Here is a 57,671-nt window from a genome sequence, read left to right as displayed (position 1 = left end):
TAGTGCGATAAAAGAGTCTAATTTTGAATTTGATGTATTGTTTGGCCCTGCTTACAAAGGCATCCCGCTTGCCGCAACCACCAGTGTCTCATTGGCATTGGACTTCAACATCGACAAACCTTATGCCTTTAATCGCAAAGAAGCCAAAAAGCATGGTGAAGGTGGCAATATTGTCGGTCATCCGTTACAAGGCAATGTTTTGATTATCGATGATGTCATTACGGCAGGCACAGCCATTCGAGAAGCAATGGATATTATCACGGCCAACGGTGCAAAACCAGCCGGTGTCGTCATCGCCTTGGACCGCATGGAAAAAGGCAAAGGTACTCTTTCAGCCATCCAAGAAGTAGAACAAGAGTATGGCATCCCTGTCATGAGCATTATTACTTTAAACGATATTATTGATTACCTCGCGTTATCTGATGACCCTTTAAGCCAACAGTATCTGGATGCGATGAAAACCTATCGTTCAGAATATGGCATTGGGTAAATCTATGGCTGCTTCTGTCAAATACAATCAAACACTCAAGCCATGTACCTTAGTACCCAATATGGCGGAATATGCTAATGGCAAGTAAATTGCGTGAGTTACTGTTGCTTCGACATGCTAAATCAGACTGGAAGCAAGCTGACTTACTGGATATTGACCGACCACTGTCAGACAAGGGTAAAAAGAATGCTCTAAAAATGGGCAAGTGGTTAAGGGCTCAGAACTTAATGCCGGATCTGATATTGGTCTCGCCAGCACAAAGGGCACAACAGACTCTGCGTCGAATCTGCAGCGAATGTCCAGCCAATAAGATTACTGTAGATGAACTCTATCTGGCCGAGTTGAACACGTTACAAAAGGTACTCGGTGATGCGCCAACGGCCCTGCGCGTGATGATTATAGGCCACAATCCCGGCTTAGAATATCTGTATCGATTTTTACACAATGAGCCTGAAGAAGATGCAATCCATCTCTTTCCGACCGCCTCTCTAGCACACTTTATTTTGCCTCAAGACTGGCATAATCTTGAACAGGGTGATGGTAAATTGATACAATTTATTCGCCCAAAAGATATTCCATTCAAATAATAAAAACATAAAAACATAAAATAAGTAAAATAAGTAAAATAGCATGTGACTTTTACCCTATGAACGTCATCTAACAGTTGATCTGTTCGTAAAATCAACTATACAGATTAACTAATAAACTGTTATATTAATGTTTGCAAACTCACTTTTTTTAAATATGTTAAGGATTTTCTCATGAAAACTAAATTACTACCCCTTGCAGCGATTTTATCTCTAGCGACATTTGGCGCACAGGCTCATTCTCATGTAGAAGATTCTGCTGCTATCCAAGACAACGCACAAGGCGCTTATGTTGTGGATTCAAACGGTAATGTCGTCCGCGATTCTTGGAACCGTTGTGTTCACTCAAGCAACTGGACAAAAGAAACAGCTATTAACAAATGTGAAGGCATCGCAGAGCCTAAGCCAGCACCAGTGGCCGTTGTTATTGCACCTGCACCAAAACCTACGCCAGTTTTCGTTGAAACAATTATTGAAGATGTACCTGCAGCATTCCGTGGTTTCTTTGATGTTAACAAAGCTAACTTAAAGCTTCCTGCAAATCAAGAGCTAGATAATTATGCTGATTACATGACGCGTAACCCTGCAAGACATATTCAAGTAACAGGTCATACAGATGCTACGGGTAAAGCAGATTACAACCAGTCACTATCTCAGAAACGTGCAAATGCTGTTAAAGCCTACTTAACAGGTAAAGGCATTAGTGGTGAACGCATTGAAACTTTCGGCATGGGTGAAAGTGCACCAATCGCGACCAACAAAACCAAAGCAGGACGTGCTGAAAACCGTCGTGTTGAGATTAAAGTTATTAAAGCACAATAAGGGTAATTCACCTTTATTAAGCGTTCCTTTTTAAGCGCTATACCCGTAACTCTTTGAGTTGCGGGTATTTTTTTGTCTTAAATTCAGCAATTTGGTTGAATCGTTTAAAAACGAAGGCTTATTGAGAAGCAACCTTACACGTACCACACTATTTAGAAACTCCATGGATACGTCCTTGTGATTCACATTTTAAAACAAGAGACTACCCTAGTACTTAAGAAAATTAGATTAAGGATTTGGCCATTAATGAAAGTCCCACTAAAACGGTAATCACCTCAAAAGACCGCTTCACCAGACCGTTACCTTTGATTATCGCTAAATGCGCTCCTAAGTAACCGCCGATAAGAGAACCTAAAATCAATGCTGGCAACCATGCCCATTGAATATTTCCTAAAATACCTAAGGTAACCGCTCCTGACCCATTCCAGAAGATACCAACCAGTACCAACGTGTAAGAAACAGCCGTTTTATAATCCAAACCAAACCAACGCACGAGCCATAAGGTGACAAATAAGCCCGTGCCCGACGTTAATGAACCATTCAAAACGCCAATTATAAACAAAACCCCTCCGCCAATAACCAAACCTGATCGGTGTCTGTTTTTATGATCATGGGTTCGACCTAATTCTGGTTTAAGCCAAGAATACAGACCTAAGCTGAGTGTTAGTAAACCAAGCAGACCTTGAGCAATATCATCTTCAACCTGCAAGATAATACTGGCGCCAAGCACAACACCCGGAAGTCCAGTGACGAGAATAAAGAGCGAAAACGACCAATCAAAAGTAGATGTTTTAAGATGGCGAGCAGTGGCACCCAGCCCTAAAAATACACTGGCAACCTTATGGGTGGCAAGCGCGGTTCCAAAAGGTAGACCTAGGAACAATAAAGCGGGTAGCTGCAACAAACCTGCGCCTCCACCTGCTAAAGCGGAAAATAGGTTTGCTACGAGAGAGATGACCAACAGGCCAATTTGATTGATGATTTCCATGGGCACTATTGTATTCGACAATGTTGACCAGGCCTGGTTATTTGTGATGTGGATTTAACTCCCCAGACCAACCCCATGAGCGTTTGACAGAAACAAAAAAGCCACTCTATAAGTGGCTTTTCAAACGAATGAATATTCATTTAACACAATATAAACCAGACCAATTACTCAGCAGGTAGCTCAGAAGATTGCTCAACAGGTTGTTTATGTAAATGAACATCCATTTGCGGATAAGGAATAGAGATACCCGCTTCATCAAATGCTAATTTTACTTTCTCATTCATATCCCACAAGACTTTCCAATAATCCCCTGAATTCACCCAAGGGCGGACGATAAAATTGACACTGCTTTCTGCTAAGGCAGACAGAGCCACTACTGGAACAGGATCTTTTAAGATACGTTCATCTTCAGCCACCAATGTTTCAAGAATCGTTTTGGCTTTACGGATATCATCGTCATAACCAATTCCAAAAACCATATCAACTCGACGTGTATCACGCGCTGAGAAATTGGTAATTGGACCGCTATAGATGCCACCATTTGGCACAATTACTTCTTTGTTGTCCGTGGTACGCATGGTTGTACTGAAAAGTTGCACTCTTTCCACCACGCCTGATACACCACCGGCTTCAACAAAATCACCACTTTTGAACGGCTTGAATACCAAAATCATTACGCCGGCAGCAAAATTTTGCATGGAGCCTTGCAGTGCTAAACCAATCGCTAGACCCGCTGCTGCAATTAAAGCGACTAATGAAGATGTGTCAACGCCTAGTTGGTCTAAAGCTGCAATAATGACGAATAAAATTAACACGGCATTGACAATGGAAACGATAAAATCAACCAACATTCCATCCATTGCCGGCGAACGACCTAATAACTTTCTTACTAAGCTCACGATCATTTTAACGACAAACTTACCCACCACAAAGATCAATATTGCCATCGCAATCTTGATGCCCCAAGGCATAGCGTATTCATTTAAAATCATGTCTAAATCCATACTCTTTTCCTTTATTCAATTTTATTCATTAATAACTTATTTAGCCCTGTGAGGGACATCACAGAAAATAGCATGATCATTGAGTAATCAGAGTACCAACACCTTCATCCGTAAAGACTTCCAACATAACGGCATGTTCAACGCGGCCATCAATGATGTGTGAAGAATGTACCCCATTTGCAACGGCGTCTAAAGCACATTGTATTTTAGGTAACATCCCTCCATAAATCGTACCATCCGCCACTAAAGTAGCCACACTTTGTGCATTTAAACCGGTGAGTAACTGTCCTTGTTTGTCCAACAATCCTGCGGTATTCGTTAATAATATCAGTTTTTCAGCCCCCATGGCTTCAGCAATTTTACCTGCCACTAAATCAGCATTAATATTATAAGAATGACCATCGACTCCGACACCCACTGGTGCAATGACGGGGATAAAATCACCTTGAACCAGCATATCCAAGACTTTAGTATTAATTTTGTCCACTTCACCGACATGGCCTAAATCAATAATTTCGGGTGCATTTAGCTCAGGTGCATCACGATGCATTTTCAATTTAGTCGCGCTAATCAAATTACCATCTTTGCCAGTCAAGCCGACGGCATTGCCGCCATGCTGATGTATCAAGTTGACAATCTCTTTATTAACTTGGCCGCCCAATACCATCTCAACGATGTCCATCGTTTCAGTATCGGTCACCCGCATGCCTTGCACAAACTCAGACGCTTTACCAATACGTGCAAGTAGGTTACCAATCTGCGGGCCTCCACCATGCACTACGATTGGGTTCATGCCGACTAATTTCATCAACACGATATCTCGCGCAAAACCTTCTTTAAGTTTTTCATCAATCATGGCATTGCCACCATATTTGACGACAATCGTTTTGCCGGAAAAGCGTTGAATGTACGGTAAGGCTTCCGCTAACACTGATGCGATATTCTGAGCTTGTGCTTTATTTAAGTTCATGCTTTTCTGTGCTCTCATAGGTATATATCTTTACCAATTTAATGAAAAAATTTAATCTCTAAAGTTATTGAACTGCAAAGGTAACTCCAGATCTTCCATGCCGCGTAACATCTGCATCGCGTCTTGCAAATCATCGCGTTTTTTGCCCGTCACACGCACACTATCACCTTGACCCGCAGCTTGAACCTTAAGCTTTGCGTCTTTAATGGCTTTTATGATTTTTTTAATCATCGGCGCATCCAGACCTTCTTTCATTTCAATATCTTGTTTGGCCGTTTTGAGCTGGACATCAGCCTCTTTTTGTTCCATACATTTCACATCAATGCCACGTCGATTCGCTTTTTGGACCAAGATATCAAACATCTGATCTAATTGAAAATCTGACTGCGTATGCAGGGTGACCGTAGTCTCTTTAAGAACAAACTTTGAATCACTGCCTTTAAAGTCATAACGTGTCGTGACCTCTTTATTGGCTTGATCAATTGCATTAGTTAATTCGTGTTTATCCAGTTCTGAAACGATATCAAATGAAGGCATTTTTACTCCTACCAGGCCTGGTGCTTTTGTAAAAGACAATCCAGGCGCATATTATTTAAAAAAGTTGGCACTATTTTACCACTAGATAAGCATTTTGTTTAATGGCTCATGCACCCTATAATAAGTTTCTCAATTTTATGTATTTTACTCTCTTAAATCCCCGAAATAAGTAGACCGTTTCTCTATGAATATAAGTCCGTTCAAAGCCTCTATAGCCCAGATTGCTGAGCAAATTCAACCATTTCATGTGATGAAAATACTGGGTGAAGCCAAGGCACTGGAAGCAGCAGGTAAAAAAATCATCCATATGGAAATTGGCGAACCCGACTTTCCATCACTGCCGTGTGTCCATGAAGCCGCAATGCATGCGGCCGCTTTGGGATTAACGCACTACACGCCCACAATGGGCCTGCCGGCTTTAAGAGATAAGCTCTCCCATTTTTATCAACACTTTTACTCTGCAGACGTCGCAGCCGATAATATTATGATTACCCCAGGTTCCTCCAGTGCTTTACATTTGGTGTTAACCGCCATCCTTAACCCGGGGGATAAAGTATTATTGAGCGATCCGGCCTATCCATGTAATCGCCAATTTGTAAAGTTACTACAAGGTAAAATTATTGGAATTCCCGTCGGCTGTGAGACCCAATATCAACTGAATAGCGAATTGCTCAAGACGCATTGGCAACCCGGCATTAAAGCGGTAATGGTCGCCAGCCCGGCCAACCCTACCGGGACGATTATAGAACAAGCAGAGTTGCTTTCCATGGCAAATTTTCTTGCCGAGAAAAACTGTTATTTTATTGTCGATGAAATCTATCAAGGGCTAATTTATGAACGGCCTGCAGAAAGTATCTTGGCACATAAAAACTTACCGAATAATGTCATTGTCATTAACTCATTCTCTAAGTATTTTGGTATGACTGGCTGGCGCCTAGGATGGTGTATCGCCCCCGATGCGCTGATGCCCGTATTAGAACGTCTTGGTCAAAATCTATTTTTAGCCGCGTCAACCCCATCACAATACGGCGCTTTACGCGTATTAGAGACTGATGCTCTAGACAATTTAGAACTACGTAGACAAATGTTCGAAGCACGTCGAAACACCCTCTATCATAGTATGCGAGATGCTGGTTTTCGCTTAAAAGTATTACCGCAAGGGGCATTCTACCTCTATTGGGATATCTCCGACTTTACTGACAATGCAGATCAATTCTGTTTCGACTTATTAAGGGACACCGGGGTAGCGATTACCCCTGGACGAGATTTTGGTGATTACCAAGCGAACCAACACGTCCGTTTGGCGTATACCACAACAGAAGCGGAACTCGTGCTGGCCGTTCAGAAGATGGCTCAGTTTATAAAAGATATCAACCCGTCTAAATAATCCTTTTACTAGCGCCGACTAAAAACTAGCCCCATTACTTAGCACATGAGTGATTGACTCCATAGAGCCGATAACCTAATATCAAACTGTTCGTTTTATGGATGCCATAAACAGCATAAATGCCACCTTAAAATAAAAAATCTAGGAGTTACGTAAATGAGCATGATGAAAGAATTTAAAGCTTTTGCACTTAAAGGTAATGTTGTCGATTTAGCCGTTGCAGTAATTATCGGGGTCGCCTTTGGAAAGGTGGTAACCGCCTTGGTTGCAAATATTATAATGCCTCCAATCGGGGTGTTATTAGGCGGTGTGGATTTTTCTGACTTATCAATTGTCATTAAAGAAGCGGTTGGTGACGCTCCGGCTGTTGTGATGAGCTACGGTATTTTTATTCAAACAGTTGTTGATTTTGTCATTATCGCATTTGTTATTTTCATGATTGTAAGAGCAATGAACTCTATGAAGAAAGTCGAAGAAGTTGCACCAAAAGCAGATCCAAAACCTTCTACGGAAGAAGTGTTATTGACAGAAATTCGTGATGCACTAAGAGCTAAGTAATTCATACTTTTCTCCCTCGAAACGAAAACACTCCTCCTTAAATACAAGGAAGGTGTCGCGATTCCATCCTCTTTTCGTGTTAGCCAACGGCTTTTATGTTCTTTTATGTTAAGGGGGAAGACGTTAAGCCAACGGAGGATATTTACTTTATTGAGAACCTGTGTGGCCAAAACCACCTTCGCCACGCTCAGTGGCATCACCAAACTCTACCACTTCAGTAAACACTGGCTGTAAAACCGGCACAATCACCATTTGTGCAATGCGCTCGCCCACCGCGATGGTGTAAGCGACTTCACTACGGTTCCAACAAGAAACCATTAACGGCCCTTGATAATCCGAATCAATCAAACCCACTAAGTTGCCTAGGACAATCCCGTGTTTATGACCTAAACCAGAGCGAGGCAGTAACATTGCCGCCAAACCACTGTCGTCCAAATGAATCGCCATACCGGTCGGAATTAAAATAGTTTGACCTGGTTCTATCGTCAAGTCTTCATCAATACATGCACGTAAATCTAAGCCCGCAGACCCTTTCGTACCATAATGTGGCATTTCGATTTCATTACCAAGGCGTTTGTCTAAAATTTTGTATTGAACTTGTAACGTCATGATCTTCCTTTACTTGAATTTAGATTCATCAAATTTATAAATATTTTGTGGAACATTCTACTATAGAGTCGCGATGTTGTACGGTTAGCGCAACACGGTTTTATGGAGATGCAAAGCCACGCCATTTTCGCTATTTGAAGGTGCAATCATCGCGTCTTTTAGCAATTGTTTGATATCAGAATGGGCATTCTGCATCACTACCGGCTCTCCGACCAACTGCAACATATCTATATCATTAAACCCATCGCCAAATGCCATGACTTCACTCGGACAAATATTCCTATTCTGCAAAACAGTCTGTAATGTCTGACCTTTAGAAACCCCTTTATTCATCACTTCCAGATAGTTTTCAGTCGTAAAAGTGATATAGAGTTCATCACCGAGCTGTGCTTTTAATTCTGCTTCAAGCGGCAATAGCTGTTCATGCTCAGCATAAAAATAAAACTTATCAATGCCTTCTGGATTGAGTTGCGTAAAGTCCGTCAATTGATAACGAAACTGTGAACTATGATGGATCGCCAGCAAAGCTTCATTAGGCAACTCTACCCACCAATGGTCACCTTGATAAATATTACGATGCACTCCAAATTCAGCACTTAATGACAGTACTTTTGAAGCCAAACACCCCGGAATATGACTTTCATACAGCAGTTCACCTAGTTGATTATGCACCCGCGCACCATTCGATGTAATCAGACAGCTGTCAATCTCAAGCTGTTGTGCTAAGACAAAAACGTCATTGAAATGACGCCCTGTAGCCAGCATCACCTGAATGCCTAATGCATCAACTGCCTGTAACGCCTGCTTACAAATAAGAGGGATTTGATGATGCTGATCGAGTAAAGTTCCATCCAAATCGGTAACAACGAGTTTAAGCATAAAATCTATCTAATGAAGTATTTCGGGTCGCTATTGTGCCTCAATCTTCAGAGTAAATCAAAAGGCTAAATTCCAGGGTGATAAAACATACACCAGTGGATCTAATTCATTCATAAAGCTCTTTTTCTCGACAAACCCGAACTTTCCAGGTAATTTGATTAAAACTTTTAAGGAAAAGCTGATTATGGGATCCATTAACGACATCTTATCAACCGCCAGCAGTTGGGCTTGGGGACCGGCCATGCTGATTCTATTATTAGGAACAGGATTGTATTTAACCATTCGCTTGCGTTTTCTGCCGTTGAGAAATCTTTTCTATGCCTTTAGCCTTTTATGGAAACGCAGAAACCCAAAAGAGGAAGGTGATATCAGTCCGTTTGCCGCATTAATGACCGCGATGGCTGCGACGGTTGGTACGGGCAATATTGCAGGCGTGGCAGCGGCCCTCTTTATTGGTGGCCCTGGCGCTATTTTCTGGATGTGGATGACGGCATTGGTCGGTATGGCCACTAAATATAGTGAAGCTTTATTGGCTGTAAAATATCGTGAAACCGATGATGAAGGTCGGCACGTTGGCGGTCCGATGTATTACATTAAAAATGGCATGGGCGAAAAATGGAAACCTCTTGCCGTAGCATTTGCGTTGTTTGGTACGATCGCGGCATTTGGCATCGGTAATATGGTGCAAGCCAATGCAGTCGCTGGCGCGATGGAAACGGCTTTTGGTTTTGATAATCAAGCTACCGGTATTGTGTTGATGATACTAGTAGGGCTCGTTATGTTTGGTGGTATCCAGCGCATTGCACATACTGCGACAGCCTTAGTGCCGATTATGGCCATTTTATATATTGGTTTCTCATTGTATATCTTAGGAACCTACCTTGATAAACTGCCTGGTGCTCTAGTGACCATCGTTGAAAGCGCCTTTACGGGCAGTGCCGCAGCGGGTGGATTTGCTGGTGCGGGTCTTATCCTAGCGATTCAATTTGGCGTGGCGCGTGGGGTGTTTTCCAATGAGGCAGGTATGGGGACGGCGCCCATTGCCCACGCGGCTGCAAAAACCAATGATCCCGTTGAACAGGGCCACATTGCCATGCTGGGGACTTTTATTGACACGATTATCCTCTGTACGATGACGGCATTGGTCATAATGGTGACTGGCGTCTGGCAGAGCGGTGAAACGGGTTCGCCACTGACCGCATTGGCCTTTACAGTAGGCTTAGATTCAGACCTAGGCGCGGTGGTGGTCGCGATCACCTTAGCGACATTCGCCTTCACAACCTTACTTGGATGGAGTTATTATGGAGAACGGTGTGCCGAATATTTAGCCGGAACCAAAGTCATCACTGGCTATCGTATTCTCTGGGTTTTGGCCGTTTTTGCGGGCGCAGCTCTCTCGAACCACTTTAATACCGTATTGATTCTAGCCGACGTACTGAATGCACTCATGGCGATCCCCAACCTAATTGCCTTACTCGTGCTTTCCCCTGTTATTATCAAACTCAGTCAAATACAAAAAAATAAATAACAGCCGCTGCACCCCTTAAAATACTGTTATGAACAACTGACCAGACCTGGTTAGTTGTTCATTTTAAGATGTCCCAATAAAATCCCGTATATAAAACAGGTTTTTCTTATCTACTTTTTCTGGCATATTAACAATTTAAATTTTCCATTTAACCAGGAAGCTGCTGTATGTTTATTAGTGCTTTAGATATATTCAAAGTTGGAATTGGCCCATCAAGCTCACACACCATGGGACCCATGGTCGCTGCTCACGATTTTATGGGCAAGCTCAGAAAACAAGGGACACTCAGCGAAATTGAGCCATTCCAACTCCGCTGCATTCTAAAAGGGTCTTTGGCTTTTACCGGCCATGGTCATGCGACAGATAAGGCCGTTGTTTTGGGCCTGCACGGTTATTTACCACAAGACCTTGCGAGTGCCGATGTTAAAAGCTTAACGACCAAACTCTACCAAGCCACTACACTGCAATTATCAGCGAGTGAAACGATCATCTTTAATCCGCTTGAGGATGTCATTTTTGACTTCAAGGATCCGCTGCCGCAGCACCCCAACGGTCTTATTTTTGAATGTATTGATCAACATCAACAGGTTATTTTTTCGGAAACGTACTTTTCCATTGGTGGTGGATTCATCTCAACACTGGCAGAAATAGATCAGATTAAAGCGCCTATAAAAGGCCAACCTGCGGAACAATGTCCATACCCATTTAACTCTGCAAATTCTATGATGGAAATGGCACTTAACGGCGGCCTATCTATTGCCGAGATGAAACAAGCGAATGAGTTGTTGTATATTTCTGCAGAACAGCTCGATCAAGCCTTGCAGACCTTATGGGATGCCATGAAAACCTGCGTAGAGAATGGTCTCAACTCAACCGGAATTTTGCCAGGTGGACTCAATGTAAAACGACGTGCTAAAAATTTGCACCAACAACTCTTACATGACGAAACCCCTAGCACCGCTAACGATTGGTTATGTGCTTATGCCATGGCTGTGAATGAAGAAAATGCCGATGGCCACATGGTGGTGACTGCGCCAACCAATGGTGCAGCGGGCGTGATTCCGGCCATACTCTACTACTTTATGACTCATGAAAATGGCAGCTTTAAGGATGTTAAAAACTTTTTGCTCACAGCCGCTGCAATTGGTGGTTTGATCAAACATCGTAGCTCTATTTCAGGCGCTGAAGTCGGGTGTCAGGGAGAAGTTGGTTCGGCGGCAGCGATGGCGGCAGCGGGCTTATGTGCCGTGCGTGGTGGAACCGTTATGCAAGTAGAACAAGCGGCTGAAATGGCTTTAGAGCACCATTTAGGAATGACTTGCGATCCTGTAAAAGGCTTAGTACAGGTGCCCTGCATTGAGCGTAATGGTTTTGGTGCCATTAAGGCGTTTACCGCTGCCAGTATTGCAAAACGTGAAAGCGGCGAGCATATGATGCCTTTGGATAGCTGTATTGCTGCGATGAAAAAAACAGGGGAAGAGATGTCACACAAGTATAAAGAAACCTCGCTAGGAGGCTTGGCGGTAACTTGGGTTGAATGCTAAAGTATAGGCAAGTCAAACCTGGTAAAAGAGGCCTAAAACGATTGTTGAGCAATAAAACTTAACAGGGTGACCGCTTGTTGTTCTTTACTCGAAAGCGATTGTTCAACCTGTTCGGTCGCCGTTATGAATGTTAAGGCGTTGTCGTTTTGTTCAAACCCCTGATTGTCACCTACTTTATTAGCGCAAATCATATCTAAACTTTTGCGCTGAAGTTTGTCTCTGGCGTACTCAAGTACATTCTGCGTTTCCGCTGCAAATCCCACCACAAAAGGCTTATCGGCTTGGGCAGCCACCCATGCCACAATATCCGGGTTTTTAATGAAGGTTAGCGTCACCTCATCGGAGTCTGTTTGCTTTTTAAGCTTATGCTCGGCGATCTGCTTAACTTTAAAATCGGCTACAGCCGCGGCACTGATAAAACAATCCACGCCACTATACAACGCTTGTACCGCTGTCAGCATCTGTTGAGCACTGCGTACATTGATGCGTTTGACACCTAATGGGGTAACTAGCTGGATGGGTCCGGCAATCACAGTGACCTTCGCACCTAATTTAGAAGCCACTTCAGCGATGGCAAATCCCATTTTTCCTGAGCTACGATTGCCGATAAAACGCACCGGATCAATATCCTCAAAAGTTGGACCTGCAGTGATTAAAAGGCTTTTACCCTGCCAAAAGCTTTTGGCATTAAACCAGGCCTGGTCCGTTTGAGTCTGTAACATTGTAAACTGAGTTTGAAATGCCACCACCGCATCAAAAATGTCGATAGGCTCAGGCATTCTGCCCGCGCCAACTTCGCCGCATGCCTGTTCACCTTCTGCAGGTTCTAATAGCGTAAACCCACGTTGTTTTAAAACCCGCACATTGTCTTGTGTGGCCGCATTCATCCACATCAAGCGATTCATCGCGGGCGCAACCATAATGGGTTTGTCCGTCGCTAAACACAAGGTGGTGAGCAAATCATCGGCGCGCCCCATACGTAACTTAGCAAGGGTTTCAGCCGAAGCGGGCGCAATCACAATCTGATCGGCCCAGCGCGCTAGTTCAATGTGCCCCATACCCGCTTCTTGATTCGTATCAAACAAACTATCGCGCACAGGATGACCTGATAATGCTTGAAAAGAGAGCGGTTGGATAAACGCTTTCGCGCCAGCCGTCATGACAACTTGCACCTGAAAACCCGCTTTAATAAATAGGCGTGTTAATTCTAGGGATTTATAAGCGGCGATACCACCGGTGACGCCAAGGAGAATTTTCATATGAGCTTCAATATTCTGAATTAAACTGCGTTTATGATACTGTCTTTAGGATGTAAAGAGCGGATTTTCTATTCGGCTAAGTGGCTGGGAACTGTTAACGTCAAACAGCAGAAAGTTAAGAGCTATAACATCAGGAAGTGTACCGTTCAGTGGAGAGCAAAGCAGCAGATCTCTAATGTTCACAAAAAGTAGTCATTAGAGAGCGGCTGAAACGGTGATCATTTTTTGATTCGAGGCGCTGCGAATCATTGTGAAGCACTAAAAACTATGATCTTTTAGGCAACATTCTAAGTAGCGTATTGTCTTTGAGCACATAATGATGAAACAGGGCCGCGGTGGCATGTAAACCAATCAACCAATAACCGATCACCCCTCCTATCTCATGCACTTCTTCAAAAAAATCGGCCAGCTCTTTATTCTCAGAGATCAAGGCTGGCAGCGTCCATCCATAAAAGGGAATCACCTCGCCTTCTCCACTTAAAATCAACCAACCGATGATCGGCATAAAAAACATGAAAAAGTACAAAAGACCATGCATTACTTTTGCCAACGTGTGCTGCATTGAGTTTGGTCTCGGTGTTATTTCGGGAGACTGCTGAAGAAAATACATAAGTAAACGCAGACTCACAAGAGCTAAAATCGACAAGCCGAGCATAAAGTGCCAAGTTTTAAAAGCCTCTCTGATTCCTGTGCCTTTTTCAAAAAACTCACGTAACTCCATACTTGCAAACGTCACTGCAATCAGCAGAAACATTAACCAGTGCATTGTAATAGACCAAAAGCCGTATCTTTGACTTGTATTTTTCCAGTTCATAAATCCTTCCCCCAAAACAAAATAGCGCGACTGAATCTGCAGTAATGCTGAAATAATACCTGACATTTATAAATCCGACAATTGATAGCGATGCCGAACCAAACTGATTTCAATACTTGTTTATTAAGCAAAACATCTTACAACAATTTCCTATGAATATAGCTTTAATGTCGCATATTTTACTGCTATTTAACGATCAGGATGACCAACAACGATAGAAGCAAAGCAAGTAAGTGGTGATAAGAGCTGTTAACTTAGATAATATAAGGTATAAATAGATTTTATTTTTCAAAAATAGACGAGTTCACATAAATATGCAACGCACTCCAACAATATTTTCTCTGATGTTAATTTGGCTCCTATTTGGTGTAACCCTCCAAGTAGAAGCCGCTGTGGAGCCGTCTCTAAAGCCAAGTGATCAAATTCTAACCACCACTGATATTGAATCACTAAGCCAAACGCTAGTCCAAGCTGAAACACTTACCCCAGAAGAGCAAAAGACACTCACATCACAACTGAACCTTGCCCAAAACTGGGTGACGGAATCACAAAGTTATCAGCAACAATTACGAGCTTTGCAAAACCGCGTCTCTGAAGCACCAGTACGATTTAATGAACTCAAAGCGTCTCAAGAAAAAACGATGCAAGCACTTAATAATGAACTGAGTCTTGAGTTTAACAAGCTACCGAAAGATAAATTAAGCCAGCTTTTAAATACCACCGAAACCGAACTTCAACAAGCTAATACAAATTTTTTAAACAGTGAAAAAAAGCTCCGTCAACTTTTAACCATGGCCACTGAGGGCTCCCAACAAATAGCCCAATTGGAAAAGCGTATTAGCCAACAGCATGCGCTCCAAGCAACTTCTAATCAAGATGTTGGCTCAATGCTAGATGTTCCGACACGTATTCACTCCTTTAGTTTAATTGCGAGTTTGCAAGTACTTGAGACCTCCCTAAAGCTTATTAACTTCAAAATGGACAATTTAGGAGTGCTCACGCAGTTGGCTCAAACTGAAAGAGACTACTGGAATGTGCATAAGAAGCTCTTGTTAAAAAAAGTGAAGTCCTTTCAAACACTCTTGCAAAATGACAAGGCTTTCCAAGCAACTGAAGCACTTCAAGAAAGTATATCTGCACAACTTAATCAGACAAACCCTCTTTACCCACTTCAGCAACTCATCATTGAAGCCCAACAACTTAAAGCTGATTTGATTCAAAATGAACAACAAATCGATCAAAAAATAAACGCGGCTAATGAATCCATCACCTCTTTACAAGTGCATTTTGCAAGAGACAAACAGATTGTTGAACTGGAAGGTTCGCAAGAAACAATTGCTCAAGTACTGCATAAACGGTTGGAAGGCCTCTCTAAAATCAAAATTAGTCCAGGCAATGCACTCAAGATCAAAAATCAACTGAATACTTCGGTACTTAACCAATTATTACTCAGTGAAAAATTGGCAGATACCGTTAATCAAGATTTAACAAAAAAACTCCATGTCTTGCTGGGCGATTCATTGGTTAATTTAAACGAGGAAGAACGCTTACAGCTTAAACAACAGCTAGTGGATTTACATAATAAGTTCATCGAAACGGCCAAAGAACTCCAAACACTCTACCCCAGTTATATTAGCAAACTTGCTGAACTCAATGCCGTCACTGCACAACAACAAGACAAGACCATTGTGTACACTCGTTTTCTAAATGACCACTTATTATGGTTACCTAATGTGGGTATCAGTGGACTGTTTTCGATGGCAGCATTGACACAAAGTCTCCATTGGTTCTTGTCTCTAAACAACCTTAAATCGCTATTTGAGGATAGTCTTCAAGTACTCAATACGCACAAAATAAGTTTCGCCTTTTGGATCCTACTCATCGGTTTGCTTACTTTCGCTCGGCCGCGTTTTAAGGAAGGAATCGCCAAAATAGTGCCTTTGATCATGTCAATCCGTACGGATTCTATGCTCTATAGCCTGCAAGCTCTTGTGTTTACCTTTGGCCTTTCGATTTTGGCTCCATTAATTCTATTAGGTGCAGCGGCACTTTTGAATCAGCACTCTGACCCTGCCGAATATACCCAAGGCCTTATTAAAGGTCTGAACCATGCGGGGATATTAGTCTTTATTCTAGGAGGACTTAAACAGATATGTCGTCCTGATGGTTTGGCAGAGCGTCATTTTCGCTGGCGTGCCAGTGTTAGAAACTCATTTCAGCGTGAGTTAGGTTGGGCCGCATTGTTCGGGACGATTCTAATCATTGTTATTGATATCAATACCGTCAGCATAGCCCCTACCGATCAACAAATGATTGGACGGTTGGCCTTTATCTCATTCATGATGGGTTTAGGCATACTTATATATCGTCTATGGTCACCTCACAGCGAAATTGTGCGCGATTTCAAGCGAGACTCAAATATGGCTAATTGGACACAACTGCACTTTATCTGGTTTCCGTTATTGTTGGCGATTCCTTTCTCTCTTATTTGGATGACCGTGTATGGCTACTACTACTCATCCTTAGTGATTTCCGAGCATCTGAACTGGTCACTTGGTTTAATTCTGAGTGTTTATATTCTGCGAGAATTATTGCTACGTAGTCTCTATTTATCCGAACGCAAACTGCATTATGCCGAACGTGTGCAAAAGCTTCAGGCACTTCAAGCCGAAAAACAAGCTAAACAACAAGCGACAACCACAGAATCTCCAACAAATCCGGATGCCTTACCGTTAGTAGAGGAACCAGAAATGGATTACAGTAAGTTGAGTAATCAGGTTCGACAGGCATTAAATTTAGGGGCTGTACTGTTTTTCTTAACGGGTATATGGTTGATTTGGAGTGACATTTTTCCCGCCTTAAACCTTATTAGCAATAGCACGTTAGATATAACAAAGTCACAGATGATTAATGGCATCGTGCAACAAGTCCCCCTAACGTTAGGCGACTTAACGCTTGGAATTGCATTGGGCGCTATGACACTATTGTTATCAAAAGATCTACCAGGCCTGTTGGAATTTACGCTGCTTAGGTTTTTACCCATCAGCGCAGCCGTCCGCTATGCCGTGAGTTCACTGACACAATATGTCGTGGTGATTATTGGATTGGTGCTTATTTTTAGAGCCTTGGGTATTGAATGGTCAAATATTCAATGGCTGGTTGCCGCCCTCTCCGTTGGACTAGGTTTTGGTTTGCAAGAAATTGTTGCCAACTTTGTGAGCGGGATTATCTTGTTATTTGAGCAACCGATGCGAGTCGGAGATATTGTGACGGTGGATGGGGTCAGCGGAAAAGTCTCTAAAATTCGTATACGTGCCACCACCATCATTAACTGGGATCGCCAGGAATTAATTATTCCTAACAAACAGATGATTACCGGGCAATTTATAAACTGGTCACTTTCAGATCCGATAACGCGCGTTAAAGTGCCCGTAGGCATCGCTTATGGTAGTGATGTCAATTTAGCTTTGCAATTGATTCAGCAAGCCGCTGATGAACATCCAAAAGCCCTTAAAACGCCTGCTCCATCGGTTATTTTCGACAGTTTTGGTGACAGTGCATTACAGTTAGAACTGCGGGTATTTGTGGAAGATTTAGAAAACTTTATTACAGTCAAATCCGAACTCCACTCAGCCATTAATGACAAACTCAATGATGCCGATATCGTGATCGCATTCCCACAACGAGATGTCCATCTCAATACTTCTGAACCGTTAGAAATCCACCTAAAAAGGGAAGCTAAGAGTGAAAAAGCCTCTACAACTAAGGCGCTTGAATAATCATGAGTCGTTCTAAGTCTGGACAAACCATTGGCCGACCTTGTAAATTGACCGCTAAACCAACTGCTTTACCTGAAACAATAAGTCGATTATCTTTTTGGTGGTAAATATGCTGTATAAAAGCAAATTTGATGCGTGACTCTTGCTGTACCTCAACCGTGACATAAAAATCATCTTGAGAGGTCAGTGGTTTTTTAAAATCCAATTCCACTCGAATCACCATCAAATTTATACCTTTTGCTGCAAGTTCAGCAAAATCAACACCGTTGGCTAAGAGAAATTCATGGCGAGCATGTTCTAAATAGTTTTGGTAGACACTGTTATTCACAACTTTTTGCAAATCACATTCGTAATCACGTACACGCATTTCATACTTAAACATTGACCAATTTCCTTAGCACTTTTAATATAAACCTATAGTAAGACAAGTCACGGATTTTCTCTACCTACTTATAGAGCGACATCATTGAACTTAAAAAGGAGTATTGTAATGGCGATCTCTGATTGGCATAAAAATGATCGACCTCGAGAAAAACTCCTGGCATTTGGTTCTGGTCAACTTTCTGATGCTGAGCTCTTAGCCATTTTATTAAGGGTCGGGGTTAAAGGTAAAAGTGCCGTTGAGTTGGCTCAAGATTTACTTGACCACTTTGGCTGTTTGCATCAACTTTTAAAAGCCAGTGAAGCCGATTTTTGTCAAGCCAAAGGGTTAGGACAAGCTAAATTTGTCCAGTTTCAAGCTGTCTTGGAAATTTCAAAGCGCCACTTTGAGTCTGGTCTAAAAAATCGCGATGCATTTACTTCGCCTGAATTAGTAGCACGTTTTGTAGAATCTGAACTTGGTCACCAAAATCGCGAAAAATTTGCACTCTTATTACTCAATCAGCAACATCAGCTAATCGCCTTCAAAGTGTTATTTGAAGGCACCTTAAACCAATCTCAGGTCCATCTTCGTGAAGTGGTCAAAAGCGTACTCGACCACCACGCTGCAGCCGTTATTCTAGCGCACAACCATCCTTCGGGTGACCCAACGCCCAGTCAAGCCGATATAGATATTACGTTTCGGATTAAACAGGCCTTAGAATTTATTGAGGCCAGAGTTCTGGATCATATCATTATTGGTGATGCGGGTCGTTGGCACTCTTTAGCTCAACACCACCAAATGCCATAAACGGCATAAATAAGCACGCAAAATAATATTTATTAGGAATCGAGACCATGTTGAGATCATTCGCTCTAGAAACAAACCAGGCCTGGTTAAATTGAGACGCTTCATTTTTTTATTACCATTGAAGCAGTTCCTATGGATCTGGTTGACACTCATACTGTCCTTGTATTTAAGCTGGATAGTCCTTGCTAAGGCCAACTTTTTGTATGGCTTTTGGTACGACTATGCAGGTATAAGTGAACACATTGACCACTATGCTCCCAAAAATCGTTTTCGTCATGACTTTGAGACGACCGATGCCCAAACCCGTAAAGCGCTATTTGCCGGAATCGTTAAAGCAATTCATCACCAAGGCCATGGTTTACAAAGCTTAACGTACCAAGACAGAACTAAAACCATTGATATTCCGTTATTACACTCTGCAGAAATTGTCCATTTAACCGATGTTGCAAAGCTCATTGAGCTCTTAAAAAAATTGGGCTGGGGGGTATTGTTCATATGGGGGGCTCTGAGTATTTACCGGCTCAGATCACGCCAACCTTTTCCATCGCCACAAAAAGGTTTACTGAATGTAACATTCAGTTTGTTTATTTTGGCGATACCCATTGCCATATTTGGAGCCCAGAAGGTTTTTTACCAACTGCATATATGGGTATTTCCGGCAGATCATCATTGGTTTTTTTACTACCAAGACTCACTGATGAGTACGATGATGAAAGCGCCTGACCTATTTGCCTATATTAGCATCAGCCTACTTGTTTTAGGCATACTGCTCTTCATCCTCATCGTTAAACTGTTCCATGCCCTAAATCGCATTCATCTAAGTAAGATTAATTCATGACCTTAAAATTGAATTATTTTGCTCGCACTGCAAATAAAGTTTATTGATTTAACGCTCATGAACCCATATTCGTGGGCATACATTTCTATATTCCACTACCTGAATCCCTTCTGATTAAAACAACTTTCCACAAGAAATTAAGTCTATCAATGTCGGTCACTGGGCAGTCATACAAGCATCATACATTCGTAATATTCCCACCATCAACTTGTCACTAAACTTAAACCTGCCTGAAATAAGCATTTTTTATTATTAACTCTCCAAGCATAGCTCTATTCACTCTCTAAAATAGGAATCCTGAAAATGAAAACTATGAACCTAACGATGCCATTAGCATTAACAGTTTCAGCTTTAATGCTTACTGGCTGTGCTGGTAAAGATGGCAGTAACGGTAGTAATGGCAGCATATTCTCAACCGATGTTGAATTCAAATCGATTGCTCCCGCCATTACAACAAACGAAAAAAATACCATTCGTGCCACGAATGAAGTCACCATTGCCGGCCAAAAACAAGCGATTGCCTATAACACCCTGATGAAAACAGGGGATACCAATAATGGTGAAACCTTTGGTGTGGTTAAAGATTTTACAGATGCCATCATCACAAATGTCGACGCGACACCTATGCTTTGTAATGGCGGTGGCACAGTAGGTGCGAAAGGGTCTGGTCTGGATCACTTCTCATTTTTACAAAAAAACGGTAACGTTTACATGGTTTCTCAGTTCGAATGTGCTCCTGGCGCCATCTATATGAGCGAAATAGAACAAGCTGCAGACGGTAAGTTAAGTGTCAAAGCAAACACTTTACAATATGTAAGCCAAAAAGAAGAGTTTGGTGGTTGGGTACATTGCGCAGGAATGACGACACCTTGGAATTCGCATTTAGGTTCTGAAGAATATGAACCCAATGCGGCCGCTCCTAGTGGGAGTTACTGGGATTCAGTGACGAATAACTTCTGGGGTGGCGATGCGACTAGAAACAGTCCTTACTACTATGGCTGGACACCTGAAGTAAAGATCAACACGGATGGGACACCTAATTATACGAAACACTACAGCATGGGTCGTTTTGCACATGAATTATCGTATGTAATGCCTGACCATAAAACGGTGTATCTGTCAGATGATGGTACAAATGTGGGTCTATTTATGTATATCGCAGACGTTGCAGAGAATCTAAGCGCAGGGACACTTTATGCCGCTAAATGGACACAAACCTCTCTTCCTGGAGTTGGCACAGGAGAAGCCGTACTTTCTTGGATTGATTTAGGCCATTCGACTGATGTCGGGATCAAAGGCTACTTAAACACAGATAATAATGTGGCAACGGGAACAGATGCAATTACTTTTGCGAATATCTTTACGACAGAAACGCCGGCAGCTGGTGCATGTCCGACTCCAGCAACCTATACCTATATTAATACGGCAACAGGTGAGGAGTGCTTAGCATTACAAGATATTAATGGTGATACAACGGTTGACGCTCTTGATATTGCCATAGCCGCTCGGTTTGAAACACGACGCATGGCAGCCATGCAAGGTGCAACCACAGAGTTCAAAAAAGAAGAAGGCATCACCTTTAATCCACGTGATCGAAAATTGTATGTTTCCATGTCAAATGTGGGCAGCCTAATGAAGGATACCATCGGTGACATTCAAGTTGCCAACAACGGTTGTGGCGCCGTCTATGCATTAGATGTTGCCACAAATAAAACCATGGGCTCTGATTATGTAGCTTATAGCATGAAAGGCTTGGTTGCTGGAAAGGCTGTTGACTATACTGGAACGGCTCTTGAAGGCAATACTTGTGATATAGATGGCATTGCAAGTCCTGATAACCTCACCTTTTTAGAAGGCTCTGACATTTTAGTGATTGGTGAAGATACCAGTGCACATCCAAATGATATGATTTGGGCGTATAACATTAAAAATGGCAGGATGGATCGCATCTTGACGGTGCCTTATGGCGCTGAAACGACATCTCCATTTTGGCATAAAAACATCAATGGCAAAGGCTACTTAACGGCGACGACTCAACATCCATTTGGGGAAGTCTCTGTGGGGTATGTTGTTCCAACAGGTGTAGAAATGATGACAGAAGCGGGTTATATCGGTCCGTTTGATTTCTCTCAGATGAAATAACCAACAAGCAAAAAAGTGAGGTAACTCTCTTTTGCAATATAAAGCCTTGATTCTTGTGATCAAGGCTTTTTTATTACCTAGCATATTGATAAAACGCTATTTAACACGTTAGGTTTACGATCACTTACTGTTTTAAACACTTTCATGATAACCAGAGGGAAAAAATTCAAATGTTGAAAACATTTAGTAAAGCGAGAACGATGCCCCTAAGGATGATATTTATTTTTATCAGCGTAATTTTAACGGGCTGCTCAGAATCACAGCATACTGATATATCGCTACTGAACAACCGAATAGTGAATACGAATGGAGCTTATATTCCCGCTCAATGTTATACCAAAACCAAAAGTGAGAATGGGCAGATACATAACCCGTGCTTTAGTTGTCATACCGCCCCCATAGCGCCAAATTATATTGATGACAGTAGCCTTCAGCTTGCGTATGAATTTAAAGAAGCAACCCGGAAAAACCCATGGAGTAATCTTTTTAAAGACCGAACTGAACAAGTTGCCAAAATAACCGATCAAGCTATATTGAAGTACATACGTCAATCAAATTATTTTGACGAGCAAGGTCAGATCATTCTGGCCAAAAAAATGGCTGAACTCCCTGCTGAGTGGGATGTTAATGGCGATGGAAAATGGAATGGTTTTACACCGGATTGCTACTATCACTTTGATAAAGAAGGTTTTGACAGGAAACCAAATGGAGAGATTTCTGGCTGGAGAGCTTTTGCTTATGCTCCCTTCCTGGGTACCTTTTGGCCCACCAATGGCAGCACAAATGATGTCATCATTCGTTTGGCCCCCCCTTTTCGACAAGATGAAAATGGCAAGATGGATTTGGGCATTTATAAAATAAACTTAGCCATCGTGCAAGCGCTTATCCAACGCATAGACATTCCTATTCCAGCCACCGATGAACGATTATATGGCGTTGATTTAAATCGCAACGGCAAACTCGACATTGCCCAAAAAATAGTTTATCTCTGGGCACCTAGAGAAGGGGTATTTATGTCTTATGTGGGTAAAGCCAAAATATTAATGACCGAAAAAAAACTTCATCTAGCCGGAGGTCTTTACCCTGAGGGCACTGAGTTTTTACACTCCGTCCGTTATATTAATGTCGATGCTCAAGGTCATACTATGCTTGCCAATCGCTTTAAAGAGTTGCGTTATGGCATTAAAACAGGCTGGAACAACTACGGTCAACTACAAAATTCAGCCATGGCTGAAGAAAAAGAACTGCATGATTTTCCAGAGCGATTACGTCGGATGATGGGTAACCCAGAAGCTGGAATGCCCAATGGATTAGGTTGGGCATATCAAGGATTTATTGAAGATCAAAAAGGTCAGCTACGGCCACAGAGTTTTGAGGAATCGTTGAATTGTATGGGATGTCACTCGGGTTTAGGTGTCACAACGGACAGCAGTTTTGCATTCCCAAGAAAGCTGGGAAGCGAACAACTCCAGGCGAGTTGGTTTCATTGGACTCAAAAAGATTTAAACGGTCTGCCTGAACCTAAATTTCCCGATGGCCATTGGCAATATACCGAATACCTCCTCCAAAATCACTCTGCGAATGAGTTCCGCAATAACAAGGAAGTCATTGGAAAATTTTTTAACGCAGCTGGCCGCTTAAAACCGTCCGAAGTGGAAATCCTTCACAAGGATATCGGACACTTACTGCTACCGTCTGCTAAACGAGCTCTCAGACTCAACAAGGCCTATAAAATCATTGTTGATGAGCAAAGTTATATCTATGGACGAGATGCCCACGTAAAACCTGTTACGACGAGCTGGGATATCGTACCCACTGGTGAAAAAACCGGAATTAAAAAACCAGTGATTCATAATTGACTCTATTCGCAAACCAAAACCCATTACATAAATATATACACGGTAATCACTTGCTTTTTAAGCGACAACCATGCATAATTCCGCTTCTTATTTTCCGTAGTGGGCTGACCACTGCATAAGATATAGAAATATTCGAATATTTTTAATATATAAAAACCTTTGATTTTATTGAGATTTTCAAATAAATTAAATGTTTTAAGAACCTTATAAGGGATTGTGAAATGTCTAAAGTATGCCAAGTAACAGGAAAACGTCCTGTAGTCGGTAACAATGTTTCCCACTCTCACCGTAAAACACGTCGTCGTTTCTTACCAAACTTGCAATCGCATCGTTTTTGGTTAGAAGCTGAGAGCCGTTTTGTTAAATTACGCGTAACTGCTTCAGCTATGCGTACTATTGATAAAAATGGTATTGACTCTGTGATCGCTGAGATGCGTTTACGTGGTGAGAAAGTCTAGGAGACTGCAATGCGCGATAAAATTAAACTACAGTCAACTGAGTCTCCTTATTTTTATACTACTGATAAAAATAAGAAGAACATGGCTGGGAAATTTGAAATCAAGAAGTTTGATCCAGTGGTTCGTAAACACGTCTTGTTCAAAGAAGCTAAAATCAAGTAGATCTTATCCAGATAAATTTGATAAAACCTGGTTCAAAAGACCGGGTTTTTTTATGCCTAGAGAAAAGTGAGCATGACACTTTACCTCCAGAAAAGCACATAACACTTTATTGAAATAGCTCAACCTCAACTCTATTACGTCCATTCTCTTTTGCTTGATACATCAAGTCATCGGCTAATTTAAATACCGCATCACTGCTTAATTGATGGTCAGAAGGCAATATGATCGCACCGCAAGAAAGAGTCACGACACCATCAACACCTTCTTTGTTTTGAATGCCTAACGCTTTAATAGCCGCATTTACGTTCCTGAGAAAATCGTTAACATGCTCTAAATCAATTTCATTTAGAATCATTCCAAATTCTTCACCTCCTAATCTAAACACTAAGTCTTGAGGACGTCTTAAACTCTGTTGCAGCAAGTTAGAAACCTTTTGCAAGGCAACATCCCCCTGCTGGTGCCCATAATGATCATTTAAATTTTTAAAGAAATCGATATCAGCCATGGCAAATACAAATGGCATATCTTCACGCTGCGCTCGTTTAATCTCGCGTTCAAATACCTCCGTAAAGTAACGTCGATTATATAATCCTGTTAATGAATCTCGAATGCTTAACTCTTCTGCTTTTTTCCGATCCGTTAAGTCCTCACGTGTAACTGTTACCTTTTGAAGCTTGCCAAATCGCATTTCAGGAATGGCGGTTAAATTAACGCAATACAAAGAACCATCTTTTCGGCGACCTTCGACTTCACCCCGCCAAGTTTCCCCCTTTTTAACCCTCTGATAAATTTCATTATATTCATCATCAGACATAGCGGAGCTCTTAGTGATACTAGGGGGTTGACCAATCAACTCTTGCTTATCATAGCCACTTAATTTTGTAAAACTGTCACTCACCCAGATGAGAAGACCTTTATTGTCAGTCACTGTCGCGAGGCTTAACTCGTTCACGGTATCAATGTAAGACTGTAAAACTTTCTTAGAACGCTGAACTGATGACATCCATAACAGTAATATAATCAATGTGGCCAGTAAAATAAGGGCGATGCCATACAGCCAACGATACGATTTTGTCACCATTTTTAATTGCACCCAATTCTCATAAATCTGCTGGCGCTGCGTTTCCGTAACGCTTACAAGCGTATTTTCCAGTATAGAATATATATAGGGCGTCTCATTTTGCATATCCATTGCGGCTTTAAAACGCCTTTCTAGCGCTTCAGGACTCCAAACTCTACTCAAACCTTCTGGTTTGTTAGCATAATTGAGTGCGACGGAATGGTTCGAATAAACGGTCGTTCGAGTGTCTAAAATGGAAAGTAAACCTTTAGTAATTGAATCGACTGGCGCTGCATTGATCTCTGGATCAAACGATGTAAGTCCTTCTTGTAGCCAAGTATGTTCAATAACGGCAACCGTCCGACCATTTAATGGATCATTGAGAGCGATATAATCGAACCCATCGTCGTTGGCCAACACCATGGGCAAAGTGGGGGGGGATTGAATATAATTTAAATGATTCCTATGCGTTTGGGTTTCGACAGCACTCGCCAGAACATCGAATGCTGGGATTTTTAGATGAGAATAATCCAGAACAGATACAAACTCAAAGCCTGCCTTACCCCCCATTAAACTTAAATAAGCTGAAACGAGACCTCGAAAATCTTTTTTTTCGTCGAGTGCCCAATCGATACGGTCGTCAATGTTTCCATCTGTGTGCTCTCTAAGATAGGTGGGCTTTTCAACAGAAGACGGTCCCTCAGAGGCATCAAGTATAAAATCATTCGTATCGTTTTTTGTCAACTCAACTCGATTAATTGAGTCACTTTTTTTTTGTGTTATAGAAGCGTCCGCAAGCTGAATGGAAAGATTACCATCATGCTGAATACTGACCGGCTTTAACTTGGAAGCGTTTACAAGCACTGATGGGGCTGATGGTGCAATATTTTCAGACGAGAGCACTTGAAGAGGAAAAAGAAGTAATAGTCCACCACCAATCAAGCCAATTAGAAAGTTTATAAGATCAGGGTAACTATAGTCATGATTAGTCATGTTTCAATTATAGAATACTTAGACGCTAAATACATATTTTTACTTATTTTAATAACAAAGGTTTAAAATCTGCAAAACCTAATTCATAATAAAGCCATGGCCTCAGTTCATGTTTTATGAATAGAATCTCTCGTAATGGATCGAGATTTATTTCATCTTCACAGCAGAATTTTCCCTCAAGATTTCTTTGCCATGACAGAATGCGGTCTGACGCGACTCTCATTTGAGAACCATACAAGTTAAGCCGACAAACCTGACTTTACACCCTGTTTAACAGCTCAAGCTCTTTGAGACCAGCGATACCTTGTTAAACACCGATAAAGCCCACTATTCATAAACTTAACAATCGATCAGCTGATTCAATAAGATTTGAATTCCATAAATATACTTTAAACCGAGGTTAGAAATAAGCACGACCAGTTTAATGGCGGTCACTTAACACTTTGTTTACAATATGGATAACAAAACCCTAAACCGCTCACGGCCCAGAGAGAAGATTCGTTTATGCCAGAATTACCCGAAGTTGAAACTACTCGTAAAGGCATTCAGCCCAAAGTCGCTCAACAAACCATCACCGCTTTCGTCATTCGTGATGGACGATTACGCTGGCCGGTAGAAAAGCACTTGCAAAAAACATTGCCCGGCCTTGTGGTTTTATCGGTGGAACGGCGCGGAAAATATATTCTGCTAAACACCCGTAAGGGCAGTTTATTAATTCATTTGGGCATGTCTGGTAACTTACGCATAGTACCCATCGACACCGAAGTCCAAAAACATGATCATATAGATATCGGTTTTGCAAATGGTTACCTATTACGCCTGAACGATCCAAGACGTTTTGGTTCAGTTTTATGGCACGATGCTATATTAGGGCCAGTTGAAGGCCACAAACTATTAGCAAAACTTGCTCCCGAACCATTAACAGATAACTTTAATGGGGCTTACTTCTATGCCAAAAGCGCTCACCGTAAAGTGGCCATTAAATGCCTGGTGATGAACAGTCAAGTGGTGGTTGGAGCTGGAAACATCTATGCCAATGAAGCGCTCTTTATGAGTTGTATCCACCCCCAAACGCAGGCCAATTTACTCACCCGTAACCAATGTGATTTATTAGTAAGGAACATCAAATCTGTGTTGATTGCTGCTATTGAACAAGGGGGTACTACTTTGAAAGATTTCCTCTCGCCGGACGGCAAACCTGGCTATTTTGTGCAACAACTCAATGTCTATGGCCAGGATGGACAGGCCTGTCCAAAATGCCAAAGACCGATTGAAAAAATAATGATTAATCAACGCGCCAGTTTTTATTGTCCAAAATGTCAACCTTATCAAGCGCCCAGAGTGTTAAAAATATCGAAACTATAGCGACTCGAACGATTGACCGAGTCATCGTATCCATCGACAATAATATCCACAAGTTACATTTTGTAACCGCTTATTTCATATCTGCTTTATGGCAAGGAAAAGACCATGGATTGGTTTCAGCAAGAAAATGAACAAATCATTGAAGCTTTAAAAAGCCATCCTAAAGAGGGGTTGGATGACACGCAAATACTGTCCGCTCGTCAGCAGTTTGGCGACAATGAGATTGTACAAATAAAACGCGCCTCTGCGCTTTGGATGTTTGTTCGTCAGTTCAAAAACCCATTGCTCATTATCTTGATGTTTGGAGCCTTGCTTTCGTTTATCACTTCACACTTTATCGACGCTATTGCCATCACTCTTATCATTTTAATCAACGCCACCATTAGCTTTGTGCAAGAGTATAAAGCTCAAAAATCAATCGATGCCCTCAAGCAGATGGCCGCCCCCAAGACCCTTGTTTTACGGTCGCATAAGTGGCAATCACTACCCGCAAGGGAGCTTGTACCCGGCGATATCATTAGACTGGATGCAGGAAGCATTGTACCAGCTGACCTTAGACTGCTTGAAACCCAGCAACTCAAAATTGATGAGTCCGCCTTAACTGGTGAATCTGAACCGGTTGGTAAACATAACTTGCCCATGCCACAAAATGATTTACCGATTGCCGACCAGCTCAATATGGCTTTTATGAGTACGGCTGTGACCGAAGGTCAAGGGTTTGGTATTGTCATTGGCACAGGCATGCACACAGAAGTAGGCAAAATAGCACATCTTTTGCAGAGCGCTGCTACCACCTTAACTCCCCTCCAACAACGAGTACACCGTCTTTCCAATGTATTGATAATGGCGGCGTTGTTAGTGGTCATGGTGGTTATAAGCATTGGCTTAATGCATGGCATGAGCTGGTCAGTATTGATGACAACAGGTATCTCGCTGGCGGTCGCTGCGACCCCAGAAGGCTTAATGACTATTTTGACTATCGTGTTAACCCTTGGTGCCACGCGCATGATGCAAAACAATGGTTTGGTACGACAACTGGCATCGGTAGAGACCTTAGGTTCTACCTCTATTATCTGTTCTGATAAGACGGGGACTCTCACGCAAAATAAAATGCAAGTGACTCAGTTGTGGACAGGCGGCAACTACTATCACCTTGAGGGCCAAGGATATGAGCCAATCGGGCAGTTTTTAGACCATAACCAACACCCTGTATCCCACAAAGAGATTCATCATTTAGAACACATGGTGACATTATCGGTCTTGTGTAATGAGGCTGAATTGGTTGAAAACAATCATAAATACAGTGTCATTGGCTCTCCGACGGAAGGTGCGATTTTAGTGGCGGCGGCTAAGACAGGCATGACCAAAGCCATGGCCTTGATGCAATTTGAAGAGATAAAGAACTTTCCTTTTGACTCCAAACGCAAACTGATGAGTCTCATTGTAAAAGATCAACAAGGCCAACACTGGCTCATTGTTAAAGGTGCGCCAGATATTATGATCCAAAACAGTGAGGCGGTACAACTGCATGACAAACTTGGGGATATGCTCAGTGATAAACCTCAAATTGAAGCCGTTGTGGAACACTTTGCGGCTCAAGCATTACGCACCTTAGCCATCGGCTATCGCAAGTTACACAAAGACGATTTGCAACGCCCTTATAACGAATTAGAGACCAACCTAACACTCGCGGGAATCTATGGCATTATCGACCCTCCGCGCCCTGAAGCCATCAAAGCCGTCGCTGCGTGCCACTCTGCGGGTATAAAGGTCTCCATGATTACAGGTGACCACGCCACTACCGCTAAAGCCATCGCTTTACAAATGGGTATTATAGAAAGTACTGAAGCACCGGTGCTAGAAGGCAAAACTCTAAACTTGATGTCGGATGAAGCACTTTATAATCAGGTCGAAAATACCTCGGTATTTGCGCGAGTGACCCCAGAACACAAACTACGAATTGTACAAGCTCTGCAAAAACACAATCATGTCGTGGCTATGACAGGTGATGGCGTCAATGACGCCCCCGCATTGCGTACGGCCGATATGGGCGTTGCCATGGGTATAACGGGGACAGGTGTGTCCAAAGAGTCGGCTGACTTAATCCTACTCGATGACAACTTTGCCACCATCGTTGAAGCGGTTAAGGAAGGTCGACGTATTTATGACAATATTCGCAAATTCATCCGGCAGGATTTAACCACAAATGTCGGTGAAGTTTCTGCTTTGCTGTTTGCATTTGTTTTAATTATTGACGAGCCGTTGCTCACTCTCGCCCCCTTAATGATTCTATGGATTAACTTGATCAGTGATGGTTTACCTTCGCTGGCATTAGGAGTCGATGGCGCAGAAGACGATGTCATGAGTCGTTCACCTCGTCCCAAAAATGAAAGCTTCTTTACGGGACGATTAGGCCACACTATTTTGATTCGTGGTTTGATTATGGGTGGAGTCACTTATGGAATGTTTATGTATGCACTTAGTCTTGGAGTTGAGATGGCCTATGCACAAACGTTGGCCTTTATGACATTAATTTTTGGCCAGTTAATACAGGTTTTTGATAGCCGAACGCTCACCAATATCTACCGCCGAAACCCTTTCAGTAATCGTGCATTGCTGTGGGCGGTAAGCGGTTCAGCTATTTTATCGCTCATAATGGTGTATGCACCCTTTGGTAATTTGCTGCTAGGCACTCTACCGTTAAGTCCAGAGCACCTAGGATTAGCTTTCCTAGTGGGCTGCTTACCCGTATTACTACTCTCAGCCGTGAACGACATATTCAAGTTAAAGTGGCTATAAGCCATTCCCTGTAAAAGATCAGTCACCCTAAACCTTATAAAAGTATGTCATTGGACTAGTTTAAAATAGAAGCCGATTTTATGGCCGCAATCCATTGCTGCCCAACAGATAGACCTAACCCATTTTTAGAGCGTTTAGTGACTTGCGCTAATAATGGCCAAGGTTCATTGCCTACCCGTAAATGCACAAGCACACTATAGTCATTAATCGCCTCTAAAGACTCTATTGTCACGGGTAAATGATTGAGAATCGAACTCTGCAACGGTTTCTCTGCTAACAGACTGACTTGCTGCGCTGAAACGACCACACGCACCCACTCGCCGATACCCTGCTGAACTGCAGGCACCCAAAGCTCGGCATCACCCACCTTTAATCCCGTTAAACCATCCTCTAGATGCTGTTCAACGACTTGTGCCGAGAGCACCGAACGCGGTTCCGCGCTTTGATACAACGGTGTGCCCTCTCGGTTTAAGGCCTGTTCAATCAACTCAATTTTCGAAATGCGGCCTTTCTCCATAAAGACAACCGTATCTGCTAACCGTTCCACCTCTTCTGGCGAGTGCGTAATATAAAGAATAGGTATCTCCAACTCATCTCGTAAACGCTCAAAATACGGCATAATCGCCCGTTTTGAAAACAGATCCAGTGAGGCCATAGGCTCATCCATCATCAGTATTTTAGGCTGAGACAGTAATGTTCTACCAATAGCCACACGCTGTTTTTCGCCCCCAGACAGCGTCACAACATCACGCTTTAAGAGTCGTGCCAAACCCAACCACTCGACCACCTGCGGAAAGCTTATCTGGTGAGCCACTTGAGATGATTTTGTAGCGCGTTTTAAACCATAACGTAAATTATCTTCTACATTAAGATGCACAAACAGACTGGCTTCTTGAAAGACATAACCCAGTTTTCGCTTATGAATCGCCAGCGATTTTCCGGCAGACAACCAGGCCTGGTCAAAAAATTTAACCTGACCCATCGTTTGATCTTCAAAGCCTGCTAAACAGCGTAAAAAAGTGGTTTTACCACTGCCCGAATGGCCAAAAATCGCTGTTAATCCTGAGGATGGTATTTCGAAGTCTCCCGTTTCTAAACGAAATTCACCACGTTGAAGTTGAAAGTTACCGCGTAAACTCATCCGATTTTTACCTCCATACGACGATTGACACTATACACAATCGTTAACACTAACAAGCTCATAACCAACATAATGGCCGATAAAACATGTGCTTGTGAGTACTCCATGGCTTCGACATGATCATAAATAGCAATTGAAGCCACTTGCGTTACCCCCGGAATATTGCCACCAATCATAAGAATAACGCCAAACTCCCCTACAGTATGTGCAAATGCAAGGGTCGCAGCCACCAAATAATGGCGGCGCGTTAATGGCAAAATAACGCTAAAAAACCGATCTATCGGCCCCGCTCCCAGCGTTGCTGCGACTTCAATAGGACGTTTACCAAGCTGTTCAAAGCCATGCATTAAAGGCTGTATGGCAAACGGCAAAGAGTATAAAAAAGAGCCTATCACCAGGCCACTCATGGAGAATGTGAGCGGTGAAAAACCTAACGAAGCCCATAAGCTGCCAATCGGTCCCTCAGGACCAATTGTGACCAATAAATAGAAGCCCAACACCGTTGGGGGCAAGACCAATGGCAAGGCAACCATCGCTTCGAAGAGTGCTTTTTTCATGCCCTGTATACGAGCCAACCATAAGGCCAAAGGCGTTCCCAAAACAATTAATAACACGGTGGTGTATGACGCCACCTGTAAGGTAACCCATAAGGGCTGTAGATCGACACCTGCTAACATCTCATTCCTATCTATTATATTGGTTAAGTGCCTGACAAGGCCCAAAGAGCATTATTTTACAGCTTCACCTGGCCCTAAGCCATAACCGTAAGCTTGTATACGCTGACGAGCTTCTTCAGAATGTAAGAACTTCAGAAAAGATTGAGTCGCTTTGCTTTGTCGACCTTTTATAACAACAGCTTGTTGCACTAATGTGGGGTAAAGGTTCTGGTCGATTTCAAAGTACTCGCCACCTACGGGTTTTTCTGGATTAGACACATAAGACATTGCAACGAGGCCTAGTTGTGCATTTCTACTCACGACGTATTGATAGGTTTTTCCAATATTTTCACCTAGAGCAATTTTGTGTTGAGATTTTAACATTTCATATAAACCGAAATGAGTCAAAACAGCCACCGCGGCTTCACCATAAGGAGCCGTTTTAGGGTTGGCAATGGCGACAAAATGCAAATGAGGATTATCAATTTGTAACGTTGATAAATCAGGGCTGACTTTCTCGGGCTCTGGCGACCACGCTACTAATTTACCTGTTACATAGGTAAAACGGCTACCTGGTTCAATAAATCCCTCTTTTTCTAACATCTCAGGACGTTTTGCATCTGCGGCAAAAAATAGGTCATAAGGTGCTCCATGTTTGATTTGGGCATACAACATACCGGTTGCTCCATTGGAGATATGGACTGTAATCCCCGTCTCTTTGGTAAAATCTTGTGACAATGCTTTTAAGGTTGTCAAAAAGTTCGACGCGACGGCAATCCTAACCGAATCTTCAGAATAGGCCACTGAACTCATTAAGATGATCGCCATCATGATAAGGTTTAAACTCATTTTTTTTATCAACATACTCATTTTTTCTCTCTCAACTATCTAAATTAGACTGTTATTATTAAACTTTACGCTTACAGGATATAACCTTTTCTACATATCGATTTACCAAAAAAAACACTACAACTCTAATCAGCAATTGCCAATAAAACATGACTGGCTTTGATTAAGGCACAACAGCGCTCCCCCACAACCAGTCCTAAACTTTCAACGCTCTTATTGGTGATAATGGCAGACATTTTCTGAGCACTGCCAATATCAATGGTCACATCACTATTAACCGCACCGACTTCTATCGTCAAAATTTCACCGCAAAATTCATTACGTGCACTCGTCTTAAATTTACCAGCAATATCTTCACTCAACAGAACCCAACTGGCCTTGATTAACGCGTAAGCATCCGAGTTGATTTTTAAGTCCAATCTTTCTAAGCTTTCAGGCGTTATCTGAGCGACCACTTGCATATCATGGCCCACCGCCAAAATGACTTCACAATTCACCGCTCCGTGCACAATTTTGATGACGGTTCCGTGAAATAAATTTCTCGCACTGGTTTTCATCGAAATTTTCCTCATGATGTCCAATTGACTCAAAACACCTGGTGAAAGAGTGTCTAACTCGCGCATCCAATGTTGCATCTTGTCACTAAACAGTTGATAAGCCCCTAATAAAGCATCTCCGGCGGGAGTTAAAATCATCCCACCACCGCCAACCCCCCCTTTTTGGGCGACGACTAGAGGCTGTTCCGCGGCTAAATTCATCGCTTCCATAGCCTGCCAAGCCCCTTTATAACTCATGCCACAAGCTTTGGCTGCTGCCGATAGAGAGCCTAAGGCTGCGATTTTACTCAACAACTCTAGGCGCCTTTGGCCTGAACGTGACTGTTTGGAGCCCATTAAAAATGATTGTACAAGCCGTTCTGGATGAGAATCTAACAAAGCAATATTACCTTAAGTTCATATCGTATAATTGTATGCATTTGAACGAAACGTGTCAATGGACTTTCGTTTCGAGGCATCCTTAAAGTACATAAGTATCCATAGAGACTCTATTCCAGGATAAATGACCGTCAGGCCATACCGTCAGTATTAATCAATGCATTGCTTCCAAAAATTGAATAAAATGACAACGGGTGTTAATTTAATAGCACCATATGATTTGCGAGGATGATTTTTAAAATGAAACAACCCCCCACCTTCACTCGTTTACGTTTTAGGATGCTTAGGCTTGCGGTCTTTGGTTTAATCAGCCTCTTCGGTCTAACGAGTTGTGATAGATCACCGCAACCCAATATCACACAGTGGCCAACAGACCAGACTTGTGACTTACATACCGAAAATTGTGTGGCTCAGAAGGGGGATGCAAAAGTCGCTTTGAAAATCAGTCCACACCCGATTCCAATTGCCCGTCCGTTAGGCATTGAAGTCCTGCTGGAAAATATAAAAGCTGAAAAAGTTGAACTGGATATTTCGGGCGTGAATATGTACATGGGTTATAACCGCGTCCTCTTAACAGCCGCTAAACAACCTGGGCGTTATATCGGCACCTCTATGCTGGCTTTTTGTACCAATAAAAAAATGGAGTGGCAAATTACACTGATGATTCACCTGAAAGATGGTTCACAAATCCAAATCCCTTACCGTTTGGACACAATGAATTATTAAGATGGCCCATTATTGCACAGAGCCTAAAAGATGCTTAGCAGCGTCTTTTAGGATTGTTTACGTTGTAATGCAAGCCCAACGGCTGGATGAACGAACTCAGAAACATCCCCACCTAATGCCGAGATCTCCTTAACCAAACTCGATGAAATAAAGGCATATTGCTCTGACGGAGTCATAAACATAGTCTCAATTTCTGGGGCAAGTTTACGATTCATAGAAGCCAATTGAAATTCATATTCAAAATCGGAGACGGCACGTAACCCCCTTAACAGTACATTACCGCTCACTTCATGTACAAAATCAACTAGTAAGGTATCAAAACCGATCACTTCTACATTTTCAAAATCGGCTAAAACCGTTTGTGCCAACTCAATACGCTCTGCTAAACTGAACAACGACTTCTTATTCCGATTATCAGCCACTGCAATAATTAAACGATCATAAAAACGTGCCGCACGCTTTATAAGGTCGGCATGGCCAGAAGTTATAGGATCGAATGTTCCAGGATAAACGGCTGTAATACTCATATAAGATGTCACTCGTTAATGGACTTAAATACTTTCTGATTCAAGCAATATAATTGGTCGCTAGGATTTCGACCTATGATAACCCGATTAAAAGGGGATTGCGATTGCTTTGGAAAGGGTTATCATTAAAGTTCATTAAAGTTCATTCAGGAGAAAATTCATGCAAGCGCCTATACACAGTCTAAACGCACTTTTCGAACAACTTGGGCTGCCCAGTTCAGATGGAGAAATCCAAGCTTTTATTGAACGTCACCAGCCACTCCCGCTGCCTATCTGTTTATCAGATGCCAACTTCTGGAACCCGTCACAAGCGGCTTTTTTAAGCGAAGCCATTGCGGAAGATGCCGATTGGGCAAGAGTTGTAGAAGAGTTAAATGTGATGTTACGTAGATAAAAGGGTTCGTAATGACTAAACAGGACTCAGCGATCATACTTGGCGGAAAAGCCCAAAACGTACCTGTGAAGTGGTTTTTTCGCGATGGCAGACCCAACCATCAGGTAGGTTTGGCCAATCTAATGACTTCTCTTGTTCGAGATACAACCAGGCCTGCTGGTTTTTAATTATCCCATTTATAAACAGCTTATCCACAGCCAACTGCATCAGACCTTGTTTAAATGGAGGATCTAAAAAAATGATGTCAAATGGCTGTTCTACTCGCTGATCTAGCCACTGCAAGCTGTCTCTTTGTACCACCTGAGCAGCAGGCGCGTTTAAAGTTTTTAGATTGGTTTTTAACTGCTGAGCCACCGGTATTGAGAGCTCTAAAAAAGTGACGGACTTTGCACCACGTGATAAAGCTTCAAAGCCCAAAGCACCACTGCCGGCAAACAGATCTAAGCAATGCGAACCAGCCACGTCAAACCGCAACCAATTAAAGAGTGTCTCTCTGACTCGATCTGAGGTGGGACGCAAACCTTCCGCCATCAAGACGGGTAATTTACGGCCGCGCCAATCCCCACCGATAATGCGAACGTCCCCCATAACCGCAGAACCAGGCCTGGTCACTTTTGGATGAGACATTTTTTGAGGACGGTTTTGAGCAGGTTTTTTGGCCATAATGTGTTCTTTACATAGAATCTAAACAATTCAGAAGATTATTCAACTAAACGAATTTCAGTCGGTGAGATGGTGATCTTCTGGGCTTTAAGCAAACGACCTAAGGTTTTTTTATAGCTGGCTTTACTGGCTCGGTAGGCTTGGAAAATTTCCTCCGGAGAACTCTTATCAGTGATAATGGAAACACCCCCATTTTCTGCCAAATTCGCTAAAATTTTCTCGCCCAACTCATCACGAGCTGCTGCGCCATGTCTTTGAATTCGTAAATTGATGCGATGATCTGAACGAATGCCTTTAATATAGCCTTTCAGTTTTTGACCCATTCTTAAGGGCTGCAAAATATCTGAATTATGAATCAATCCTAAGTGTGTTCCATTAATGACCGCGGTATAACCCATCTCACTGCGGCTCACCACCATTAAACTGACTTCCTGACCACTTTTGAAGTTGTCGTTAATTTCATGCAAATGCAGACTCAATTTACTCGATGCGGCAATACGTCCACTCAAATCAATATAGAGAAAAACGCAATAGCCTCGTCCTTCTTCCATAGGCACTCGCTGCTCAGCAAATGGGACCATCAAATCTTTAGGCATTCCCCAATCCATAAACGCACCGGTGCGATTGACCTCTTTCACCATCAAATAAACCACCTCACCAACAGAGGCCATGGGTTTTTCAGTGGTGGCCACTAGACGATCTTGCGAATCCAAATGAATAAACACATCTAACATCTGTCCGACTTCAGCTTTTGCAGGCACATAACGGAGAGGCAGTAAAATTTCACCTAAATCCCCACCATTTACATACATTCCGAACTCTACCGATTTTACGATCTTGAGTGTATTCATTTGTCCGATATGAGCCATTTTGTGTACCTTGATCGTAAGATTGTTAAGGGTTAAATCAACTAATAGGTCTTTGCAAGCGTTGATTATCGGCTAATACAAAAGCCTTTTTTGCAAAGACTGCAATTATAACCAGGCCTGGTCATTTTTATTGTTATTTTACACTTAAGATTTTCAAGTCACCATGGACATACTCTTGCAAAAAATAAGATGGAAACTGTCTAATTTAACGAATCACAACTTTATTGCGTCCTGTTTTTTTAGCTTCATACAGGGCTTCATCTACTCTCACCATTAATTCTTGCGCCGTTTCTTGGCCTTTCACGTCGGTGACCCCACAACTGACCGTCAGCTGCCTTACTTCGCAAAACGTTGCCTTCTGCACAGAAAGTCGAATTTTCTCGGCCAACTCCTTTGCATGAATTAAGTTGGTTTGTGGCGTGACCAATACAAACTCTTCACCGCCCCAGCGCACAAATAGATCCGTTTGACGAACTTCTTGTTTGACTAAATTACACAAGGTGACTAAAACGGTATCACCAACTTGATGTCCATGCTCATCATTTACCGCTTTGAAAAAATCAATATCAAATAAAATAACCGATAAAGGCTGACCGTATCTCTGCGCTTGTAATATAGATTCGTCTAAGAATTCATCACCTTTATGTCGATTGGCCACGCCCGTTAATTTATCGGTTCGTGCCAATCGCTCATTTTCGTGTTCGGCCAATACTCTTGCAGTGATATCCTTCCCTGTGCCCACAAAATATTGTATTTCATGATCCGCATTCAAAATCGGTGTAATGGTTTGCTGCTCATAAAAAACTTCATGATTTTTTTTCTGATTCACAAAGGTTGCTTTAAAGCTTTCACCCGAATTAATGGTCGCCCACATCCGTTCATAGAAGACATCGTCAAGCCGATTTGATTTTAAAATATTGCTCGACTTACCCACAACGTCATTCATTTCAAATCCGGTAAACTTGTAAAATGCGGGATTGGCATAGGTGATGATTCCCTCTTTATCAGTAATACGGATCAAATCTTCCGTTTGCTCAACGACCTGAGATAATAACTTCAGCTGTTCTTGGGTGTGTTCAATATCCGTAATATCTACGGCCGACCCTATGCCCGCATAATGTCCTTTGTATGTGATCGTCTGGGTCGTTATTCTCACCGTCCGCCGTTCGCCCATCGGTGTCACTATTTTCAAATCTTGGTATAACTCTGGAAAGCTTTCACCCTGTAAACGCCTCTGCACGACAGACTTTAGCCTATCTTGCATATCGGATTCGACCAGCTTCCATGGGTGAATTTTGAGCAACGATTCTAAGCGGTAACCACAAATATCTAAAAAAGCTGGATTAGCGTATTCAAAATAATCTGTATAGATAAAAATACCTGCTTGCACAGTCTCTGCAATGAGCTTAAATTGCTGCTCACTCTCAGCCAACTGCAACTCTATCTTTTTCCGTTCCGTTATATCAATAATAGTACAAAGGTAGCGATTGACCTCACCATTTTCATCCTTTTCTACAACCGCGCAGTCTTCTACCCATCGCTCCTGACCATCCGCGGTGAGAATTCTATGTGTTTGTGAAAATTGCGAAACCTCCTGTTCAATATGGCGCAATACCTCAGCCTCAACGTCTGCAAAGTCTTCATGATGTACTAAGTCGATAAAAGAGCGTTTTTGCGATTCAAAATCCTCCTTACTGTATCCCCACTGCTCTACATTTCTAGAAACAAACTCTACAGGCCATTTAGGTTGGTTTTTAACATAAAAAACCACTGTCTGACTTTTATCAATTAAACTCAGTAAACGCTGTGCCTTTTCTTCCTCGGCATAAATGTCATAGGCAACATTTCGGTATATCACCATAACATCGCCATTAGAGAGATAAACCAACTCATTTTCACGCCAACGCCAACCGCCCCCCCTGCCATCCGCGTAAAAATTTAAATGACCATTTTCATGCGTTTGTTTAACGTTTAATAACTGATCATACAAACCTAGTTTCTTAACCCCGGGGAAAACATCCATCAGTTTTTTGCCGAGTAAATCGAGTCTAGACACGCCTTCAGTTATTTCGGATGCCTTATTCAGGCCGACAAAAATAAAGTCTCCCTTTTCATAACGATAAATTGCAATATTTTGCGGAAAACTGTCAATATCAATTGGAAATTCATAACTTTGTACATCTTTCATAAAGGGGATATCTCATACTGCCTTTTTCAGGCAAACCGTTCGTTAATCGTCAAAATAACATTACACGTTAAAGAGAACTTTTCAATACTTTCTTATTTCTAGGGGCATAAGCAGTATGTATTCCGCTATCCATAAAAAATTATTATTTGACACCATCTGGTTGCCAAGGGGATTTATATTCATTCATTTTAACAAACTGGCTTCAATCGGATGGAAAAGGCTAGCGGATTGGATTAAAGAGTTCGCTGTTAAAGCGCGAACCCCATAAACTTCCGTTCGTACACCATCACGTTGATGCACTTTATCAAGCAACAGATCAAAATCTCCATCACCTGAGAGTAAAATAACGGTATTCACCTCTGGTGAAATCTCCATTATGTCAAGGGTAATGCCCACATCCCAATCGCCTTTAGCCGAGCCATCTTTACGCTGAATATAAGGTTTTAGTTTGATGGTGAATCCCATCTGTTGCAACGCATTTTGAAATTTACGTTGACCTTCATTTTCACGGTCAATCGCATAAGCAAACGCATACATGATGTCACCTTGTTGCTTGATGCGCTGCCACAGTTTGTGATAATCGAATTGTCGAGCATAAGCTTGTCGAGTGGTGTAATAGATATTTTGCACATCGACAAAAATGGCTATCTTATTGACCGAAGCGATTGATTCTGAGGTTAAAACCATCCGAGCACCACTTCTGAGGAGGACTGCTTTTTGGGCGTAGCCAGGTTGTCAGTGTCACCCAATGCGGCCCTATATCCCCTTTGATACTTAACAGGATCTGCGCGGAATTCAACGACGAACCACTCATGGGTATTTTTTTGTTTAAAACCGTCAACCGGACAACGGTCAATGTGCATTAAAACTGTCGCTATCATCCTATTCACTAATGCGAAATAGATCTGTTTCCTCGTTAAAATAACGAGTGCGGCCCAAACCAATGGCACCAGTTTGCCACTTAAGTTCATACTCTCAGAAATTTTTTGAGTGGTATTCATGGCTTTACTGGCGTCACAAAATTTAAAGCCGTTAAGAATTTGTGATTGAAGTTCAGTGGTGGTTTGCGACATGCTTTCATGGTCTCGCTGCAAATAAAAGTAGATTGTAAATCAATTGCCGTAATGTTTCATATGAAACCCAGGTTATCACTCTAACGCATGAGTCAAGAAGTACTGATTCTGGCTTATGAGACGATTATCAAAGGGATGACTAGATTAGAGATGTAAGCCTAAGTGTACAAAAGAAAAGAGAGATGCTGAATTGCGCGTGAGGCACAAGGAGGATTAGCGACACTAGGGAGGCAAGGACAGAGTTGTTTATTGAGTTTAACCAGGCCTGGTTAAACTCAATCAATAGAATGAATGCCCTGCTTTAACATCAGCACATCATTCATTGGATTTATTTAACGTTTATTACCAGAAGATCGAGACTGGCCTGGTTTTGCACCGCGACCACTCCCGGCGTTTCTTCCGCCTGCGTTACCACCAGAACCACTACGTCCACCGGCATTACCAGGACGTTGACCATCCTTATGTTCAACACGATTGCGCTTAGGACGATTTTCTCGCTTTGGTGGTCTTAAATCCGTTTCAGGTAATTTATGAACGGGCTCAAATCCAGCCACTATTTGGCGTTTCAATAACTCTTGTGTTAAACGCTCAATATCACCCAATTGCTTCATTTCATCAAAACAGACCAATGATACGGCCTCGCCTTTAGAACCGGCACGGCCCGTACGACCAATACGGTGAACATAATCTTCCGGGACATCTGGCAGTTCAAAGTTAACCACATGCGGCAGTTGATCAATATCAATCCCACGTGCTGCAATATCTGTAGCAACCAATACCTGAACCTTATAGTCTTTAAAATCCGCTAAGGCACGCGTACGTGCGCCCTGACTTTTATTACCATGGATCGCAGCGGCTTTAATGCCAGCCTTGTCCAATAACTTAGTCAATTTGTTGGCGCCATGCTTGGTGCGAGAGAAGACTAACACTTGATCCCAAACATTCTCTGTAATCATGTGAATTAATAGAGCCGCTTTCTGTCCCTTATCAACCGGTATAATCCATTGATCTACTGACTTTACAGTCGTATTCGGTGCTGAAACTGAAATTTCGACTGGATTATTAACCAAACCTTTCGCCAACTGACGAATCTCATTGGAGAAGGTCGCCGAAAACAATAAGTTCTGACGTTTTTTAGGCAAAAATGAGATGACTTTTTTAATGTCATTTATGAAACCCATGTCTAACATGCGGTCCGCTTCATCCAAAATCAACATCTCTAATTGGTCAAATTTAAGCGCATTTTGGCTATACAAATCTAAAAGTCGACCCGGTGTTGCCACGAGAATATCAACGCCTCGACGCAACTTCATCATCTGTGGGTTAATTTTAACCCCACCAAAAACCACAGCCGAACTCAACGGCAATTTAGCACCATAGGTCTCAACGCTCGCGGCAACCTGCGCGGCCAACTCGCGCGTTGGCACGAGAATCAAAGCACGGATTTTATTGGCTTGAGCAGGCTCTCCCTTCATCAACAACTCTAAAAGAGGTAAGGTAAAACCAGCCGTTTTACCCGTGCCCGTTTGTGCGGCCGCCATGACATCCTTACCTTGAAGTACCGCAGGAATTGCCTGAGCCTGTATCGGTGACGGAGTATCGTATCCCTGACCAGCAACGGCTTCTAGAAGCGGAGCTGACAAACCTAGGTCGGTAAATTTCATAAAGTGTTCTCTTTTATTTCTGTGTAAGGATGTGTTTTAAACAACAAGCCGCCTAGCTTACAGCAAACCGCCATTTTTCTCCATCTTTACCGACTCTTTTCATTATGAATATAATCCATTTTGTGTAAGTCGTGAAAGGTATAATTTAGGCACTTTAAGCAAATATAATAGAGTTACAAATGAAGATCTGGGTAGATGCCGATGCGTGTCCGGTGGTGATTAAAGACATTATCTGTAAAGCGGCTAATCGCACACAAACTACAACCATTTTTGTGGCTAATCACAGCATAAGCATTCCACCATCACGCTACATTAGTTTTTTGCAGGTTGGACAAGGTTTTGATGTAGCGGACAATGAAATCGTTAACCGCTTAACGCCGGGAGACTTGGTGATTACCAGCGACATTCCGTTTGCAGACGAAGTGATTACTAAAGGAGGTCATGCGCTCAGTTCGCGGGGTGAACTTTTTACTGCAGAGAATATTAAACCTAAACTAAATATGCGTGATTTTATGGAAAGCATGCGTTCTAGCGGCATTCAAACGGGAGGCCCTACGGCGATGAGTCAAGCGGATCGGCAGGCTTTTGCAAATCATTTAGACAGAAAACTGACCCAATCGACTAAATAATATTTCAGTATGTCTATCCTTAGATAAAAAACTCTTGTCCTAAACTTTATGAACACAACTTTTTCGAGCAATATTTTTTGGTAACATGACCCCCGTATAAAGATTCACAACACCAGCTTGACCCAAGGAACTCATGAACTTGAAACGCATTGCCCTTATTGCTAGCCTAATGTCATTTACTTGCGTCACTTTTGCAGAAAGTTTTACTTGGTCAGTCGTTCCCCAGTTTACAAGCTCAGCAATCCACCATGATTGGACCCCTATTTTAAAAGAGCTTGAAAAACGCACAGGCCACACCTTTACTTTAAAGATATACGAGACCTTCAATGAGTTTGAAACTGATTTTTTAGTAGGAAAATCAGACTTCTCTTACATGAATCCGTACCATATTTTAATGGCCAAGCAAACGCAAAATTACACCCCTCTTATTCGAGATGAGAAGAGTCAATTAACCGGCATCTTAGTCAGCCGTAGAGGGTCAAACATTCAAACTCTATCCGACCTACAAAACCAAAAAATTGCCTTTGCAGCACCTAATGCCTTTGCAGCATCACTTTATATGCAAGCACTGCTTAAAAACAAAGAACACATTGATATTACGCCCTATTATGCAGGCTCTCACAGCAATGCTTACCGCCAAGTTCTCACTGGACAAACCCAAGCCGCAGGCGGCGTTTATCGAACCTTAACCAAAGAACCTCCGGAAGCACAAGCAGCTTTGCAGGTAATCTATAAAACGCCCAGTACAGCTGCTCACGCTATTGTGGTACACCCAAGGGTCTCTGCAAAAATCCAAATAGAAATTCAACAGGCCATTTTGGACTTAACGCAAACAAAAAAAGGTCAAAATTTACTGAACGCTATTCTGATACCAAAACCCGTTAAAGCTTCTTATCAACAAGATTACCAAGTATTAGAACAACTTAATTTAACGCCCATCGTTTATGGGCAATAACAGATGAAAACTTGGTGGAGGCAATCCTCACTTTACACCCAACTGTCAATCGTTAGTGTTACCGTTTTAAGCATTATCATTCTGGGTTTATCCTATAGCAGTTTACAAACCCAGAAAACAGCTCTGTTCAGCAAACTGCAAGCTGATGCAAACATTATGGCCAAAAATGTGGCTTTTTCTAGCCAATACCCCCTTATTAGCAATAAACTCGACAACTTAGAAAATCTACTTTTAAGTGCGGCTAGATATCCAGATGTCCTTAACTTACAAGTCATGACTCCGCAAGGCAATAACCTTGGACACATAACCATCCTAGACTCAGGAAAGATTAAAATAATTTACGATTTATCACCCAACCTAATTCCTCTAAAATTTTCGTCAAATAAAAGACACATAACCCAAACCAAACATAAATTAAGCATCTGGCAGCCTATTCACAACTCAACCCATATTGGCTGGGTGCTATTAGAAATCAATTTAAAACCTTACCAAGTCATTCAAAAAAAACTTGCTTTAGATACCTTTGTTAATGGTTTTATTATCATTTTATTAAATCTTATAATTCTTCTCGGGGTTCTATTCTTTCCATTGCGTCAATTGTCCAAAGCCATTGAATTTTCTCAGAAGCTCATAAATATGCCCGGAAAAACCCTTGATTTGCAAGGCGGCTCCAAAGAAGTGAATCAACTGATCTCAACGCTTAATAAAGCCTCGGCACAATTAAAAATACAAGATGACAAAATAGCCAATACTAATACCCTACTCGAACAGAAAATAGCCACTCGTACTAAAAACCTTCAGGAAACGAATAAACGGCTCATTTTATTACAACATGCCATAGAACAAAGTCATTCAAGCTTACTTATTACGGATAATTTGCATGTCATTACTTATGTTAATCCTGCTTTAGAAAAACTATCTGGCTATTCCGAAATGGAACTTATAGGTATGACGCCCAGTGCTCTTAAATCGGCAAACAATGAATTAGACGTGATTGAACCCATTACCCAAATACTCAATGACGGTAATGAGTGGATTGGTGAATTTGTTAACCAACGCAAAGATGGTAGTGACTATTGGGTCCGATCCATCATTTCTCCCGTTAAAAACGACCAAGGTGAGATCACCAACTTTATTGCCATAGAAGATGATATTTCCGGCAATAAAAAATTCGAGCATGAATTACATCAACATGCCAACTATGACATTTTAACGGGTTTACCAAATCGAAAATTAGGACTGGATATTCTCCAGAAAGCCATCCTAAACACTCAAAACCATCACAGCAAAATGGCCATTTTATTTTTAGATTTAGACCGCTTTAAGAATATCAATGACACGGTTGGACATCACGTGGGAGATTTAGCACTGATTGAAGCCGCAGATAGAATTTTAGGTTGCTTACGTCCACAAGATTCAGTGGCTCGATTGGGAGGGGATGAGTTTTTAATCATACTGCAAGATATAATGGACACAACCAAACTTGACACGCTTCTAAAGAACATTGAAACGGAGTTAACGAAACCCTACCTCCTTGAAGACCGAGAACATATACTTGGCGCCAGCATCGGAATTGCCATTTCACCAGATGACAGTGATAATGCCAGCGATCTATTACGCCAAGCAGACAGCGCCATGTACACGGCGAAACGCAATGGGCGTGGCCAACACCAATTTTATACTCAATCAATTGCTGATAAAGTGCTCCACAAATCACAAATGACGGCCGCGCTTTATCATGCCATTGAACAAAATGAATTCACTCTGCTATATCAACCTATCATGGATCTTCATAAAGAGAAAATCACACATTGTGAAGCCTTGATACGTTGGAACTCTCCCCATTTAGGCAGCATTGGACCAGATATTTTCATCCCTATTGCCGAAGAGTCTGTTCTTATTATTGATATTGGCTACTGGGTCATTCGCCAAGCCTGCCGTGATGCAAAAAAATGGGATATTCAAACAATCAGTGTCAATATCGCCAGCGCGCAACTAAGAGAAGCAGAGTTTATCCAGACCTTGAAAACAATTCTAGAAGAAGAAGCTTTTCCTGCCAATAAACTGTGCATGGAACTGACTGAACATAGCCTCATGGAAGATGTTTCAAGTATTCGAAAATCACTCCAAGCACTGGTAAAGATGAAAGTACAGCTCTCCATTGATGACTTTGGAACGGGTTACTCCTCACTGAGTTATCTGAAACATTTCCCATGTCGTTTTATTAAAATAGATAAAAGTTTCATTGATGATGTCGCGATCAACCGTGAGGATGCTTCGTTGGTCGATGCCATTATTCATATGGGACATGCGTTATCACGAACCATCATTGCCGAAGGCGTAGAAACAGAAGCGCAACTTAATAAAGTAAAATCTCAAGGCTGTGATTATGTACAAGGCTACTTCATCAGTAAACCTCTCTCTGCTCACGCATTCGAGAAATTAATTCACGTCTAACACACCCAGCAGTACAGCCTGTCACGAGTCATTCATTCAACTGTCACTTAGCAGTAACGCCTTGTGATTAAACTCTCTAATGACGCCTATGTCATACAAGAAGCAATTGAATGATTAACATTGAAAAAACGCTCTCCCATAAGCACCCAGACTTTGAAAAAAAGACGGGGGCTAAATTATTTTTAAAACTCCTGAAACGTTTATTGCATGAAGATGAGATTAATCAATTCATTCAAACCAATCAGCACCTAAAGGGATTTGCTTTTTTAGAGCATGTTTTAGATCACTTTAACTTCAGTTACCAGATAAACAATCGTGATTTCAATAATATTCCTTCTGAAGGCCGAGTAATTATCGTCGCCAATCACCCTATTGGTTCTTTAGATGGATTAGCATTATTAAAACTGGTGCGTAGCGTGCGTCCTGATGTGAGTATTGTGACCAATGAACTGTTGTCACACATCGACCCACTGGATTCTTTGTTTTTATCAGTCGACAATATGAGCGCTGGTGCACAACATAAAAGTCAATTTAAAGCGATGCTATCCGCCCTGAAATCTGACCAGGCCGTCATTATATTCCCTTCAGGTGAAGTCTCCAGAATCCGCCCAAACGGCGTACGTGATGGTGCCTGGAAAGCCGGCTTTTTAAAGTTGGCTGAAAAAACTAAATCCCCTGTTCTGCCCATCTATATCGATGCCCAAAACTCGGCGCTGTTTTATGCCTTATCTGCAATTTATAAACCCTTAGGCACGCTCATGTTAGTGCAGGAGATGTTTAAGCAAAGCCACCAAGAGATTCAGTTTCATATCAGTAAACCCATTCCTTGGAAGTCCATTGCCAAATCTGAGCACAAAGGGAAAAAACTGGCGAATGAGTTTAGAAAATACCTTTACCGCTTGGACAAACCTAAAAAAATAAAACAGCGACCTTTCCTAGAAACTCTAGAAACCATTGCCCACCCTGTGAATCGTAGTGCACTCAAAAAAGCGTTGAAAAGTGCCGAGCGCTTGGGCGAAACTCAAGATGGCAAGCAGATCTACCTATCTGACTATGAAGCAGACTCTCCCGTCATGCAAGAGATTGGCCGGCTACGCGAACTCACCTTTCGCACCGTTGAAGAAGGCACTGGCAAACGCTTAGACCTTGATGCCTATGATGCCGACTATCGTCATCTGGTGCTGTGGGATGAGGACGATTTAGAAATTGTAGGGGCTTATCGTATTGGCGAATGTGCCAACATTATTGCCAACAAAGGCATTAAAGGCCTCTATACCAGCACATTATTTGAATTAACACCCGAGATAGAAGCTTATTTACCGAATGCGTTAGAGTTAGGGCGCAGTTTTGTACAGCCACGTTACTGGGGTAAACGTAGTTTAGATTATTTATGGTATGGCATTGGCGCTTATCTGGTGCGCAACCCGCATATCCAATATATGTTTGGCCCAGTCAGTCTGTCTGATGCCTATCCAAAATTGGCGAAAGAGTTAATCAGTGGCTTTTACAAACAACAGTTTGGCGATGAACAAACGTTAGCCGTCGGTAAAAGACCTTTTATACTGAGTAAGCCAACCCAGGCCATTGCCGAAACTGAATTTTCTGGTGAGTATAAAGAGAGCTATAAAAAGCTGAATGCGTTATTAGATTTGGAAGGCGTCAAGGTGCCTACGTTATTTAAGCAATATGCAGAACTGTGTGATGATAAAGGCTGTCGTTTTATCGATTTTAGCGTCGACCCAGACTTCAATGATTGTATTGATGCGTTTATCTTTGTCGAAATAGATAAGATAAAGCCTAAGAAAAAACAGCGTTATATGAGTCCTCTTAAGGATACCTCAAAACAAATAGCCGTTTAAAATTGAGATGTAAAGTGACCAGGCCTGGTCACTTTACATAGGCTGTTTTGCAGTAGGTTATAACCTATTCGGGCTTACCTACCATAATCGATTTCATACTCTTTAAATCCATATGCCGCTGCCAAGCATCTAAGACGTCTTGCTTGCTTAATGCTGAAATCGCCTTAGGGAATTCTTCAAGGTAATTCAATGGTAAGTCATAAAAACCAATCATCGTAATGTAACCAATAATTTTGCCATTACTGTCAATGCGCAAAGGAAAGCCGCCGACTAAGTTGTCTTTAATGGCCTGTAAATGTTTTTCATCAAAACCTTTCATAAAGGCCTTTATGGTTTGATTCACGACTTTTTTGGCCTGCATCGCACTCTTATTTTTAGTGGATAAACCGACCAACCAAGGCCCAGGCTGACGCATCGGGGCAAACCCACTGCTGACACCATACACCAACCCACGTTTCTCACGAACCTCTTCCATTAACAGCGAGCCAAAACCACTACCGCCTAATAGGTGGTTACCTAAGAACAACGCATAATAATCAGGATCACCACGTTTGACCCCGATCTGACCTTGTTTAAAATAAGTCTGAGTTGAGTCAAACTCAATGACCTTATGGCGTTGTGATTCAGACAATCCCTTTTTATCAGAACTCGGCGCCTCGAGAATTGCAGGAACTTTGCCGACAGGCAGTCCTTTCAGTAAGTTTTCGGCAATTTGTTGAGCTTGGTGTTTATCGACATTTCCAACAATCGAAATCAAAGCATTCTTACTGACAATATATTGATTGTAAAAAGCTTGAATAGCGTCTAACTTAAGAGCTTTAACGCTTTCTACATTGCCTGCAACAGGATGGGCATAGGGATGATTTCCATATAACATAGCCCAAAAAGCATTAGAGGCTATAGAACTTGGCATTAATTGTTGTTGTTTTAAGCCAACTAAGACACGGTTACGTTCGCGCTCAAAAATAGACTCATCAAAAGTCGACTCTACAATTGAGTCATGAAACAGGTCTAAAGCGGGCTTTAAGATGGACTCCCGCGTCAGCGTTCGTAGCGTATAACTCGCCATATCGCGATCAATACTGCCGCCCACATTTGCGCCCAAGGCATTGATTAAATCAGAAAGCTCTTCTTCACTATGCGTTTTGGTTTGCAGTCCGAGGAGAGTCGTCATCATAGAAGCAAGCCCCCACTGCTGTCCATCACGTGCACTTCCAGCATCGAAACTCACTTGAATATCCAACATTGGCAGTTGGGGCGCATGCACATACATGACCTTTGCGCCCTGTTTAGTATGCCATTGTTCTATCTGTACGGCCGACCAAGCATTGAGTGAAAACAGACTGAATGCCAGGCTCATCAACGTTGAAGTGATGATATGTTTATAAAAGAAATGCATTTACAGTCTCCCTGTGTAAGCTTTTAGACCCGAATGTTCTTTACCATCAGGGAATAAGGTCGCGATGGTTAAATTATCGCGTTTGAGGTATTTTTTAGCCACCGCCTGAATTTGTTGTGGAGTGACTTTACGGATGTTTTCAACCCAATGATCCAACGTGTCCGGCTTTAAACCCACACTCACTAAAGAACCAATAATAGAGGCTTGTGCCTGAATTGAGTCCAGATAGTAGACATGATCTGCCTCATCCATCGCCCAAATACGCTCTAACTCTTGCTGACTGACTAATTCTGTTTTAAGAATGTCGACTTCCCTCAATAATGCCGCTTCAATATCACTGACTTTATGACCCGCTACTGGCGTACCACTCAATTCAAACAACGTTGATAAACGATCTGTGGCGTTATAACTTGCATTGGCACTGGCGGCAATTTTTTGTTTACGCACCAAAGAAACAGGTAAGCGACTGCTGCTACCACCATCCAAAATACTTTCTAAAACAGCCAGAGCATAGACCTCTTGTTTTTCCTGGTCAGTTTTTGCGGTCACTAACGTTGGTACGTGATACCCTAATTGCACTGAAGGCACCTTGGTTGCGCCTTTGAGTTCAATCCGACGCAGGCCTTCTTGCTCAATTTCCATCTGTGGCTTTACGTTCGAAATACCTTCTGGTTTATAGTGACCATAGTAAGTCTTGGCAAGCGCCAAAACGGCTTGTGGTTTAACATCCCCTACCACAACCAAAGTTGCATTATTAGGCGCATACCATTGACGATACCAATCCCGCAGATCACCCGCTTGATAATTCTCAATATCGGTCATCCAGCCAATCACGGGGTTACGTGCAGGACTGTTCATAAAAGCCGTCGCATTGAACTGTTCATTCAATTTAGAGCTGGGTTGATCCTCTAAACGCCAGCGACGCTCCTCCATGACTACTTTGCGTTCTTTATTAAATTCAGCATCATCAATCACCAAATTACGCATACGGTCAGATTCCAACTGCATGACTTTTTCTAAATGCTGCTTACCTACAATTTGATAATAGGCGGTATAATTGGCCGAGGTAAACGCATTTTCTTGGCCGCCGAGTTGCGATACTTGCTTAGAGAATAGACCGGGTTTTAGAGTTTTTGTGCCTTTAAACATCATATGTTCCAACATATGTGACAACCCTGTATTACCGACGGTCTCATACGTTGAACCGACTTTATACCAAACCTGATGCACCACAACAGGGGCACGGTGGTCTTGCTTAACGATGACCTTCATGCCATTATCTAATTGGTATTCAGAGATACTGGGTAAACTATTGGCGAGGCTTGGTAAAGACAGCACTGATAACAGTGTGGCCACCAGCCAAATTTTAGGAGACATTGTTTTCATATTTATCACACCTCTACACTTCTTCAAGTATTTTGAATAGGGGGTTGTGTCTACAACCGTTTTGAATTCATTTATAATAGCGGAATATTCAGTTTCTAACATCAAAGAGTTCGGAAAATTTCAGAGTTTTCTGTACCCTAATGCCTTTAAAATGCCTTAACAGGAACACATCATGTTTAGTTTTTTACGTCGTAAGAAAAAACACTCTGCAGAACAGCCTATCGAGCAGGCTCAGCCTTTAGAGTTAGCCGCTGAAGTTGAGTGCCCAGAAACAACTGAAAAAACACCCAAAATTCAGTCCATTGAGAATAGAGAGACGGTGACTGAAAAGAGTGTAATGAATAATGCACCTCAAATCACTGAGTTGCAAGCTGAGACAACCCTATTAAACAATATTGAGCATTTTAATGAAGATGCTGTCGTCGCAAAAGCGTCTATTTTACCAACGGAAACCCAAGAAATTGCCGACCATGAAACGGCGTCTCAAAAACAAAATTTCTTTACCCGCTTAAAAAAAGGCTTAAGCAAAACGCGTCAAAATTTCACAGACAGCTTGGCGACTCTAGTTTTAGGCCGTAAAGAAATTGATGGGGACCTGCTTGAAGAGTTGGAAATGATTTTGTTAACGGCCGATGTGGGCATTGATGCCACTGACCGCATTATTAGTCATTTAACAGGACAAGTTACGCGTCAAGAACTTAAGGATCCTCAAGCGTTAATCACCGCGTTAAAAAAGCAATTACAGGACATTTTAGCCCCCATTGCAGTACCACTTGATGTTGATAATCACTTAGCCAAACAAGAGGGACCTTTTGTTATTTTAATGGTCGGCATTAATGGTGTTGGAAAAACCACCACCATTGGTAAGCTTGCAAAGAAATATCAAGAAGAAGGAAAATCGGTCATGCTCGCGGCCGGAGATACTTTCCGAGCAGCAGCCGTAGAGCAATTGCAAACCTGGGGAGAACGTAATAACGTACCGGTCATCGCTCAGAAAACGGGAGCCGATTCTGCGGCCGTTTTATTTGATGCGATTCAATCAGCCAAAGCCAAAAAAATTGATGTCTTGATTGCCGACACGGCTGGGCGTTTACACACTCAATCCAACTTGATGGAAGAGCTGAAAAAGGTCAAACGGGTCTTGGCGAAAATCGATACGACCGCTCCACATGAAGTCATGCTCGTGATTGATGCTGGAACAGGGCAAAATGCCCTTAATCAAGCACAACAGTTCAAAGAATCAGTTGATGTTTCAGGCATTACCCTCACCAAATTGGATGGCACGGCTAAAGGCGGAATTGTATTTGCCTTAGCGGAACAAACTCAAATTCCCATTCGTTTTATTGGCGTCGGCGAATCCATTGATGATTTGCGACCATTTGAAAGTTTAGCATTTACGGAAGCACTGTTTGATCAAAACAGTTAGACAACCTCAACCTTAAAAGACCGATAACATATAGAGCTGTATGCAGATACCTGATACCGAGAACATTCACTTTCAGCATGCCTTTAAGAAAGGATACAGAATGGCGCTTGAAGGAAAACCTTCTAGCAGCATGCCGAGTCTCATTCGTAGAGATATGGAGATGCGTAATTACTTTCAAATGGGGTGGGAACAGGCAGAAGAAGATATTACTTTAAGTGTTGAAGATGGGAGTCAATCGGATTGGCGAGGCCGATTTGCATGGGGAATCATGATGCTCATAGGCGGCATTAGTACGACTCTACTCATGCTGCATAATATAAAAGAGGAGCAGGCTGAACAAGCACGTCTGATTGCTGGTGTTCCAGAACAAACCCACCATTTCTCTAAAACAACGCCATCTCAGAAAACGCCATCATTAGTGAATGGTAAGACACCGTCAGAAATCGCTGAAAAACACACGCTAGATTTAGGACTACTATCCTCTGCGCAAAGAAGTGATTTAGAGATTTATAAAGCAAAAAATGCGCAACAGAAAGCCGAACAAAACGTGCCTTTGCAACCCATTATCGATAGCGACATTAAGATTACTAAGGCCATTTTAACCAGTAAAATTATTGAGCAACAACCCGGTACCGAATTTAATCAAACAGTTCCAAAATACATCCGTGAACTCCATTTTTATACTCAAATAGAGCATGCTAATAATCAAACGCTGAGTCATCGCTGGCTATTTAATAACCAAATTCTAGCGACAATCCCGCTGAACATTCAAAGTGATCATTATCGAACATGGTCCTCAAAAAAAATGAGCAGCGCTTGGCAAGGCACTTGGCATATTGAAGTGCTTGATGCAAACCAAGACGTAATATTTCGAAAAACATTTATCTATGGAACCCAATAATGAAACGCCACGTTCATACATTTAAGACCCTAAAGCAGAACATTCTTGGCTTAGCTCTACTGGCCACACTCGTCGTACTCAGCGGCTGTAGTACCACACCTCCTCCTAAGGAGACTTATGATAATATTTGTTCCATTTTCCAACATGATCCAGAGTGGCGAGAAGCCGCGCAACTGTCTCAAACACGTTGGGGCACACCACCGTATGTTTTGATGGCAATGGTTCATCAGGAATCACGTTTTAAACCTGATGCCCAACCGGATAGACCTTATGCACTAGGGTTTATTCCCTTATTCAGAAGCTCAAGTGCTTATGGTTACTCTCAAGCTCAAGATGGCACTTGGGATGACTATAAGAAGGCCACAAATCGTTGGAGCCAAAGTCGTTCAGATATTGAAGATGCCTTAGATTTTATGGGTTGGTATAACTATCAATCACACAAGCGTCTTAGAATTTCACGTAAAGACACTTATAAGCTCTACCTCGCCTACCATGAGGGTCAAGGCGGCTATGCACGTAGAACCTACCTTAAAAAGCCCTGGCTACAGAAGGTCGCTAAGAAAGTGGCCAACCGTAGTCGAATGTATAGAAGACAGTATGCTAGATGTAGCTAAACACACACATCAAACATGAATACTGTTGTTTTAGACATAAAAAAACCGAGTAGAGAGAATGCCCTACTCGGTTTTTTATTGTTTAAATTTTAAGAGCGAAATGACCAGGCCTGGTCATTCTAAACAAGCTCACTGCGAATGTAGTTTTAAGCTTTATATCGCTCAAAAATGACAGAAGCGTTTGTACCGCCAAAACCAAAGCTATTACTCATCATTCGGTTTAAACCTGCGTTATCAATTCGTTTGGTCACAATTGGCATACCTTCACACTCAGGGTCCAGCTGATCAATATTGATGGAAGGACAAATAAAGTCATTTTCCAGCATCATCAAGCTGTAAATAAATTCATGCACTCCAGCCGCACCTAAAGAGTGGCCCGACATGGATTTAGTTGAGCTGATTTTTGGAACTTTTGTACCGAAAACTTCACGGATAGCAGCCGCTTCCTTAGTATCACCGACGGGGGTAGAAGTACCGTGCGGATTGATATAATCAATATCACCCTCAACCGTGGCCATCGCCATTTGCATACAGCGAACCGCACCTTCACCTGATGGAGCCACCATATCGTAACCATCTGAGTTGGCGCCATAACCGGTAATTTCAGCATAGATCTTTGCACCACGAGCAAGCGCATGTTCTAACTCTTCAACCACCACCATTCCACCACCACCCGCGATGACAAAACCATCGCGGTTTGTATCATAAGCACGCGATGCTTTAGCGGGGGTATCGTTATACTTAGTCGACAAAGCACCCATCGCATCAAACAAGACAGACATGGTCCAGTGAAGCTCTTCACCTCCACCCGCAAAGACTATATCCTGTTTGCCAAGTTGGATTTGCTCCATGGCAGAACCAATACAATGGGCGGAAGTTGAGCATGCAGAACTGATTGAATAGTTGATACCCTTAATTTTAAAAGGTGTCGCCAAACATGCTGAAACCGTCGAACCCATTGTACGTGTGACCATATAAGGCCCTATACGTCGGACACCTTTGGCGCGAGCAATATCAACCGCTTCTGTGGAGTTTGAGTTAGAGCCTCCGCCAGAGCCAGCAATCAACCCTGTACGAGGATTAGAAACTTGTTCTTCGGTTAAACCTGAATCTTTCACGGCCTGTTGCATCGCAATAAAAGAGTAAGCGGCAGCATCGCCCATAAAACGTAATTGCTTACGGTCAATGTGATCAGAAAAATCAAGATTTTTCACTGCACCATGGACTTGTGAACGTAAACCATTCTCAGTATATTCAGGTGCTGCAACAATACCTGAGCGACCTTCATAAAGAGATTCGGTGACTTCTTGTGTATTGTTTCCTAAACTTGAAACAATCCCAACACCTGTAATGACGACTCTTTTCATAACTTAAAAATTATCCGTATTAGTAAATAAACCAACTTTTAAATCTGTTGCGCTGTAAATCTCACGACCATCAACATACATCTTAGCATCCCCTAAGCCCATATATAGTTTCCGTTTGATGACACGTTTCATATCAATCACATATTCAACTTTCTTTGCTGTTGGTAATACCTGACCATAGAATTTAATTTCACCTGAACCTAAAGCGCGACCACGACCAGGACCACCTGTCCAACCTAGGAAAAAGCCAATCAATTGCCACATAGCATCGACACCTAAACAACCAGGCATGACAGGATCTTCATTAAAGTGACACTCGAAAAACCATAGGTCTTCAGTGATATCGAGTTCTGCTCTAATTTGGCCTTTACCAAAGGCACCACCCTCTTCTGAAATATGAGTAATTCGATCCATCATCAACATTGGAGGTAAAGGTAATTGTGCGTTACCAGGACCAAAAAGTTCACCACGGCCACTCGATAAAAGCTCTTCTTTTGTGTAACTAGATTGTTGTTCCATTCAGTTGTTTCCACTACTTTTCATATAAATATTTCCCATTATAACAGTTAGCCAGACAGCAATACAATGCCAGAACTACAATACGAAAAAAGCCCGTAACTTCTGAGAAATTACGGGCTTTTAAGATATGGTGCCGAAAATTGGACTTGAACCAACAACCTACTGATTACAAATCAGTTGCACTACCAGTTGTGCTATTTCGGCGAGATGGTGCGTATTATAAGGAGGATAGAATTTGAGTCAACTACTTTTTGATACTTTCGACGATTTTTTTCATTCCAAGTAAGACTAGATCTGGAACAACCTCTGAATGCACATCAATCAATGCATTCAGCTTATCCGCATTCCCTCCTGTAATATAGACTTTAAATTGTGTTCCAACCTGCTGATTAAGATCAGTAATCAAACGATTACAGAAAGAAGCCGTCATGTATAAAGTACCACCCAAAATGGCCGATTCAGTATTTGTAGCCAATAGATTCGTTGGCACCTTATTACTTGTCGTAGAAGTAGATTCTTCTACACAAGTTAGGTTTGCTGTATCCGACCCCAGAGAAGTCCTTAGACTATCCAGGCCTGGAACAATGAATCCACCTAAATGCTGCCCTTCTAATATGGCATCTATTGTCATGGCTGTCCCAGCATCGATTAAGACAGCGGGTTCTTTTGTTTTAGAATATAAGCCTTGCAAAGCCATCCAACGATCATCTCCAAGCTGATTGAAATCGTCATAACCTGTCGTCAAACCACAACACGATTTCTGTGAAGTCAGCATCACTGGAAATAATTTGTAGGTGTTTTGCACAACCGATTTTACGGCATCAAGGTCATTTGCACTCACAACAGAACTCATAAACACTGCCGTAGGTTTGGCACCACCCAGAAATTTATCGAGCCGATCAAGGTGACTAAAATCGGACAGAGATATTGGACCAAGATATTGGTATCCAAACTCATCTTCCAATGCGGCTTTAATGCGAGTATTGCCCAAATCTAAAAATAATTTAACCATAAAATTTTATCTACATTACCTGTCACAAAATACTTCTAAAACACTCAATCAGTATTAATCTATTATCATCCAAGCATTGATTTATTTTAGTGCTCAATCCTCTCTATAAAGTCTGCACTACATTACCTACTGTATCATACACAATAGTTTTTCCCTCTCACTCAAAAGCCTATATTTTATGCAGATCGAGGTCGCACATCAGTTGAATGCTCATAACATTATGATTCATAGGTGAACAAATTGTGTAGGTGCATTCACAAAATTCGCCATATTACCGATTACAAGTAGCAACCGATAAAAGCAGGACTTTAACGAAACAGGAAGATCCCATTTTTGGATGAATTTCGGCTTAAAAAGGATTTTTGCCTAAGCTTGTAATTAGGTAGACCTATTTCATCTTTAACTATGGATCAATCAACCTGTTCACAGGTCACCGTATCGATTTATTTTGAATAATATCGTTGGAGCATTAGGAATAGGTTGCTTCTGAAAAACCCACCGTAAGACGCCTTTTCCTAGCAATAAACAAACGTTCGAAACGGTCTAAAGTATCAATAGAGATTCTGCGCTTTCATATTTGATAAAGCTCAAAAACCTCCTTAAGATATCTTTACTGATACTCTCATAGTGAACCCCTACCCATCCCATTCAAATACATCAATAACCGGCTGTCGAAGAGCCTTGAAAGGTTTTATTAGAAACCCTATGGTTAGGGTATCATTTCAACGGCTATCAAGTATTTAAGTCCGCTAGAACTCAGAGCATAATTCCACCCAAAAAAAAACCCGCGAAGCCTAAGGCAACACGGGTTTTTAGAATATAAGCTTGGCAATGACCTACTCTCACATGGGAACTCCCAC

The 57,671-nt window shown here is 42.1% G+C and carries 51 protein-coding genes and 1 tRNA gene (1 of these 52 running past the window's edge); 25 read left to right on the top strand and 27 right to left on the bottom strand.

Annotation, left to right across the window (positions count from 1 at the left end):
* The 3 genes from pyrE to F612_RS0111550 all read left to right on the top strand — a co-directional run.
* Positions 1-490: the 3' portion of an orotate phosphoribosyltransferase gene (gene pyrE / locus F612_RS0111560; protein ID WP_019557932.1), read on the top strand. Its footprint begins 155 nt before the window's first position; the window shows 490 of its 645 coding nt (coding positions 156-645); the start codon falls outside the window, past its left edge; its stop codon occupies positions 488-490.
* 77 nt (positions 491-567) lie between these two features.
* The gene (locus F612_RS0111555) at positions 568-1,077 is read left to right on the top strand and encodes a SixA phosphatase family protein (RefSeq protein ID WP_019557931.1); all 510 of its coding nucleotides are present in this window, start codon (positions 568-570) and stop codon (positions 1,075-1,077) included.
* A gap of 174 nt (positions 1,078-1,251) precedes the next feature.
* Positions 1,252-1,899: an OmpA family protein gene (locus F612_RS0111550; RefSeq protein ID WP_019557930.1), complete on the top strand. Its 648-nt coding sequence runs from the start codon at positions 1,252-1,254 to the stop codon at positions 1,897-1,899.
* A gap of 223 nt (positions 1,900-2,122) precedes the next feature.
* On the opposite strand, the gene F612_RS0111545 is transcribed toward F612_RS0111550, so the two are convergent.
* The 4 genes from F612_RS0111545 to F612_RS0111530 all read right to left on the bottom strand — a co-directional run bounded on the left by F612_RS0111545 (position 2,123) and on the right by F612_RS0111530 (position 5,398).
* Positions 2,123-2,887: a sulfite exporter TauE/SafE family protein gene (locus tag F612_RS0111545; RefSeq protein ID WP_019557929.1), complete on the bottom strand. Its 765-nt coding sequence runs from the start codon at positions 2,885-2,887 to the stop codon at positions 2,123-2,125.
* 164 nt (positions 2,888-3,051) lie between these two features.
* Positions 3,052-3,891, bottom strand: coding sequence for a mechanosensitive ion channel family protein (locus F612_RS12720; protein ID WP_019557928.1), 840 nt, complete (start codon positions 3,889-3,891; stop codon positions 3,052-3,054).
* 76 nt (positions 3,892-3,967) lie between these two features.
* Positions 3,968-4,879, bottom strand: a complete 912-nt coding sequence (gene argB, locus F612_RS0111535) for an acetylglutamate kinase (RefSeq protein ID WP_019557927.1) — start codon at positions 4,877-4,879, stop codon at positions 3,968-3,970.
* 33 nt (positions 4,880-4,912) lie between these two features.
* A complete protein-coding gene (locus tag F612_RS0111530) occupies positions 4,913-5,398 on the bottom strand; it encodes a YajQ family cyclic di-GMP-binding protein (protein WP_019557926.1) in 486 nt (161 codons plus the stop codon).
* A 184-nt stretch (positions 5,399-5,582) separates the two neighbouring features.
* Here F612_RS0111530 and F612_RS0111525 point away from each other — a divergent pair, with 184 nt between their 5' ends.
* Both F612_RS0111525 and mscL read left to right on the top strand, forming a co-directional pair.
* Positions 5,583-6,785, top strand: coding sequence for an aminotransferase class I/II-fold pyridoxal phosphate-dependent enzyme (locus F612_RS0111525; RefSeq protein ID WP_019557925.1), 1,203 nt, complete (start codon positions 5,583-5,585; stop codon positions 6,783-6,785).
* Positions 6,786-6,941: 156 nt separating this feature from the next.
* Positions 6,942-7,343 (top strand): large-conductance mechanosensitive channel protein MscL, encoded by a 402-nt coding sequence (mscL, locus tag F612_RS0111520; RefSeq protein ID WP_019557924.1) that lies wholly within the window; start codon positions 6,942-6,944, stop codon positions 7,341-7,343.
* A gap of 147 nt (positions 7,344-7,490) precedes the next feature.
* Here the strand turns inward: mscL and dut are convergent, their stop codons facing one another.
* Together dut and F612_RS0111510 are read right to left on the bottom strand one after the other, a co-directional pair.
* Positions 7,491-7,952 carry a dUTP diphosphatase gene (gene dut / locus F612_RS0111515; RefSeq protein ID WP_019557923.1) on the bottom strand — a complete coding sequence of 154 codons (462 nt, stop codon included), beginning with the start codon at positions 7,950-7,952 and terminating at the stop codon, positions 7,491-7,493.
* Positions 7,953-8,036: 84 nt separating this feature from the next.
* Positions 8,037-8,831 (bottom strand): Cof-type HAD-IIB family hydrolase, encoded by a 795-nt coding sequence (locus tag F612_RS0111510; protein ID WP_019557922.1) that lies wholly within the window; start codon positions 8,829-8,831, stop codon positions 8,037-8,039.
* A gap of 184 nt (positions 8,832-9,015) precedes the next feature.
* Between F612_RS0111510 and F612_RS0111500 the strand changes: the two genes are divergently transcribed.
* Positions 9,016-10,359: an alanine/glycine:cation symporter family protein gene (locus F612_RS0111500; RefSeq protein WP_026329762.1), complete on the top strand. Its 1,344-nt coding sequence runs from the start codon at positions 9,016-9,018 to the stop codon at positions 10,357-10,359.
* A 167-nt stretch (positions 10,360-10,526) separates the two neighbouring features.
* Positions 10,527-11,903, top strand: coding sequence for an L-serine ammonia-lyase (locus tag F612_RS0111495; RefSeq protein ID WP_019557919.1), 1,377 nt, complete (start codon positions 10,527-10,529; stop codon positions 11,901-11,903).
* 32 nt (positions 11,904-11,935) lie between these two features.
* Here the strand turns inward: F612_RS0111495 and coaBC are convergent, their stop codons facing one another.
* Positions 11,936-13,162 carry a bifunctional phosphopantothenoylcysteine decarboxylase/phosphopantothenate--cysteine ligase CoaBC gene (gene coaBC, locus F612_RS0111490; protein WP_019557918.1) on the bottom strand — a complete coding sequence of 409 codons (1,227 nt, stop codon included), beginning with the start codon at positions 13,160-13,162 and terminating at the stop codon, positions 11,936-11,938.
* Between the two features lie 265 nt (positions 13,163-13,427).
* Positions 13,428-14,042 (bottom strand): cytochrome b, encoded by a 615-nt coding sequence (locus F612_RS0111485; protein ID WP_019557917.1) that lies wholly within the window; start codon positions 14,040-14,042, stop codon positions 13,428-13,430.
* A gap of 278 nt (positions 14,043-14,320) precedes the next feature.
* On the opposite strand from F612_RS0111485, the gene F612_RS0111480 reads away from it, so the two are divergent.
* Positions 14,321-17,755: a mechanosensitive ion channel domain-containing protein gene (locus F612_RS0111480; protein ID WP_169335990.1), complete on the top strand. Its 3,435-nt coding sequence runs from the start codon at positions 14,321-14,323 to the stop codon at positions 17,753-17,755.
* Here F612_RS0111480 and F612_RS0111475 read toward each other — a convergent pair.
* Positions 17,739-18,137 carry an acyl-CoA thioesterase gene (locus F612_RS0111475; protein ID WP_019557915.1) on the bottom strand — a complete coding sequence of 133 codons (399 nt, stop codon included), beginning with the start codon at positions 18,135-18,137 and terminating at the stop codon, positions 17,739-17,741. The genes F612_RS0111480 and F612_RS0111475 overlap by 17 nt on opposite strands.
* A 108-nt stretch (positions 18,138-18,245) precedes the next feature.
* Between F612_RS0111475 and radC the strand changes: the two genes are divergently transcribed.
* The 6 genes from radC to rpmG all read left to right on the top strand — a co-directional run bounded on the left by radC (position 18,246) and on the right by rpmG (position 24,385).
* Complete coding sequence (gene radC, locus F612_RS0111470; protein WP_019557914.1) at positions 18,246-18,926, top strand: RadC family protein; 681 nt, start codon at positions 18,246-18,248, stop codon at positions 18,924-18,926.
* 142 nt (positions 18,927-19,068) lie between these two features.
* Complete coding sequence (locus F612_RS12715; protein WP_157760554.1) at positions 19,069-19,764, top strand: lipoprotein intramolecular transacylase Lit; 696 nt, start codon at positions 19,069-19,071, stop codon at positions 19,762-19,764.
* Positions 19,765-20,067: 303 nt separating this feature from the next.
* Positions 20,068-21,906, top strand: coding sequence for a PhoX family protein (locus F612_RS0111460; protein WP_019557912.1), 1,839 nt, complete (start codon positions 20,068-20,070; stop codon positions 21,904-21,906).
* Positions 21,907-22,076: 170 nt separating this feature from the next.
* A complete protein-coding gene (locus tag F612_RS0111455; protein WP_211209501.1) occupies positions 22,077-23,765 on the top strand; it encodes a hypothetical protein in 1,689 nt (562 codons plus the stop codon).
* A 221-nt stretch (positions 23,766-23,986) separates the two neighbouring features.
* On the top strand, positions 23,987-24,223 hold the full coding sequence (gene rpmB / locus F612_RS13300) for a 50S ribosomal protein L28 (RefSeq protein ID WP_019557910.1): 237 nt from the start codon (positions 23,987-23,989) through the stop codon (positions 24,221-24,223).
* 9 nt (positions 24,224-24,232) lie between these two features.
* A complete protein-coding gene (gene rpmG, locus F612_RS13295) occupies positions 24,233-24,385 on the top strand; it encodes a 50S ribosomal protein L33 (RefSeq protein ID WP_019557909.1) in 153 nt (50 codons plus the stop codon).
* A 106-nt stretch (positions 24,386-24,491) separates the two neighbouring features.
* Here the strand turns inward: rpmG and F612_RS0111440 are convergent, their stop codons facing one another.
* The gene (locus F612_RS0111440) at positions 24,492-26,438 is read right to left on the bottom strand and encodes a diguanylate cyclase (RefSeq protein ID WP_019557908.1); all 1,947 of its coding nucleotides are present in this window, start codon (positions 26,436-26,438) and stop codon (positions 24,492-24,494) included.
* 504 nt (positions 26,439-26,942) lie between these two features.
* Here F612_RS0111440 and mutM point away from each other — a divergent pair.
* Both mutM and F612_RS0111430 read left to right on the top strand, forming a co-directional pair.
* Entirely contained in the window at positions 26,943-27,803 is an 861-nt protein-coding gene (gene mutM, locus F612_RS0111435; RefSeq protein WP_019557907.1) for a bifunctional DNA-formamidopyrimidine glycosylase/DNA-(apurinic or apyrimidinic site) lyase, read from the top strand.
* Between the two features lie 105 nt (positions 27,804-27,908).
* Entirely contained in the window at positions 27,909-30,602 is a 2,694-nt protein-coding gene (locus tag F612_RS0111430) for a cation-translocating P-type ATPase (RefSeq protein ID WP_019557906.1), read from the top strand.
* A gap of 55 nt (positions 30,603-30,657) precedes the next feature.
* Here F612_RS0111430 and modC read toward each other — a convergent pair whose 3' ends face one another.
* The 4 genes from modC to F612_RS0111410 all read right to left on the bottom strand — a co-directional run bounded on the left by modC (position 30,658) and on the right by F612_RS0111410 (position 34,183).
* On the bottom strand, positions 30,658-31,743 hold the full coding sequence (gene modC / locus F612_RS0111425; protein WP_019557905.1) for a molybdenum ABC transporter ATP-binding protein: 1,086 nt from the start codon (positions 31,741-31,743) through the stop codon (positions 30,658-30,660).
* The gene (gene modB / locus F612_RS0111420; protein ID WP_019557904.1) at positions 31,740-32,420 is read right to left on the bottom strand and encodes a molybdate ABC transporter permease subunit; all 681 of its coding nucleotides are present in this window, start codon (positions 32,418-32,420) and stop codon (positions 31,740-31,742) included. Before modB ends, modC begins: the two co-directional genes overlap by 4 nt.
* A 51-nt stretch (positions 32,421-32,471) precedes the next feature.
* Positions 32,472-33,269: a molybdate ABC transporter substrate-binding protein gene (gene modA, locus F612_RS0111415; RefSeq protein ID WP_019557903.1), complete on the bottom strand. Its 798-nt coding sequence runs from the start codon at positions 33,267-33,269 to the stop codon at positions 32,472-32,474.
* 104 nt (positions 33,270-33,373) lie between these two features.
* Positions 33,374-34,183: a TOBE domain-containing protein gene (locus F612_RS0111410; protein ID WP_019557902.1), complete on the bottom strand. Its 810-nt coding sequence runs from the start codon at positions 34,181-34,183 to the stop codon at positions 33,374-33,376.
* A 240-nt stretch (positions 34,184-34,423) separates the two neighbouring features.
* Here F612_RS0111410 and F612_RS0111405 point away from each other — a divergent pair, with 240 nt between their 5' ends.
* Positions 34,424-34,909 (top strand): hypothetical protein, encoded by a 486-nt coding sequence (locus tag F612_RS0111405; RefSeq protein ID WP_026329758.1) that lies wholly within the window; start codon positions 34,424-34,426, stop codon positions 34,907-34,909.
* 47 nt (positions 34,910-34,956) lie between these two features.
* On the opposite strand, the gene coaD is transcribed toward F612_RS0111405, so the two are convergent.
* On the bottom strand, positions 34,957-35,436 hold the full coding sequence (gene coaD / locus F612_RS0111400) for a pantetheine-phosphate adenylyltransferase (protein ID WP_019557900.1): 480 nt from the start codon (positions 35,434-35,436) through the stop codon (positions 34,957-34,959).
* A gap of 160 nt (positions 35,437-35,596) precedes the next feature.
* Here coaD and F612_RS0111395 point away from each other — a divergent pair, with 160 nt between their 5' ends.
* The gene (locus tag F612_RS0111395; RefSeq protein ID WP_019557899.1) at positions 35,597-35,830 is read left to right on the top strand and encodes a DUF2789 domain-containing protein; all 234 of its coding nucleotides are present in this window, start codon (positions 35,597-35,599) and stop codon (positions 35,828-35,830) included.
* A gap of 33 nt (positions 35,831-35,863) precedes the next feature.
* Here F612_RS0111395 and rsmD read toward each other — a convergent pair whose 3' ends face one another.
* The 6 genes from rsmD to F612_RS0111365 all read right to left on the bottom strand — a co-directional run bounded on the left by rsmD (position 35,864) and on the right by F612_RS0111365 (position 42,287).
* Complete coding sequence (rsmD, locus tag F612_RS0111390; protein ID WP_019557898.1) at positions 35,864-36,493, bottom strand: 16S rRNA (guanine(966)-N(2))-methyltransferase RsmD; 630 nt, start codon at positions 36,491-36,493, stop codon at positions 35,864-35,866.
* Positions 36,494-36,531: 38 nt separating this feature from the next.
* Positions 36,532-37,362: a CvfB family protein gene (locus F612_RS0111385; RefSeq protein ID WP_019557897.1), complete on the bottom strand. Its 831-nt coding sequence runs from the start codon at positions 37,360-37,362 to the stop codon at positions 36,532-36,534.
* Positions 37,363-37,567: 205 nt separating this feature from the next.
* Positions 37,568-39,550 (bottom strand): PAS domain S-box protein, encoded by a 1,983-nt coding sequence (locus F612_RS13075; protein WP_019557896.1) that lies wholly within the window; start codon positions 39,548-39,550, stop codon positions 37,568-37,570.
* 183 nt (positions 39,551-39,733) lie between these two features.
* Positions 39,734-40,237, bottom strand: coding sequence for a LabA-like NYN domain-containing protein (locus F612_RS0111375; RefSeq protein WP_019557895.1), 504 nt, complete (start codon positions 40,235-40,237; stop codon positions 39,734-39,736).
* Positions 40,228-40,623, bottom strand: a complete 396-nt coding sequence (locus tag F612_RS0111370; RefSeq protein ID WP_019557894.1) for a nitroreductase family protein — start codon at positions 40,621-40,623, stop codon at positions 40,228-40,230. The genes F612_RS0111375 and F612_RS0111370 overlap by 10 nt, the downstream gene beginning before the upstream one ends.
* 332 nt (positions 40,624-40,955) lie before the next feature.
* The gene (locus F612_RS0111365; protein ID WP_019557893.1) at positions 40,956-42,287 is read right to left on the bottom strand and encodes a DEAD/DEAH box helicase; all 1,332 of its coding nucleotides are present in this window, start codon (positions 42,285-42,287) and stop codon (positions 40,956-40,958) included.
* A gap of 179 nt (positions 42,288-42,466) precedes the next feature.
* Between F612_RS0111365 and F612_RS0111360 the strand changes: the two genes are divergently transcribed.
* From F612_RS0111360 to F612_RS0111345, 4 genes are all read left to right on the top strand, one after another.
* On the top strand, positions 42,467-42,916 hold the full coding sequence (locus tag F612_RS0111360; protein ID WP_019557892.1) for a YaiI/YqxD family protein: 450 nt from the start codon (positions 42,467-42,469) through the stop codon (positions 42,914-42,916).
* 133 nt (positions 42,917-43,049) lie between these two features.
* On the top strand, positions 43,050-43,871 hold the full coding sequence (locus tag F612_RS0111355) for a phosphate/phosphite/phosphonate ABC transporter substrate-binding protein (RefSeq protein WP_019557891.1): 822 nt from the start codon (positions 43,050-43,052) through the stop codon (positions 43,869-43,871).
* Positions 43,872-43,874: 3 nt separating this feature from the next.
* Positions 43,875-46,328 carry a putative bifunctional diguanylate cyclase/phosphodiesterase gene (locus F612_RS12705; protein ID WP_019557890.1) on the top strand — a complete coding sequence of 818 codons (2,454 nt, stop codon included), beginning with the start codon at positions 43,875-43,877 and terminating at the stop codon, positions 46,326-46,328.
* A 110-nt stretch (positions 46,329-46,438) separates the two neighbouring features.
* Complete coding sequence (locus tag F612_RS0111345) at positions 46,439-48,187, top strand: lysophospholipid acyltransferase family protein (RefSeq protein ID WP_019557889.1); 1,749 nt, start codon at positions 46,439-46,441, stop codon at positions 48,185-48,187.
* Between the two features lie 64 nt (positions 48,188-48,251).
* Here the strand turns inward: F612_RS0111345 and F612_RS0111340 are convergent, their stop codons facing one another.
* Together F612_RS0111340 and F612_RS0111335 are read right to left on the bottom strand one after the other, a co-directional pair.
* Positions 48,252-49,586 (bottom strand): M16 family metallopeptidase, encoded by a 1,335-nt coding sequence (locus F612_RS0111340; protein WP_019557888.1) that lies wholly within the window; start codon positions 49,584-49,586, stop codon positions 48,252-48,254.
* Positions 49,587-50,972, bottom strand: coding sequence for a M16 family metallopeptidase (locus tag F612_RS0111335; RefSeq protein WP_019557887.1), 1,386 nt, complete (start codon positions 50,970-50,972; stop codon positions 49,587-49,589). It lies immediately after the preceding gene.
* A gap of 172 nt (positions 50,973-51,144) precedes the next feature.
* Here F612_RS0111335 and ftsY point away from each other — a divergent pair, with 172 nt between their 5' ends.
* Genes ftsY through F612_RS0111320 form a run of 3 tightly spaced genes read left to right on the top strand, consistent with a single transcriptional unit; the run spans position 51,145 to position 53,913 of the window.
* Positions 51,145-52,398, top strand: coding sequence for a signal recognition particle-docking protein FtsY (gene ftsY, locus F612_RS0111330; protein ID WP_019557886.1), 1,254 nt, complete (start codon positions 51,145-51,147; stop codon positions 52,396-52,398).
* 40 nt (positions 52,399-52,438) lie between these two features.
* Positions 52,439-53,299: a DUF2914 domain-containing protein gene (locus tag F612_RS0111325; protein ID WP_083917377.1), complete on the top strand. Its 861-nt coding sequence runs from the start codon at positions 52,439-52,441 to the stop codon at positions 53,297-53,299.
* Entirely contained in the window at positions 53,299-53,913 is a 615-nt protein-coding gene (locus tag F612_RS0111320; protein WP_019557884.1) for a transglycosylase SLT domain-containing protein, read from the top strand. Before F612_RS0111325 ends, F612_RS0111320 begins: the two co-directional genes overlap by 1 nt.
* Before the next feature lie 146 nt (positions 53,914-54,059).
* Here the strand turns inward: F612_RS0111320 and fabB are convergent, their stop codons facing one another.
* The 4 genes from fabB to F612_RS0111300 all read right to left on the bottom strand — a co-directional run bounded on the left by fabB (position 54,060) and on the right by F612_RS0111300 (position 56,811).
* Positions 54,060-55,280, bottom strand: a complete 1,221-nt coding sequence (gene fabB, locus F612_RS0111315; protein WP_019557883.1) for a beta-ketoacyl-ACP synthase I — start codon at positions 55,278-55,280, stop codon at positions 54,060-54,062.
* 3 nt (positions 55,281-55,283) lie between these two features.
* Positions 55,284-55,799: a 3-hydroxyacyl-[acyl-carrier-protein] dehydratase FabA gene (fabA, locus tag F612_RS0111310; protein WP_019557882.1), complete on the bottom strand. Its 516-nt coding sequence runs from the start codon at positions 55,797-55,799 to the stop codon at positions 55,284-55,286.
* Between the two features lie 128 nt (positions 55,800-55,927).
* A tRNA-Thr gene (locus tag F612_RS0111305) sits at positions 55,928-56,003 on the bottom strand.
* Positions 56,004-56,043: 40 nt separating this feature from the next.
* Positions 56,044-56,811 (bottom strand): type III pantothenate kinase, encoded by a 768-nt coding sequence (locus tag F612_RS0111300; protein WP_019557881.1) that lies wholly within the window; start codon positions 56,809-56,811, stop codon positions 56,044-56,046.
* Between the last annotated feature and the right edge of the window lie 860 nt (positions 56,812-57,671).

It is taken from the genome of Thiomicrorhabdus arctica DSM 13458 (assembly GCF_000381085.1).
GTDB classification, from domain to species: Bacteria; Pseudomonadota; Gammaproteobacteria; order Thiomicrospirales; family Thiomicrospiraceae; genus Thiomicrorhabdus; species Thiomicrorhabdus arctica.
Note: the sequence above shows the minus strand (reverse complement) of the source record. Positions and strands in the feature narration are given on the sequence as shown.

Excerpts from the sequence above, each read along its gene's own strand:
- F612_RS0111555 (WP_019557931.1), top strand. The coding sequence starts at position 568 with ATGGCAAGTAAATTGCGTGAGTTACTGTTGCTTCGACATGCTAAATCA.
- F612_RS0111550 (WP_019557930.1), top strand. The coding sequence starts at position 1,252 with ATGAAAACTAAATTACTACCCCTTGCAGCGATTTTATCTCTAGCGACA.
- F612_RS0111545 (WP_019557929.1), bottom strand. The coding sequence starts at position 2,887 with ATGGAAATCATCAATCAAATTGGCCTGTTGGTCATCTCTCTCGTAGCA.
- F612_RS12720 (WP_019557928.1), bottom strand. The coding sequence starts at position 3,891 with ATGGATTTAGACATGATTTTAAATGAATACGCTATGCCTTGGGGCATC.
- argB (WP_019557927.1), bottom strand. The coding sequence starts at position 4,879 with ATGAGAGCACAGAAAAGCATGAACTTAAATAAAGCACAAGCTCAGAAT.
- F612_RS0111530 (WP_019557926.1), bottom strand. The coding sequence starts at position 5,398 with ATGCCTTCATTTGATATCGTTTCAGAACTGGATAAACACGAATTAACT.
- F612_RS0111525 (WP_019557925.1), top strand. The coding sequence starts at position 5,583 with ATGAATATAAGTCCGTTCAAAGCCTCTATAGCCCAGATTGCTGAGCAA.
- mscL (WP_019557924.1), top strand. The coding sequence starts at position 6,942 with ATGAGCATGATGAAAGAATTTAAAGCTTTTGCACTTAAAGGTAATGTT.
- dut (WP_019557923.1), bottom strand. The coding sequence starts at position 7,952 with ATGACGTTACAAGTTCAATACAAAATTTTAGACAAACGCCTTGGTAAT.
- F612_RS0111510 (WP_019557922.1), bottom strand. The coding sequence starts at position 8,831 with ATGCTTAAACTCGTTGTTACCGATTTGGATGGAACTTTACTCGATCAG.
- F612_RS0111500 (WP_026329762.1), top strand. The coding sequence starts at position 9,016 with ATGGGATCCATTAACGACATCTTATCAACCGCCAGCAGTTGGGCTTGG.
- F612_RS0111495 (WP_019557919.1), top strand. The coding sequence starts at position 10,527 with ATGTTTATTAGTGCTTTAGATATATTCAAAGTTGGAATTGGCCCATCA.
- coaBC (WP_019557918.1), bottom strand. The coding sequence starts at position 13,162 with ATGAAAATTCTCCTTGGCGTCACCGGTGGTATCGCCGCTTATAAATCC.
- F612_RS0111485 (WP_019557917.1), bottom strand. The coding sequence starts at position 14,042 with ATGTCAGGTATTATTTCAGCATTACTGCAGATTCAGTCGCGCTATTTT.
- F612_RS0111480 (WP_169335990.1), top strand. The coding sequence starts at position 14,321 with ATGTTAATTTGGCTCCTATTTGGTGTAACCCTCCAAGTAGAAGCCGCT.
- F612_RS0111475 (WP_019557915.1), bottom strand. The coding sequence starts at position 18,137 with ATGTTTAAGTATGAAATGCGTGTACGTGATTACGAATGTGATTTGCAA.
- radC (WP_019557914.1), top strand. The coding sequence starts at position 18,246 with ATGGCGATCTCTGATTGGCATAAAAATGATCGACCTCGAGAAAAACTC.
- F612_RS0111460 (WP_019557912.1), top strand. The coding sequence starts at position 20,068 with ATGAAAACTATGAACCTAACGATGCCATTAGCATTAACAGTTTCAGCT.
- F612_RS0111455 (WP_211209501.1), top strand. The coding sequence starts at position 22,077 with ATGTTGAAAACATTTAGTAAAGCGAGAACGATGCCCCTAAGGATGATA.
- rpmB (WP_019557910.1), top strand. The coding sequence starts at position 23,987 with ATGTCTAAAGTATGCCAAGTAACAGGAAAACGTCCTGTAGTCGGTAAC.
- rpmG (WP_019557909.1), top strand. The coding sequence starts at position 24,233 with ATGCGCGATAAAATTAAACTACAGTCAACTGAGTCTCCTTATTTTTAT.
- F612_RS0111440 (WP_019557908.1), bottom strand. The coding sequence starts at position 26,438 with ATGACTAATCATGACTATAGTTACCCTGATCTTATAAACTTTCTAATT.
- mutM (WP_019557907.1), top strand. The coding sequence starts at position 26,943 with ATGCCAGAATTACCCGAAGTTGAAACTACTCGTAAAGGCATTCAGCCC.
- F612_RS0111430 (WP_019557906.1), top strand. The coding sequence starts at position 27,909 with ATGGATTGGTTTCAGCAAGAAAATGAACAAATCATTGAAGCTTTAAAA.
- modC (WP_019557905.1), bottom strand. The coding sequence starts at position 31,743 with ATGAGTTTACGCGGTAACTTTCAACTTCAACGTGGTGAATTTCGTTTA.
- modB (WP_019557904.1), bottom strand. The coding sequence starts at position 32,420 with ATGTTAGCAGGTGTCGATCTACAGCCCTTATGGGTTACCTTACAGGTG.
- modA (WP_019557903.1), bottom strand. The coding sequence starts at position 33,269 with ATGAGTATGTTGATAAAAAAAATGAGTTTAAACCTTATCATGATGGCG.
- F612_RS0111405 (WP_026329758.1), top strand. The coding sequence starts at position 34,424 with ATGAAACAACCCCCCACCTTCACTCGTTTACGTTTTAGGATGCTTAGG.
- coaD (WP_019557900.1), bottom strand. The coding sequence starts at position 35,436 with ATGAGTATTACAGCCGTTTATCCTGGAACATTCGATCCTATAACTTCT.
- F612_RS0111395 (WP_019557899.1), top strand. The coding sequence starts at position 35,597 with ATGCAAGCGCCTATACACAGTCTAAACGCACTTTTCGAACAACTTGGG.
- rsmD (WP_019557898.1), bottom strand. The coding sequence starts at position 36,493 with ATGGCCAAAAAACCTGCTCAAAACCGTCCTCAAAAAATGTCTCATCCA.
- F612_RS0111385 (WP_019557897.1), bottom strand. The coding sequence starts at position 37,362 with ATGGCTCATATCGGACAAATGAATACACTCAAGATCGTAAAATCGGTA.
- F612_RS13075 (WP_019557896.1), bottom strand. The coding sequence starts at position 39,550 with ATGAAAGATGTACAAAGTTATGAATTTCCAATTGATATTGACAGTTTT.
- F612_RS0111375 (WP_019557895.1), bottom strand. The coding sequence starts at position 40,237 with ATGGTTTTAACCTCAGAATCAATCGCTTCGGTCAATAAGATAGCCATT.
- F612_RS0111370 (WP_019557894.1), bottom strand. The coding sequence starts at position 40,623 with ATGTCGCAAACCACCACTGAACTTCAATCACAAATTCTTAACGGCTTT.
- F612_RS0111365 (WP_019557893.1), bottom strand. The coding sequence starts at position 42,287 with ATGAAATTTACCGACCTAGGTTTGTCAGCTCCGCTTCTAGAAGCCGTT.
- F612_RS0111360 (WP_019557892.1), top strand. The coding sequence starts at position 42,467 with ATGAAGATCTGGGTAGATGCCGATGCGTGTCCGGTGGTGATTAAAGAC.
- F612_RS0111355 (WP_019557891.1), top strand. The coding sequence starts at position 43,050 with ATGAACTTGAAACGCATTGCCCTTATTGCTAGCCTAATGTCATTTACT.
- F612_RS12705 (WP_019557890.1), top strand. The coding sequence starts at position 43,875 with ATGAAAACTTGGTGGAGGCAATCCTCACTTTACACCCAACTGTCAATC.
- F612_RS0111345 (WP_019557889.1), top strand. The coding sequence starts at position 46,439 with ATGATTAACATTGAAAAAACGCTCTCCCATAAGCACCCAGACTTTGAA.
- F612_RS0111340 (WP_019557888.1), bottom strand. The coding sequence starts at position 49,586 with ATGCATTTCTTTTATAAACATATCATCACTTCAACGTTGATGAGCCTG.
- F612_RS0111335 (WP_019557887.1), bottom strand. The coding sequence starts at position 50,972 with ATGAAAACAATGTCTCCTAAAATTTGGCTGGTGGCCACACTGTTATCA.
- ftsY (WP_019557886.1), top strand. The coding sequence starts at position 51,145 with ATGTTTAGTTTTTTACGTCGTAAGAAAAAACACTCTGCAGAACAGCCT.
- F612_RS0111325 (WP_083917377.1), top strand. The coding sequence starts at position 52,439 with ATGCAGATACCTGATACCGAGAACATTCACTTTCAGCATGCCTTTAAG.
- F612_RS0111320 (WP_019557884.1), top strand. The coding sequence starts at position 53,299 with ATGAAACGCCACGTTCATACATTTAAGACCCTAAAGCAGAACATTCTT.
- fabB (WP_019557883.1), bottom strand. The coding sequence starts at position 55,280 with ATGAAAAGAGTCGTCATTACAGGTGTTGGGATTGTTTCAAGTTTAGGA.
- fabA (WP_019557882.1), bottom strand. The coding sequence starts at position 55,799 with ATGGAACAACAATCTAGTTACACAAAAGAAGAGCTTTTATCGAGTGGC.
- F612_RS0111300 (WP_019557881.1), bottom strand. The coding sequence starts at position 56,811 with ATGGTTAAATTATTTTTAGATTTGGGCAATACTCGCATTAAAGCCGCA.